The sequence below is a fragment of the Cupriavidus sp. CP313 genome, from assembly GCF_054072015.1.
This window is the reverse complement of the sequence record NZ_JBSVZB010000008.1, coordinates 56,748-112,669: the sequence shown is the minus strand read 5'-3', so window position 1 is coordinate 112,669 and position 55,922 is coordinate 56,748. Positions and strand designations below refer to the sequence as shown.

The 55,922-nt window shown below is 65.7% G+C and carries 55 protein-coding genes and 1 tRNA gene (2 of these 56 cut by a window edge); 34 read left to right on the top strand and 22 right to left on the bottom strand.

Translation table 11 applies throughout. The annotated features are described in order from the left end of the window. The 3 genes from ccoG to ACW4E8_RS13960 form a co-directional block, all read left to right on the top strand. Positions 1-499 carry the 3' end of a cytochrome c oxidase accessory protein CcoG gene (gene ccoG, locus ACW4E8_RS13970; protein ID WP_456805121.1) on the top strand. The gene continues 950 nt to the left of window position 1, outside the view, so 499 of the gene's 1,449 nt are visible here — the last part of the coding sequence; its start codon lies beyond the left edge, outside the window; it ends in the stop codon at positions 497-499. Between the two features lie 206 nt (positions 500-705). Further along, positions 706-915 carry a membrane protein gene (locus tag ACW4E8_RS13965; protein WP_013957177.1) on the top strand — a complete coding sequence of 70 codons (210 nt, stop codon included), beginning with the start codon at positions 706-708 and terminating at the stop codon, positions 913-915. Next, entirely contained in the window at positions 912-1,157 is a 246-nt protein-coding gene (locus ACW4E8_RS13960; protein WP_013957176.1) for a hypothetical protein, read from the top strand. Before ACW4E8_RS13965 ends, ACW4E8_RS13960 begins: the two co-directional genes overlap by 4 nt. A 61-nt stretch (positions 1,158-1,218) precedes the next feature. Here ACW4E8_RS13960 and fnr read toward each other — a convergent pair whose 3' ends face one another. After that, entirely contained in the window at positions 1,219-1,944 is a 726-nt protein-coding gene (gene fnr, locus ACW4E8_RS13955; RefSeq protein WP_456805050.1) for a fumarate/nitrate reduction transcriptional regulator Fnr, read from the bottom strand. A gap of 78 nt (positions 1,945-2,022) precedes the next feature. On the opposite strand from fnr, the gene ACW4E8_RS13950 reads away from it, so the two are divergent. From ACW4E8_RS13950 to truB, 8 genes are all read left to right on the top strand, one after another. Next, positions 2,023-2,781, top strand: a complete 759-nt coding sequence (locus tag ACW4E8_RS13950) for a sulfite exporter TauE/SafE family protein (protein ID WP_456805049.1) — start codon at positions 2,023-2,025, stop codon at positions 2,779-2,781. 570 nt (positions 2,782-3,351) lie between these two features. Next, a complete protein-coding gene (scpB, locus tag ACW4E8_RS13945) occupies positions 3,352-4,206 on the top strand; it encodes an SMC-Scp complex subunit ScpB (protein WP_456805048.1) in 855 nt (284 codons plus the stop codon). Between the two features lie 5 nt (positions 4,207-4,211). After that, positions 4,212-6,134, top strand: coding sequence for a 23S rRNA pseudouridine(2605) synthase RluB (gene rluB / locus ACW4E8_RS13940; RefSeq protein ID WP_456805047.1), 1,923 nt, complete (start codon positions 4,212-4,214; stop codon positions 6,132-6,134). Positions 6,135-6,437: 303 nt separating this feature from the next. After that, positions 6,438-6,926 (top strand): ribosome maturation factor RimP, encoded by a 489-nt coding sequence (gene rimP / locus ACW4E8_RS13935; RefSeq protein ID WP_013957170.1) that lies wholly within the window; start codon positions 6,438-6,440, stop codon positions 6,924-6,926. Continuing rightward, positions 6,923-8,398: a transcription termination factor NusA gene (nusA, locus tag ACW4E8_RS13930; protein WP_456805046.1), complete on the top strand. Its 1,476-nt coding sequence runs from the start codon at positions 6,923-6,925 to the stop codon at positions 8,396-8,398. Before rimP ends, nusA begins: the two co-directional genes overlap by 4 nt. A gap of 91 nt (positions 8,399-8,489) precedes the next feature. Continuing rightward, on the top strand, positions 8,490-11,378 hold the full coding sequence (infB, locus tag ACW4E8_RS13925) for a translation initiation factor IF-2 (protein ID WP_456805045.1): 2,889 nt from the start codon (positions 8,490-8,492) through the stop codon (positions 11,376-11,378). Between the two features lie 60 nt (positions 11,379-11,438). Next, positions 11,439-11,807 carry a 30S ribosome-binding factor RbfA gene (gene rbfA, locus ACW4E8_RS13920; RefSeq protein WP_456805044.1) on the top strand — a complete coding sequence of 123 codons (369 nt, stop codon included), beginning with the start codon at positions 11,439-11,441 and terminating at the stop codon, positions 11,805-11,807. 99 nt (positions 11,808-11,906) lie between these two features. Next, a complete protein-coding gene (gene truB, locus ACW4E8_RS13915; protein WP_456805043.1) occupies positions 11,907-12,854 on the top strand; it encodes a tRNA pseudouridine(55) synthase TruB in 948 nt (315 codons plus the stop codon). Between the two features lie 37 nt (positions 12,855-12,891). On the opposite strand, the gene ACW4E8_RS13910 is transcribed toward truB, so the two are convergent. From ACW4E8_RS13910 to ACW4E8_RS13870, 9 genes are all read right to left on the bottom strand, one after another. After that, positions 12,892-13,884: a Bug family tripartite tricarboxylate transporter substrate binding protein gene (locus ACW4E8_RS13910; protein WP_456805042.1), complete on the bottom strand. Its 993-nt coding sequence runs from the start codon at positions 13,882-13,884 to the stop codon at positions 12,892-12,894. Positions 13,885-13,968: 84 nt separating this feature from the next. Then, entirely contained in the window at positions 13,969-14,667 is a 699-nt protein-coding gene (locus ACW4E8_RS13905; protein ID WP_456805041.1) for an AroM family protein, read from the bottom strand. Further along, entirely contained in the window at positions 14,664-15,587 is a 924-nt protein-coding gene (locus ACW4E8_RS13900) for a DUF1177 domain-containing protein (RefSeq protein WP_456805040.1), read from the bottom strand. The genes ACW4E8_RS13905 and ACW4E8_RS13900 overlap by 4 nt, the downstream gene beginning before the upstream one ends. A 60-nt stretch (positions 15,588-15,647) precedes the next feature. Further along, on the bottom strand, positions 15,648-16,352 hold the full coding sequence (gene pepE / locus ACW4E8_RS13895) for a dipeptidase PepE (RefSeq protein WP_456805039.1): 705 nt from the start codon (positions 16,350-16,352) through the stop codon (positions 15,648-15,650). A gap of 18 nt (positions 16,353-16,370) precedes the next feature. Beyond that, a complete protein-coding gene (locus tag ACW4E8_RS13890) occupies positions 16,371-17,153 on the bottom strand; it encodes an IclR family transcriptional regulator (protein ID WP_456805038.1) in 783 nt (260 codons plus the stop codon). Positions 17,154-17,352: 199 nt separating this feature from the next. Next, positions 17,353-18,966: a DHA2 family efflux MFS transporter permease subunit gene (locus ACW4E8_RS13885; protein WP_456805037.1), complete on the bottom strand. Its 1,614-nt coding sequence runs from the start codon at positions 18,964-18,966 to the stop codon at positions 17,353-17,355. Between the two features lie 2 nt (positions 18,967-18,968). Continuing rightward, positions 18,969-20,225, bottom strand: a complete 1,257-nt coding sequence (locus ACW4E8_RS13880) for an HlyD family secretion protein (RefSeq protein WP_456805036.1) — start codon at positions 20,223-20,225, stop codon at positions 18,969-18,971. Positions 20,226-20,269: 44 nt separating this feature from the next. Further along, the gene (locus ACW4E8_RS13875) at positions 20,270-21,814 is read right to left on the bottom strand and encodes an efflux transporter outer membrane subunit (protein WP_456805035.1); all 1,545 of its coding nucleotides are present in this window, start codon (positions 21,812-21,814) and stop codon (positions 20,270-20,272) included. Between the two features lie 107 nt (positions 21,815-21,921). Then, a complete protein-coding gene (locus ACW4E8_RS13870; RefSeq protein ID WP_456805034.1) occupies positions 21,922-22,410 on the bottom strand; it encodes a MarR family winged helix-turn-helix transcriptional regulator in 489 nt (162 codons plus the stop codon). Between the two features lie 188 nt (positions 22,411-22,598). On the opposite strand from ACW4E8_RS13870, the gene typA reads away from it, so the two are divergent. Beyond that, positions 22,599-24,419 (top strand): translational GTPase TypA, encoded by a 1,821-nt coding sequence (gene typA, locus ACW4E8_RS13865; protein WP_456805033.1) that lies wholly within the window; start codon positions 22,599-22,601, stop codon positions 24,417-24,419. Between the two features lie 75 nt (positions 24,420-24,494). Here the strand turns inward: typA and ACW4E8_RS13860 are convergent, their stop codons facing one another. Together ACW4E8_RS13860 and ACW4E8_RS13855 are read right to left on the bottom strand one after the other, a co-directional pair. Next, on the bottom strand, positions 24,495-27,365 hold the full coding sequence (locus ACW4E8_RS13860; RefSeq protein WP_456805032.1) for an autotransporter family protein: 2,871 nt from the start codon (positions 27,363-27,365) through the stop codon (positions 24,495-24,497). Positions 27,366-27,550: 185 nt separating this feature from the next. Next, complete coding sequence (locus tag ACW4E8_RS13855) at positions 27,551-28,414, bottom strand: sterol desaturase family protein (RefSeq protein ID WP_456805031.1); 864 nt, start codon at positions 28,412-28,414, stop codon at positions 27,551-27,553. Between the two features lie 237 nt (positions 28,415-28,651). On the opposite strand from ACW4E8_RS13855, the gene ACW4E8_RS13850 reads away from it, so the two are divergent. The 3 genes from ACW4E8_RS13850 (at position 28,652) to ACW4E8_RS13840 (ending at position 32,106) form a co-directional block, all read left to right on the top strand. Then, on the top strand, positions 28,652-30,217 hold the full coding sequence (locus ACW4E8_RS13850; RefSeq protein ID WP_456805030.1) for a methyl-accepting chemotaxis protein: 1,566 nt from the start codon (positions 28,652-28,654) through the stop codon (positions 30,215-30,217). A gap of 110 nt (positions 30,218-30,327) precedes the next feature. Next, the gene (locus ACW4E8_RS13845) at positions 30,328-31,416 is read left to right on the top strand and encodes an enoyl-CoA hydratase/isomerase family protein (RefSeq protein WP_456805029.1); all 1,089 of its coding nucleotides are present in this window, start codon (positions 30,328-30,330) and stop codon (positions 31,414-31,416) included. A 129-nt stretch (positions 31,417-31,545) separates the two neighbouring features. Beyond that, positions 31,546-32,106 carry an NADPH-dependent FMN reductase gene (locus ACW4E8_RS13840; protein ID WP_456805028.1) on the top strand — a complete coding sequence of 187 codons (561 nt, stop codon included), beginning with the start codon at positions 31,546-31,548 and terminating at the stop codon, positions 32,104-32,106. A gap of 115 nt (positions 32,107-32,221) precedes the next feature. Here ACW4E8_RS13840 and ACW4E8_RS13835 read toward each other — a convergent pair whose 3' ends face one another. Then, entirely contained in the window at positions 32,222-32,557 is a 336-nt protein-coding gene (locus tag ACW4E8_RS13835) for a hypothetical protein (protein ID WP_456805027.1), read from the bottom strand. Continuing rightward, positions 32,523-33,146 carry a hypothetical protein gene (locus ACW4E8_RS13830; RefSeq protein ID WP_456805026.1) on the bottom strand — a complete coding sequence of 208 codons (624 nt, stop codon included), beginning with the start codon at positions 33,144-33,146 and terminating at the stop codon, positions 32,523-32,525. The genes ACW4E8_RS13835 and ACW4E8_RS13830 overlap by 35 nt, the downstream gene beginning before the upstream one ends. Positions 33,147-33,436: 290 nt before the next feature. Here ACW4E8_RS13830 and dusA point away from each other — a divergent pair, with 290 nt between their 5' ends. The 4 genes from dusA to ACW4E8_RS13810 all read left to right on the top strand — a co-directional run bounded on the left by dusA (position 33,437) and on the right by ACW4E8_RS13810 (position 36,383). Then, positions 33,437-34,474 carry a tRNA dihydrouridine(20/20a) synthase DusA gene (gene dusA / locus ACW4E8_RS13825; protein ID WP_456805025.1) on the top strand — a complete coding sequence of 346 codons (1,038 nt, stop codon included), beginning with the start codon at positions 33,437-33,439 and terminating at the stop codon, positions 34,472-34,474. A gap of 981 nt (positions 34,475-35,455) precedes the next feature. Beyond that, the gene (locus ACW4E8_RS13820; protein WP_410054184.1) at positions 35,456-35,764 is read left to right on the top strand and encodes a hypothetical protein; all 309 of its coding nucleotides are present in this window, start codon (positions 35,456-35,458) and stop codon (positions 35,762-35,764) included. 107 nt (positions 35,765-35,871) lie between these two features. Beyond that, positions 35,872-35,947: transfer RNA gene (locus ACW4E8_RS13815), tRNA-His, on the top strand. 91 nt (positions 35,948-36,038) lie between these two features. After that, entirely contained in the window at positions 36,039-36,383 is a 345-nt protein-coding gene (locus ACW4E8_RS13810) for a hypothetical protein (protein ID WP_456805024.1), read from the top strand. 39 nt (positions 36,384-36,422) lie between these two features. On the opposite strand, the gene ACW4E8_RS13805 is transcribed toward ACW4E8_RS13810, so the two are convergent. Together ACW4E8_RS13805 and lexA are read right to left on the bottom strand one after the other, a co-directional pair. Further along, complete coding sequence (locus tag ACW4E8_RS13805) at positions 36,423-36,593, bottom strand: hypothetical protein (protein ID WP_010809510.1); 171 nt, start codon at positions 36,591-36,593, stop codon at positions 36,423-36,425. Between the two features lie 110 nt (positions 36,594-36,703). Next, positions 36,704-37,357 carry a transcriptional repressor LexA gene (gene lexA / locus ACW4E8_RS13800; RefSeq protein ID WP_456805023.1) on the bottom strand — a complete coding sequence of 218 codons (654 nt, stop codon included), beginning with the start codon at positions 37,355-37,357 and terminating at the stop codon, positions 36,704-36,706. Positions 37,358-37,614: 257 nt separating this feature from the next. On the opposite strand from lexA, the gene ACW4E8_RS13795 reads away from it, so the two are divergent. The 8 genes from ACW4E8_RS13795 to ACW4E8_RS13760 all read left to right on the top strand — a co-directional run bounded on the left by ACW4E8_RS13795 (position 37,615) and on the right by ACW4E8_RS13760 (position 43,642). Then, positions 37,615-38,607 carry an asparaginase gene (locus tag ACW4E8_RS13795; protein ID WP_456805022.1) on the top strand — a complete coding sequence of 331 codons (993 nt, stop codon included), beginning with the start codon at positions 37,615-37,617 and terminating at the stop codon, positions 38,605-38,607. A gap of 118 nt (positions 38,608-38,725) precedes the next feature. Next, a complete protein-coding gene (rpsF, locus tag ACW4E8_RS13790) occupies positions 38,726-39,100 on the top strand; it encodes a 30S ribosomal protein S6 (protein ID WP_010809513.1) in 375 nt (124 codons plus the stop codon). A gap of 77 nt (positions 39,101-39,177) precedes the next feature. Next, complete coding sequence (gene priB, locus ACW4E8_RS13785) at positions 39,178-39,477, top strand: primosomal replication protein N (protein WP_456805021.1); 300 nt, start codon at positions 39,178-39,180, stop codon at positions 39,475-39,477. A gap of 3 nt (positions 39,478-39,480) precedes the next feature. Then, positions 39,481-39,759: a 30S ribosomal protein S18 gene (gene rpsR / locus ACW4E8_RS13780; protein ID WP_006163606.1), complete on the top strand. Its 279-nt coding sequence runs from the start codon at positions 39,481-39,483 to the stop codon at positions 39,757-39,759. A gap of 32 nt (positions 39,760-39,791) precedes the next feature. Further along, positions 39,792-40,244, top strand: a complete 453-nt coding sequence (rplI, locus tag ACW4E8_RS13775; RefSeq protein ID WP_456805020.1) for a 50S ribosomal protein L9 — start codon at positions 39,792-39,794, stop codon at positions 40,242-40,244. A 168-nt stretch (positions 40,245-40,412) separates the two neighbouring features. Further along, entirely contained in the window at positions 40,413-41,804 is a 1,392-nt protein-coding gene (locus tag ACW4E8_RS13770; protein ID WP_456805019.1) for a replicative DNA helicase, read from the top strand. Between the two features lie 190 nt (positions 41,805-41,994). Next, positions 41,995-42,621: a DUF47 domain-containing protein gene (locus ACW4E8_RS13765; protein WP_010809517.1), complete on the top strand. Its 627-nt coding sequence runs from the start codon at positions 41,995-41,997 to the stop codon at positions 42,619-42,621. Between the two features lie 13 nt (positions 42,622-42,634). Then, entirely contained in the window at positions 42,635-43,642 is a 1,008-nt protein-coding gene (locus ACW4E8_RS13760; RefSeq protein ID WP_456805018.1) for an anion permease, read from the top strand. Between the two features lie 60 nt (positions 43,643-43,702). On the opposite strand, the gene ACW4E8_RS13755 is transcribed toward ACW4E8_RS13760, so the two are convergent. The 5 genes from ACW4E8_RS13755 to ACW4E8_RS13735 all read right to left on the bottom strand — a co-directional run bounded on the left by ACW4E8_RS13755 (position 43,703) and on the right by ACW4E8_RS13735 (position 48,113). Continuing rightward, positions 43,703-44,380, bottom strand: a complete 678-nt coding sequence (locus tag ACW4E8_RS13755; RefSeq protein ID WP_456805017.1) for a C40 family peptidase — start codon at positions 44,378-44,380, stop codon at positions 43,703-43,705. Positions 44,381-44,427: 47 nt separating this feature from the next. Continuing rightward, positions 44,428-44,889 (bottom strand): hypothetical protein, encoded by a 462-nt coding sequence (locus ACW4E8_RS13750; protein WP_456805016.1) that lies wholly within the window; start codon positions 44,887-44,889, stop codon positions 44,428-44,430. 117 nt (positions 44,890-45,006) lie between these two features. After that, positions 45,007-46,710: a PhoH family protein gene (locus ACW4E8_RS13745; RefSeq protein ID WP_456805015.1), complete on the bottom strand. Its 1,704-nt coding sequence runs from the start codon at positions 46,708-46,710 to the stop codon at positions 45,007-45,009. A gap of 428 nt (positions 46,711-47,138) precedes the next feature. Next, the gene (locus ACW4E8_RS13740; RefSeq protein ID WP_456805014.1) at positions 47,139-47,603 is read right to left on the bottom strand and encodes a peroxiredoxin; all 465 of its coding nucleotides are present in this window, start codon (positions 47,601-47,603) and stop codon (positions 47,139-47,141) included. 126 nt (positions 47,604-47,729) lie between these two features. Beyond that, positions 47,730-48,113 carry an Mth938-like domain-containing protein gene (locus ACW4E8_RS13735; protein WP_456805013.1) on the bottom strand — a complete coding sequence of 128 codons (384 nt, stop codon included), beginning with the start codon at positions 48,111-48,113 and terminating at the stop codon, positions 47,730-47,732. A gap of 344 nt (positions 48,114-48,457) precedes the next feature. Here ACW4E8_RS13735 and ACW4E8_RS13730 point away from each other — a divergent pair, with 344 nt between their 5' ends. The 7 genes from ACW4E8_RS13730 (at position 48,458) to crcB (ending at position 55,132) form a co-directional block, all read left to right on the top strand. After that, the gene (locus tag ACW4E8_RS13730) at positions 48,458-49,693 is read left to right on the top strand and encodes a pyridoxal phosphate-dependent aminotransferase (protein ID WP_456805012.1); all 1,236 of its coding nucleotides are present in this window, start codon (positions 48,458-48,460) and stop codon (positions 49,691-49,693) included. Between the two features lie 49 nt (positions 49,694-49,742). Then, on the top strand, positions 49,743-51,053 hold the full coding sequence (locus ACW4E8_RS13725) for a homoserine dehydrogenase (RefSeq protein ID WP_456805011.1): 1,311 nt from the start codon (positions 49,743-49,745) through the stop codon (positions 51,051-51,053). A 21-nt stretch (positions 51,054-51,074) separates the two neighbouring features. Then, the gene (thrC, locus tag ACW4E8_RS13720; protein ID WP_456805010.1) at positions 51,075-52,520 is read left to right on the top strand and encodes a threonine synthase; all 1,446 of its coding nucleotides are present in this window, start codon (positions 51,075-51,077) and stop codon (positions 52,518-52,520) included. 185 nt (positions 52,521-52,705) lie between these two features. Beyond that, entirely contained in the window at positions 52,706-53,944 is a 1,239-nt protein-coding gene (locus ACW4E8_RS13715; protein WP_456805009.1) for a molybdopterin molybdotransferase MoeA, read from the top strand. A gap of 30 nt (positions 53,945-53,974) precedes the next feature. Further along, positions 53,975-54,232, top strand: coding sequence for a molybdopterin converting factor subunit 1 (gene moaD, locus ACW4E8_RS13710; RefSeq protein ID WP_456805120.1), 258 nt, complete (start codon positions 53,975-53,977; stop codon positions 54,230-54,232). 1 nt (position 54,233) lies between these two features. Beyond that, positions 54,234-54,752, top strand: coding sequence for a molybdenum cofactor biosynthesis protein MoaE (locus tag ACW4E8_RS13705; protein ID WP_456805008.1), 519 nt, complete (start codon positions 54,234-54,236; stop codon positions 54,750-54,752). After that, positions 54,752-55,132, top strand: a complete 381-nt coding sequence (gene crcB, locus ACW4E8_RS13700; RefSeq protein WP_456805007.1) for a fluoride efflux transporter CrcB — start codon at positions 54,752-54,754, stop codon at positions 55,130-55,132. Before ACW4E8_RS13705 ends, crcB begins: the two co-directional genes overlap by 1 nt. Here the strand turns inward: crcB and ACW4E8_RS13695 are convergent. Continuing rightward, positions 55,082-55,922, bottom strand: partial view of an alpha/beta fold hydrolase gene (locus tag ACW4E8_RS13695; RefSeq protein ID WP_456805006.1) — the 3' portion only. The gene runs 68 nt beyond the window's last position; 841 of the gene's 909 nt are visible here — the last part of the coding sequence; its start codon lies off the right edge, out of view; its stop codon occupies positions 55,082-55,084. The two genes, crcB and ACW4E8_RS13695, sit on opposite strands and share 51 nt — an antisense overlap.

The window sequence follows — 55,922 nt, the reverse complement described above, 5'->3', positions numbered from 1 at the left end:
CCGGTACACCTCGGAAAACGCGATGCGCAAGGCCTTGTCCGCGGCGGCATCGCGCAAGCGCCTGCTGCGTCCGCGCGTCATCATCTATTCCGTGATCTGGGTGGTGCTGCTGGCCGGCTTCATGGCGTCGATCGCGCTGCGCACGCCGCTGAAGGTCGACATCATCCGCGACCGTGGTGCGCTCGGCCGTGAAGTGGAAGGCCGCTGGATCGAGAACGTCTATCGCCTGCAGCTGATCAACACCACCGAAGCGCCGATGAAGATCAGCGTGCAGGCCGACAGCGACGAGCTGAAGAACCTGAAGGTGGAGTACGACAAGCAGGCCGAATCGCTGGCGCCGACGTCCAACCGGTTGCTGCCGATCCGGATCCGCGTGCCGATCGAGGCCGCGGCGCAGGGCACGCACAAGATCAACGTGACAGTGACGAGCGAAGGCACGGAGGGGGGGCATGCCGAAATCCGGCAATCCACCAGTTTCATCGTGCCGCGCGATTTGTGAGGCTAGTGTCCTGTTCCGTAAATGGCTTGCCAAAATGAAATCGTCCAGTTGGTCGTCAGGCTAGGCGCGAGGAGGCGCCATAGCCGTAGCTATGGCAACGACGAGCAACGACGCATGGCGGCCAACTGGGCGATTTCATGGCAAGGTATTTGCGGAACAGGACACTGGGCAGACGCGGACGTAGTCGTCAAGATGAAGGGGGCAAGATGAGTCAGCAAGGCAATCCGTGGTGGAAGGAGCCGTGGCCGTGGCTGTTGATGAGCGGTCCGCTGGTGGCGATGGTGGCGTGCGGCGTGACGATCTGGCTGGCATCCACGCATCCGGACATGCCGGTGCAGGGTGCAACGCGCCATGGCCTGGTGGTGGAGAAGGCCGATGCCGCGCCGCCCAAGGCTGCTGCAGCGAGGCAGCCATGAGGTTGCGCTGGCTGATGTGGGTACTCTGGCCGGCGTTCCTGATGGCTGGGTTTGCGACCGCGACGGTGTTTTCGGTGGTGGATCCCGGTGACCTGAACTTCTTCGGCCAGCCGATCGAAGCGTCCCGCGAATCGGTCTACACCATCGGCTTCCTGATGGCCTGGGTGTTCTGCGCGTTGTCCAGCGGACTGACGCTCTACACCATGCCGACGCGGCTCAGCGATACCGACGAACTGGAATGAGCGCGCTGGCGTGAGGTCTGCGCTGCCATGGCCGGATGCGGCACTGGCAGCGCTTGGCCGCCTAGCAGGAGCGGCTGTAGAGTTGCTTGATGCCGTCGATGTCCACCAGCTTGACGTGGCGCTGGCGAATCTGGATCAGGCCGGCTTCGGCAAAGCGAGAGAACAGGCGGCTGACGGTTTCGAGCTTCAGGCCCAGGTAGCTGCCGATCTCTTCGCGGCTCATGCGCATCACGAACTCGGACGCCGAATAGCCGCGCGCCGACAGGCGCTCAGAGAGGTTGATCAGGAAGGCGGCAAGGCGTTCCTCGGCGCGCATCGAGCCCAGCGTGACCAGCATCAGCTGGTCGTGCGTGATTTCCTTGCCCATCAGGCGCAGGAACTGCTGCTGCAGCGACGGCAGGTCTGCCGACAGGGTCTGCAGTTCGCCCATGCGGACCACGCAGACTTCGGTATCTTCCAGCGCGGCCGCATCGGAGGCGTGCTGCATCTCGCCCAGCCCGTCGAGACCTACAATTTCGCCAGGCAGGTGGAAGCCGGTAATCTGCGAGCGGCCGTCTTCGGTGGTGACGTGGGTCTTGAGCGTGCCAAAGCGCACGGCATAGACCGCGGTGAGCGGATCGCCCATGCGATACAGGGTTTCACCCTTGTGCACACGGATGCGTTCCTGCACCAGCGTGTCCATCTTGGCGAGGTCTTGCTGCGACATGCCGACCGGAAGGCACAGCTGCCCCATCGCACAGGTGGAGCAGCGGGGCGACATCTCGGTAATGGGAATGGAGGTGAGCAATTGGAACCTGCTAGAAATGGCAGCGTGGGCGCGATTAGGACATTTTACCGTGCGATGTGATGTGGTAGGGAGTGAGAATTGACATTTGGCGTGCTGATCAGCGTTTTTCTGCTGGCTTTGCTGGGCGGGGTCCACTGCGCCGCCATGTGCGGCGGCGTGGCGCTGGCCGTGGAGCAACGCCGCGGCGCGGCGGCGACGATCAGTTTGGTGCCCAGCCGCGCCGCCTGGCTGGGCGAGTTGCTGACTATGCACGTGGGCCGGATTTCGACCTATATGCTGCTTGGCGCCGCGCTCGGCGCGGTCGGTGCCTCGGCGTGGAAGCAGGACTACATGCCGCTGCAGCGCTGGCTGTTCGGCGCGGGCAGCGTCATGCTGCTGTGGTCGGGCTGGCGGTTGCTGCGCGGCAACATTTTTACCGTCAACTGGCTGGAGCGGCTGGCGGCGCGCGCCAGCGCAGCCGTGGCGCGGCGGCTGAATGGCCTGGCAGGTGGCTTGCCGGCCTTCATGCGGGTGCGCGGCGGCCTGGCGCGGCGCTATGGCGTGGGCCTGGCATGGGGCCTGGTGCCGTGCGGCATGGTCTATGGGGCGCTTACGCTGGCGCTGCTGGCGGGCAACGCGGCGTCCGGCGCACTCGTGATGGGCGTGTTCGGGCTCGGCACACTGCCTAACCTGCTGGTGCTTTCCGGCCTGTCGGGCTACTTGCGTACGCTGTCGCGACGTCCCGGCGTGCGCCTGGGGGCCGGCCTGGCGGTGATGGCGTTCGGCGGCCTTGGCATTGCGCGAGCGGTGCTGCTGCCACATTCGCTGGCCGAGCATGGATTCTGCCTGGTGTTCTGAGGCGCCGGCGCCGCCCGGGCAACGGATGATGGTTGCAGGCGGGGGCGGGAATGCCATACAATCGCCAACATTGCGGTATCGCGCGGTGTAATATGAGCCGCGGTAAGCAGCGGGCGAGCAGCGCCAGGCGGCCTTCATACCAGAAGGCGCGTTCAGGGCAGGGGAAGCGGAAGGTTTTCGATGCCCGTCCCGTCCCCACAGTCCATCCGGTTCAAAAGATCTGGTTCAAAAGTCCGGCTGGCACTGCGGTGTTGGCGATGCCGGCCTTGCTCCCGATACCCGTTTTTCTTGCGTCCGAGGCCTTCAGTTCGCTGACAGCGACGTCCGATATGTGCGGACGCGCTACGCAAGAGGTTCGCTGGCCGGCCCATAACGGCATGCGAACGATCTCCTGCCGGAACGACCCGGCAACTCGATGCAAAGATAGGGAAGTGCACGGCCTTGGATGCAGCAGGTATCCGGCTAGCTGCGCAATGAGATGGCGGTGGCTTTCGCACCGCTGTATCCAAAATCTCCGGTGCCCCGGATCCGTCCGGGAGCAGGTGCAAAGACAGGCTGCACACCATCAACATGAATACCCAAGAGGCGAAGATCGTCCTCGAGACGGCGCTGATCTGCGCGCAGGAACCGTTGCGCGTCAATGATCTGCGGCGGCTGTTTGACGACGACGTCGGCGCAGACACCATCCGCGTGCTGCTTGAGGAACTGCGCCAGGACTGGCGGCCGCGCGGCGTGGAACTGGTGGCCCTGGCCAGCGGCTGGCGCTTCCAGAGCCGGCCGGAAATGCGTGAATACCTCGATCGGCTGAATCCCGAAAAGCCGCCAAAATATTCGCGCGCCGTGATGGAAACACTGGCAATCATTGCCTACCGGCAGCCGGTGACCCGCGGCGATATCGAAGAAATCCGCGGCGTGACGGTCAGCACGGAAGTCGTCAAGAAGCTTGAGGACCGCAGCTGGATCGAGGTGATCGGACACCGCGACGTGCCGGGCAGGCCGGCGCTGTATGCGACCACCAAGGCATTCCTGGACGATCTTGGCCTGCGTACGTTGGATGAGCTGCCGCCGCTGGAAGATGCCCAGGCGCAGGCGCAGGCAACCCTGCTGGAACAGCAGGCCATCAATTTTGAAGACCTGGCTGCAAACAAGGCGGCCAGCGCCGACGAAGAGGCATTTGCCGACCCCGCCGCGCAGGCAGCGGATGTGGCCGAAGCATCCGTCGCAAACGAAGCCGAGACGACCGACCCGGTCGACGAAGGCGCCAATGGCTTTGACGTGCAACCGCTGCAAGCTGCAGCCGACGATGCCGCCGAGGCCGCTTCCACCGAACCAGCCGCACCCAATCCGGACGGGGCGCGGGGCGATTTGCCGGACAACGGCACCCCGCCGCACCCGAGCGAGCACGACGAGCGCGTGCCGAACTGAACAACATGCAACATCCGATAGTGAATATCTTGTCTGATTCCGTTGAGCAAGACACCCGCAATGCGGGTGCACCCGCCGACACCGGCGCCGCAGAACCCGGATCGGGCAGCGAAGCCGCGCCCCGCCGCAAGGGGCTGCGCCGCGGGCTGAGGAACCTGGTCGCATCGCGCCGCCAGGCGGCGCAGGACCGCGGCGAGGGCGCCGAAGGCGCCAGCGCCGGCGGCCAGGGCGATGCCGGTGAACCGGGCGCCGCACAGGCGGCGGGCGGCGCGCGCGGTGGCCAGCGTGGCCGCGGCAAGCGCAAGACGGGGCAGGGCGAGGGCGGCCAGAGTAGCCAGGGCGGCCAGGGCGGCCAGGGCACCAGCAAGGCAGACAAGGTGGACCGCGCTGCCAGGGCCGAAGGCACCGACAAGCCCGAGCAGCCCGGCCGCAAGCGCAAGCCGGTCCAGCGTTCAGGCAAGGCGGCAGCGCCGGGCGAGGCGCAGGGCGCCGGCGCGCGGCAGCAGGGCCGCCGCAGCAAGGATGGCGGCAAGCCGCAGACGCCCCGCAAGGGCCCGGGTGGCGGGGACAAGACCGCGGCGAGCAGCGAAGACCTGTTCCGCTTCGTGATCTCCGAGCAGTACGACACCGAAGACACCGTCATCCCGCGCACCAAGGCCAAGCCGGTGCGCGAGCTGTCGGCCGACGACGACGCGCCCAAGCTGCACAAGGTGCTGGCCGAGGGCGGGCTGGGCTCGCGCCGCGAGATGGAAGAGCTGATCCTGCAGGGCCGCGTTTCAGTCAACGGCCTGCCGGCCCATATCGGCCAGCGCATCCTGCCGGCGGACCAGGTCCGCGTGAACGGCAAGCTGATCCACCGCAAGGTGTCGAGCAAGCCGCCGCGCGTGCTGCTGTACCACAAGCCCGCCGGCGAGATCGTCAGCCAGTCCGATCCGGAAGGCCGTCCGACCGTGTTCGACAGCCTGCCGCGCATCAAGAGCGGCAAGTGGGTCGCGGTGGGCCGCCTGGACTTCAATACCGAAGGCCTGCTGATCTTCACCACCTCGGGTGACATTGCCAACCGCTTCATGCACCCGCGCTACGGCGTGGAGCGCGAGTACGCGGTGCGTACGCTGGGCGAACTGGCCGAAGCCGATCGCCAGCGCCTGCTGCACGGCATCAAGCTCGATGACGGCGAAGCCAACTTCCTGCGCATTGCCGACGGCGGTGGCGAAGGCGTCAACCAGTGGTACCACGTGGCCCTGACCGAAGGCCGCAACCGTGAAGTGCGCCGCATGTTCGAGGCGGTCGGGCTGACCGTGTCGCGCCTGATCCGCACCCGCTACGGCCAGTTCCTGCTGCCGCGTGGCCTCAAGCGCGGCCGCTGGCAGGAAGTCGAGCCGAATGACGTCAAGGCGCTGATGGCCGGTGTTGGCCTGAAGGTGCCCGGCAAGGGCGAGCAGGCCCCCAAGGGTGCCACCAAGGTGGGCGGCCGCAAGCAGCGCACCGAAGCCGCGATTGCCGGCATGCCGATGCCCACGGGCATGGACGGCCTGCCGCGCTTCGACCAGGGCGGTGCCCGGGGCGCTGGCGGCGGCCGCAGCAGCCAGCCGGATCCGATGAAGACCTCGATGGGCTATATCAGCCACGGGCCCACGCTGCTGACCTCGCACGCGGCCAACCTGGGCGGCGGGCGCGGCACTGGCGCACGCCAGGGGCGCGGTGGTGCCGGCATGGGCGGCATGGGTGGCATGCGCGGTCAGGGTGGCCAGGGCCAGGGCGCTCTGGGCGGCCAGGGTCAGGGCAAGCCGCGTCGCGGCGGCGGCGGCGAAGCCAACGGCAATGTGATGCCGAAGGCGTCGAAACCGGGCGGTAACCGTTCCCCGCGCGGCGGTAGTGGTGGCGGTGGCGGCGGCAACCGTGGTGGCAACCGCGGCGGCAACCGATAAGCGCTGATTGCGGCGCATGGCGGGCTGAATGCTTGCCGGCGCCGCATGCAGTGCGCGGTAAATGTCTGGCTTTTGCCTTTTCGACATAATCCGCGTATAATTCAACTCTATTCAAAAAGCCATCCTCGTCGAGGATGGGCGAATGATGGGCATTGCGCCCATTTTTTTTTTGGTTCGCCCGTTTTTCGGTTCTCTCCGCTGGAGCGGGGGGATGGCGGACAGGCAGGGCTGCAGCAGGGTCGTCCCGGACGGCACCGGCGGGTTTGCCTGCCACGGTGTTGATGGCCATTACTCGGGATAACAGTGCATCTGGCAGATTTGATCGAAACCACCCTAAGCGGCATGGGATATGAGCTGGTCGAGCTCGAGCGTGCCCCGGCCGGATTGCTGCGTGTCTATATCGATCAGCCTGAAACCGGCATTGCCATCGAGGATTGTGAAAAGGTGAGCCGCCAGCTCACCCACGTGTTCACGGTCGAGAACGTCGACTATGAACGCCTCGAGGTCTCGTCGCCCGGACTGGACCGGCCGCTGAAGAAGCTGGCCGACTACGTTCGCTTTGCCGGCGAGGAGGTGCGCGTGACGCTGCGCCTGCCCGTCAACGGACAGAAGAACTTCACAGGCATCCTGCGCGAGCCCACCGGCGCGGCGGGCGAGGAGAAGATTGGCCTGGAGTTCGAGGGCAAAGATGGCCCGGCGCTGCTGGAATTTGCCGTATCCGATGTCGACAAGGCACGCCTGGTGCCGGTGATCGACTTCAAAGGAAATCAAAGAAAAGGGAACAAGCAATGAGCCGCGAAGTTCTGTTGCTCGTCGATGCGCTTGCGCGTGAGAAGAACGTCGACAAGGATGTGGTATTCGGTGCCCTGGAGGCGGCGCTCGCCTCGGCCACCAAGAAGCGTTTCGAGGAAGACGTGGATATCCGTGTCGCGATCGATCGCGAGTCGGGCGAGCATGAAACCTTCCGCCGCTGGCTGGTCGTTCCCGACGAGCTGGGCCTGCAAGAGCCGGACAAGCAGATCCTGCTGTTCGAGGCCCGCGATGAAACCCCCGGCATCGAGCTGGGTGATTTTATCGAGCAGCAGATCGAGTCGGTCGAGTTCGGCCGCATCGGTGCGCAGGCTGCCAAGCAGGTGATCCTGCAGCGCATCCGCGACGCCGAGCGCGAGCAGATCCTGAACGACTACCTGGATCGCGGCGAGAAGATCATGACCGGCACGGTCAAGCGCGCCGACAAGAAGGGCCTGATCGTCGAGTCCGGCCGCGTGGAAGCGCTGCTGGCCCGCGACCAGATCATCCCCAAGGAAAACTTGCGCACCGGTGACCGCGTGCGTGCGTATATCCTGAATGTGGACCGCGCCGCGCGCGGCCCGCAGATTGAACTGTCGCGCACCGCGCCCGAGTTCCTGATCAAGCTCTTCGAGAACGAAGTGCCGGAAATGGAAGAGGGCCTGCTGGAGATCAAGGCGGCTGCCCGTGATCCGGGCGTGCGCGCCAAGATTGCCGTGGTCGCGCATGACAAGCGCATCGACCCGATCGGCACCTGCGTGGGCGTGCGTGGTACGCGCGTCACCGCGGTGCGTAACGAGATCGGCGGCGAGGCCGTGGACATCGTGCTGTGGTCGGAAGACCCGGCGCAATTTGTGATCGGCGCGCTGGCGCCGGCGCAGGTGCAGTCGATCGTGGTGGATGAAGAGAAGCACAGCATGGACGTGGTGGTCGACGAGGAAAACCTCGCCGTCTCGATCGGCCGCAGCGGTCAGAACGTACGCCTGGCGTCCGAACTGACCGGCTGGCAGATCAACATCATGACCCAGGAAGAATCGGCGCAGAAGCAGGCCGAAGAGAGCGATGTCGTACGCAAGCTGTTCATGGCCAAGCTGGACGTGGACGAGGAAGTTGCCGACATCCTGATCGAGGAAGGCTTCTCCACGCTGGAAGAAGTGGCTTATGTCCCCATCAGTGAAATGATGGAGATCGAGGCCTTTGACGAAGACACCGTCAACGAGCTGCGCAATCGCGCGCGTGATGCGCTCCTGACGATGGAACTGGCCCGGGAAGAAAAGGTGGAAGAGGTGTCGCAGGACCTGCGCTCGCTCGACGGCCTCAACCCGGAATTGATCGGCAAGCTGGCCGAAGGCGATATCCATACGCGTGACGACCTGGCCGAACTGGCCGTGGACGAGCTGGTCGAGATGACCGGTGTCAGCGAGGAAGAAGCCAAGTCGCTGATCATGAAAGCACGGGAACATTGGTTCAACTGAGGGACACGGCCGGGCCGGCCTACACCTGGCCCGGGCGCGCTTTCCGCAACGATTTGTCCCGACGTAGAAACCAAGCATTGAAAGGGTTTGAATGGCAAGCACAACAGTTGCCCAACTGGCCGCAGAACTGAGTCGCAGCGCAGCTGCCCTGCTGGAACAATTGCAGGCGGCTGGGGTGGGCAAAGCGACGCCAGAAGACATCATCACGGAATCGGATAAGACCAGCCTGCTGGACTATCTGAAGCGTTCGCACGGCCAGGCCGACGACAGCTCCCGCAAGAAGATCACACTGACCAAGCGCGAAACCTCCGAGATCCGCCAGTCGGATGGCACCGGCAAGACCCGCACGGTCCAGGTGGAAGTGCGCAAGAAGCGCGTGCTGATCAAGCGCGACGAAGCTGCGCCTGACACCCAGGCCGACGCGGCCGAAGCCCAGGCGCCTGTCGTCGATGCTGCCGACGAGGCACGCCGCGACGAGGAAGAACGCCAACAGGCCGAACTGCTGGCGCGCCAGGAAGCTGAAGCCAAGGCCGCCCGCGAGGCCGCCGAGCGTGAGGAAGCCGAGCGCCGCGCCCGCCAGGAATCCCTGGAGGCTGAACAGCGCCGCCAGGCCGAACTCGCCGCCCGCAAGGCGGAAGAAGAGGCTGCCGCATCGCGCGCCGTGACCGAAGCCAACGAAGACTCCTCGCGCAAGAAGGCTGAGGACGAGAAGGCCCGTGTCACCGCCGAACGCGCCGAGGCGCAGAAGGCTGCCGACGAGGCCAAGGCTGCTGCCGACAAGGCCCGCGCCGAACAGGAAGTTGCTGCGCGCAAGCGCCGCGAGGCTGCCGAAGCCGAGGCCCGTGCGATCCAGCAGATGCTGAACGCCCCGCCCCGCGTGCTGAAGGCGCCGTCCGAGCGCAAGGCTGAAGAGAAGAAGGCCGAGCAGACCGGTACGCTGCACAAGCCGGTCAAGCCGGCCGGTGCGACCACGGAAGCGAAGAAAGACGAAAAGAAGCCGGCCACCACGACCACGACCACGGCGACCGCCGACAAGAAGGGCAAGGTCGTGAAGGCGGGCTGGCAGGACGACAGCAGCCGCAAGAAGGGCAGCGGCCTGAAGACGCGCGGCGATTCGTCGGGCGGCGTAGGCGGCTGGCGCGGTGGCCCGCGTGGCCGCGGCGGCAGGCAGCAGCAGCATGACGACAGCCGCAGCAGCTTCCAGGCGCCGACCGAGCCGGTGGTGCGTGAAGTGCACGTGCCGGAAACCGTCTCCGTGGCCGACCTGGCACACAAGATGGCCGTCAAGGCGTCCGAGGTCATCAAGCAGATGATGAAGCTCGGCCAGATGGTGACGATCAACCAGGTGCTGGACCAGGAAACCGCCATGATCGTGGTGGAAGAAATGGGCCACAAGGCGTATGCCGCCAAGCTGGACGATCCGGAAGCGCTGCTGGTGGTGGGCGGTGAGGAACACACCGACGCCGAGTCGCTGCCGCGTCCGCCGGTGGTGACCGTGATGGGTCACGTCGACCACGGCAAGACCTCGCTGCTGGACTACATCCGCCGCACCAAGGTGGCCGCGGGCGAAGCCGGCGGGATTACGCAGCACATCGGTGCCTACCATGTGGAAACCGATCGCGGCGTGATTACGTTCCTGGATACCCCGGGTCACGAGGCCTTTACGGCCATGCGTGCCCGCGGTGCCAAGGCGACCGATATCGTGATCCTGGTGGTGGCCGCCGACGACGGCGTGATGCCGCAGACCAAGGAAGCTATTGCGCATGCCAAGGCTGCCGGTGTGCCGATCGTCGTGGCGATCAACAAGATCGACAAGCCCGATGCCAACCTGGACCGCGTCAAGCAGGAACTGGTGGCGGAGCAGGTGGTGCCGGAAGAATATGGCGGCGATTCGCCGTTCGTGCCGGTTTCCGCCAAGATGGGTACCGGTGTGGAAGACCTGCTCGAGCAAGTGCTCCTGCAAGCCGAAGTGCTGGAACTGAAGGCGCCGGTGGATGCCCCGGCCAAGGGCCTGGTGGTGGAAGCCCAGCTGGACAAGGGCAAGGGTCCGATCGCAACCATCCTGGTCAGCAGCGGCACGCTCAAGCGTGGCGATGTGGTCCTGGCTGGCAGCGCCTACGGCCGCGTGCGTGCCATGCTGGACGAGAACGGCAAGCCGACCAAGGAAGCCGGCCCGTCGATCCCGGTGGAAATCCAGGGTCTGTCGGAAGTGCCTGCCGCGGGTGAAGAAGTGCTGGTGCTGCCGGACGAGCGCAAGGCACGTGAAATCGCGCTGTTCCGCCAGGGCAAGTTCCGCGACGTGAAGCTGGCCAAGCAACAGGCCGCCAAGCTGGAGAACATGCTTGAGCAGATGGCCGAAGGCGAAGTGCAGACGCTGCCGTTGATCGTCAAGGCCGACGTGCAGGGTTCGCAGGAAGCGCTGGTGCAGTCGCTGCAGAAGCTGTCGACCGCGGAAGTGCGCGTGCAGATCGTGCACGGCGGCGTGGGTGGCATCTCCGAATCCGACGTCAACCTGGCGACGGCTTCGAAGGCGGTCATCATCGGCTTCAACGTGCGTGCCGACGCTGGTGCGCGCAAGCTGGCCGAGCACAACGGCATCGATATCCGCTACTACAACATCATTTACGATGCGGTAGACGAGATCAAGGCGGCGATGTCGGGCATGCTGGCGCCGGAGAAGCGCGAGACCACCATCGGCCAGGTCGAGGTGCGCCAGGTGTTCCGCGTGCCGAAGATCGGTGCGGTGGCCGGCTGTATGGTTACCGACGGCCTGGTCAAGCGCAACTCGCTGGTGCGCGTGCTGCGCAACAACGTGGTCATCCACGACGGCGAGCTGGATTCGCTCAAGCGCTTCAAGGACGACGTCAAGGAAGTCAAGCAAGGCTTTGAGTGCGGTCTGTCGATCAAGAACTTCAATGATGTTCAGGAAGGCGACCAGCTCGAGGTGTACGAAATCACAGAGGTGGCGCGTACGCTGTAAGGCGTCGCAAGCAACGGCAGGCTTCGGCCTGCCGTTGTCATCTCGACTAGACAGTATTGAATGGCCAAGAAAGGCAACATCTCCTCCCGCAATCTCCGCATCTCCGACCAGATCCAGAAGGACCTGGCCGAGATGATCCAGCGCGAACTGCGCGACCCGCGCCTCGGCCTGGTCACGCTGCAGTCGGTCGCGCTGACGCCTGACTATGCGCACGCCAAGGTGTACTTCACCGTGCTGGGCGCTGAAGCCGCCGAGGCGGAAGCCATCCTGAACGAAAAGGCCGGCTACCTGCACTCGCTGCTGTACAAGCGCCTGCACATCCATACCGTGCCGACGCTGCGCTTCTTCCACGATACCTCGGTCGAACATGCGATCGAGATGTCCAAGCTGATCAACGAAGCGAACGCCACGCGTTCGAAAGACGACTGAAGCCGGCGCCCATGCCGCCCTGGCATGGGTTTCGCGGCCACTACGTTTACGTTGCCGCCATCCGCGCCGCATCGCCGTCCCGCCTCCCGCTTTCTCCCGATGACCGATTCCAACGCCAACCGTCCGCCGCGCCTGCCGCGCCGCGAGGTCCATGGTGTGCTGCTGCTCGACAAGCCGCTGGGCCTGTCGTCCAACGACGCGCTGGTGCGCGCCAAGCGCCTCTTGCGCGCGGCCAAGGCCGGCCATACCGGCACGCTGGATCCGCTTGCCACGGGGCTGCTGCCGCTGTGCTTCGGCGAAGCCACCAAGTTTTCGCAAGACCTGCTGGAAGCGGACAAGACCTATGACGCCGAGGTGCGCCTAGGGGCGCGCTCGAGCACGGGCGACGCCGAAGGCGAGTTGCTCGACGTGCGCGAGGTCACCTGCGACCGCGCCGCGGTGGAGCAGGCGCTGGCACGCTTCCTCGGCGAGATCGAACAGGTGCCGCCGATGCATTCGGCGCTGAAGAAGGACGGCCGCCCGCTGTATGAATACGCGCGCGCCGGCCAGACGGTGGAGCGCGCGGCGCGCCGCGTCACCATCCGTTCGATTGCGCTGCTGGACTGCGCCTTGCCCGATGCCCCGTTGTTCACGATGCGGGTGACGTGCAGCAAGGGCACCTATATCCGCACGCTGGCCGAGGACATCGGCGAAGCCCTGGGCTGCGGCGCGCACCTGACCGGATTGCGCCGGATCGCCGTGGGCGACCTGACGCTGGACGGCGCGGTGACGCTGGCGCAGATCGAACAGCAGGACGACGCGCAGCGCCCGGCCATGCTGGCACCTGTGGACGCCTTGCTGCAGAAGTGTGCGCCGGTGCATCTGGATGAGGCCGCAGCGGGGCGCTTCCTGCAGGGCCAGCGCATCGCCCAGCGCGACCTGCCGGCCGGCACCGGGCTGGCGGAAGATGCGCTGGCGCGCGTCTATGCCGGCGAGCCGGCCCGGCTGCTGGGCGTGGCGCGCATGCGCGAAGGCGCGTTGCGGCCGGAGCGGCTGGTCAAGCTGTAATTTGCGTGAGGGGCGTAAGCGGCCGCCCCGTCAGCGATTACTCTAGCGTGATCCTGGCGGTCTTGATGACATCGGCCCACATCTTGCGGTCCTGGGCGAGGAACCCGGCGAAATGCTCCGGTGTATCGCCCACGGGCTCGGAGCCGAATTCAGCCATTTTCTTCCTGACTTCCGGGTTCGCCAAGGCCTTGACCAGCGCCTGGTTGTAGCGGACCACGATCGCCTTCGGCAGGTCCTTCGGCCCGAAGATGCCTTGCCAGGTCGGCATGTTGAAGTCCTTCAGGCCGCTCTCGGCAAGCGTCGGCACCTCCGGCAACAAGGGCGAGCGCTTGCTGCTGGTGACCGCCAGCGCCTTGACCTTGCCGGTCTTGGCCAGCGTCGCCGCGGTGGTGATGTTGTCGACCGTCATGGCGATATGGCCGCCCATCAGGTCGGTGATCACCGGGGTGGCACCCTTGTACGGCGCATGAACCATGTCGATGCCAAGGCCGTGCAGCATGGTTTCGGCAATCAGGTGATTCGACGTGCCGACGCCGGCGGTGCCGTAGGTGACCTGCGGCGTCTTTTTGACGTAGGCGACGAAGTCGGCCATGGTCTTGACCGGCAGGGCCGGATTGATGATCACGACATTCGGCTGCGTGGCCAGCATGGCGATGGGCGTGAAATCATCCGCCTTGTATGGCGTGCCCTTGGGGTTGAGCAGGTGGGTCACCGCCATCGCGCCGGCGGCGCCCATGCCGATGGTGTAGCCGTCGGCCGGGGCCTTGGCCAGCTTGTCGGCGGCGATATTGCCACCCGCACCCGGCACGTTCTCCACCACCACCGGCACCCCCAGGCTTTCCGACAGCGGTGCCTGCACCAGGCGCGCCAGCAGGTCGGCCGAACCGCCAGGCGCAAAGCCCACCAGCAGGCGCACTGGCTTGGCCGGCTTCCACTCCTGCGCCTGCGCGCCCGGGATCACCGCCGCGCCCACGCTCATCCACATCATGCCGCGTGCCAGCGGCCCCATCCACTTCGCCACCTTTTCCATTGTTACTTCCACTCCAGCAGTGTCATGGGCAATCTGTCAGCGGGCTTGCCCTTACCCGAAAATGCATTCGCTTCGTGCCTTGATTCAGGCCGCTGCACCCGCCAGCACCTGTCCCAGCAGCCTTGCCACCATGCGGTTGGAGAGCAGCACCGGCGCGCCGGCATGGCGCGCCACCTCGGCCCGCATGGCTTCCATGTAGCCCATGCAGTGCATCACCACCAGGTCGCAGCCGCGCAGCGTCTCGCCCGCCTGCGCGAAGCGATCGGTGCTCAAGTCGGTATAAGGCGAGGCATGCGTGACGCGCAGTTCGCAGGGCACCGGCTGGATCAGATGGAAGCCGCTCACCTGGGCTTCCAGCGGCAACACGATGCCGAGCCGCTTGCAGCCCTGCGCCAGCGCCACGGTCAGGTGGTCCACCACCTGCTGCGGTTCGATGACCAGGGTCTGCATCGGCGGCAGGGCGGTGCCGGTGCACAGTGGCACCAGGGCGTCGAAGCGGCCGTCGTCCAGCGAGGTCATCAGCCGGGCCAGCATCGCCTCGGCCACCGGCTTGCCCATCACCGCCTGCGTGCCGTCACGCAGCCGGCTGGCAAAGCGGTACTCGCCGGGCGCGGGGGCCAGCGCGGCAATGTCTTGCGGGCCCAGCGCGTCCAGGATGCCGAACTCTTCCACAGTGGCCGGCAGGCCCAGGTCGGCAATCATCTGCGGGACCACATCTGTCCTGGGCGCCTGCCCGATGGTGACGAAAGCCACGCGTGGCTGGCGTGCGGCAGCCGTGTTCATGCCGCGGTTCCCGCGGTCTGCAGATGGGCCAGCGAGCCATAGCGGCGCTGCAGCTCGGCCCACTCGGCCGCATCGTAGAAGTCGCACTGGCCCTGGCCGAACTGCTTCGCCACCTCGATGCAGAAGCGCGTCGCCACGTCGATGTCGAAGGCGTTGGTGACGCCGGTTGCGCAGCCTGGCACAGTGGTCTGCGCGGTCAGCGCCACGCCCACCACCGGGGCAGGGGTCACGATGGCCGGCTGCATGATCGAGTTGACATGCCACAGGCCGTTCTCATACGGCGTGATGTCCTGGGTGGTCAACGGCAACACCATCGGCAGTTCGCCGCTGACCCATCCCATCAGGTCCAGCAGCCGCTCCGGCAGGCGCAGCAGCCAGCCTTCCTTGGCCACCGGCGTCAGCGCCACGCCGCGGCGGTTGACGAAGCGGTTGCCGCGCGTGGTGTCGACCGACAGGATCGCCGCCATCCGCGGGTGCACCTCATGCGACATCATCTTGCGCATCGCAAAGGGCGATTTCATCATCGGCACCGGCTGGTGCGGCCGGGTGGCGGCATGCGGGCAGATATGGGTGTGGATGCGCACCGGCCCGGCCAGCACGTCGCCGGTGGCGGCCATGTCGGCCAGCTTCAGGGCGCTGGCGACGGCCACGATGGCGCCGTCGGCATCGGACACCAGGCCCGTCACGGCCGGGCGCGCGCCGACGCCGCCCAGCCGGCCCACCACGCCAAGTGCGGGCGCATCCGGGTTCTGTCCGGGTACCGTGCAGGCGAGGAAATCGGTGTAGAGGCCGTTCTCTTCCACGCGCGTCACGGCGACATCGTCCAGGCCGCGCGAGCGCAGCAGTGAGGCGACAGCTTCGCCGTCGACATTCGCTGCCGACAGCAGCTCGATCGATTCAATAACCTGCTTGATAGACATCTTGCTTGACTTCCTGGGGCTGGGGTGGGGTTCCGTACGCTGGGGCTCAGGCCAGCAAATTCAGCGCGGCAGCGACAGCGCGCCGGGCTGCACGTCGGCAATGTCCGCGCCCCTGAACCATCGTGCGGCATGGGCGCCGCCCATTTCGAGGCGATCGTCCGAGACCCGCACCCAGTTGCCTTCGGGCAGGCCCAGCACCGGCATGTCGGGCTGCAGCACGGTGAATTCGGCCAGGCGCTGGTCGCGCGTTTCGCCGCGGAAGCCGGGCACGACCAGGTTGAAGTAGTGCGGGTTGATCTGGAAGGGGACTAGCGCCAGTGCGTCGAGGCCGCCTGGATCAGCCACCGGCATGTCATTGGTGGTGCGGATGGTCGGGCAGGCCAGGTTGGCGCCGGCGCTCCAGCCGATATAGCGCGCCGCACCGGATCGCACCCGCGCTGAGATCGCCGCCAGCAAGCCGCGCTCGCGCAGGCATTGCAACAGCCGGAACGTGTTGCCGCCGCCAACGACGATCAGTTCGGCCGCCTCGATCGCGCGCGCGGCTGCAGCCGGCTCGGCCACCCGGTGCAGCGATTGCACCGCGATGCCGACCGGCGCAAAAGCGTCGCGCACCAGCATTTCGTAGGTGTCCCAGTCGCGCGTGACGCCGGCGAACGGGATAAAGCAGGCAGTCTTGCGGCCGGCGGCCAGGTCGCGAATTGCTGCCTGGGCGTGGACCAGGTAGCCGGCGTCGCTGCTGGAGTTGCTGAGTAACAGGAGTTCCATGGGTCGTTGCGGCGAAGTCTAGATAAGGGGGGCGGCGTCGAGCCACAGTGGGTCGCCGATGCGCTGTCCCAAGGGTGCCACGGCCTGCACCAGCGTCGCGCGCAGCGCCTGGGCCTGGGCCTGGCTGACCTGCATCGCGGTGAATGACAGGCACAGCCCGCGCACGTCGCCTGAGAGCGGGTCTGCCAGCGTGGTGGCCACGGCGCCGATGCCGGGCATGCCTTCATTGACGGCGATGGCGCTGCGCTCGGCGCGGGCCGTCGTCACGCGCTCGCGCAACTCGGCAATCGTGGCAGGACAGCCAGCGGGTGCATTCGGCAGCTTGCGGGCGCCGGCGGCGCCGTAGCGCACGCTGAATTCAGGCTCGGGCAGGCGCGACAGCAGCACCCGGCCCATCGCCGTCGTGAATGCAGGCCGGCGTGCGCCGGGCGGCGACAGCACCTGCACCGGGTTGCTGCCGTTCAGGCGTTGCAGCACGACAGTGTCGGTGTGGTCGAGCATGGACAGATAGGCGGTGAAGCCGGTGGCATCGGACAGCGTGGCCAGGATCTCGCGGCATTGCTCGTCGAAGGGATGGGCCTGCGTAGCCGCCTGCGCTGCGCGGATCAGCAGCGCGCCGGGGCGGTAGCGCCGCGTGGTCGGCTGCAGTTCCAGCAGGCGATAGCGCACCATCTGGGCGAGCAGGCGCGAGGCCGAACTCTTGGCAAGGCCCAGCTCGTCCAGGACATCGTTAAAAGTGATCTCGTGCCGGTGATGCCCGAACAGGTCCAGCACGCTTTCCACGCCTTCAAGAATGCTCACTCCGCCACTCCACGCTCCGCATCTCTCTTACTTGTCTGGTTCCGTTTTTCGGAACCAAGGTTCCGTAATTCGGTTTAGAAATAATAGAGGCACGAAGACAGGAACACAAGGGGGGCATTCCCGGCGCAGCAACCCGGCGCGAAGCAAAAAAAAAATGGCCCCGATCAGGGGCCAAGTCTTGAAAACCGGAGAGGTTGGGTCAGTGCGCCGCCATCGCATCCGCCGACCCGCCGCCGCCCTTGACCGGCCGCGTCAGCCAGACAAAGCCGATCAGCACGAAGAACAGCATCCCCGAGATCCAGAAGATATCGTTGGCGCCGAGCATGGCCGCCTGCTGCGAGATATTGCGCTCGATCACGCCTACCGCCTGGGCCTGGCTCATGCCCATCTGCATCAGGTGGTTGAGCTGGTCGTGGTAGGCCGGGTTGTACGGGTTGACCTGTTCCACCAGCTGCGCGTGGTGCAGCGCCGTCCGGTTTTCCCAGAGCGTGGTCGAGATCGACGCCCCGATGGCGCCGAACGTGATCCGGACGAAGTTAGACAGCCCTGACGCCGCCGGAATTCTTTCCGGTGGCTGGCCCGACAGGATGATCGAGGTCAACGGGATGAAGAACATCGCCATGGCCGCGCCCTGAATCAGGGTCGGGATCATCAGCGTGCGGGTGTCCACCTGCGTCGTGAAGCCGGCGCGCATCAGGCTGACGATGCCGAAGGTGATGAACGCGACCGTGGCCACCCACCGGGCATCCATTTTCGGCAGGTTCTTGCCAATCAGCGGCGACAGCAGGATCGCAAAGATCCCCACCGGCGCCATGACGATGCCCGCGTCCGTGGCCGTATAGCCGACAATCGTCTGAAGCCACAGCGGCAGGATCACCAGGTTGCCGAAGAACAGCCCGTATGCCACGGAGATGGCCACCACGCCGGCGCTGAAGTTGCGGCCCTTGAACAGGCTGATATCGACGACCGGGTGCTTCTCATGGCTTTCCCAAATCAGGAAGAACAGGAAGCCGACAATCGCCACCAGGGTCAGCACCACGATCTCGGTCGAGTGGAACCAGTCCAGCTCCTTGCCCTTGTCGAGCATCAGCTGCATCGAGCCCACCCAGATCACCAGCAGCGCCAGGCCGATGCGGTCGATCGGCAGCACCTTGGTCGGGGTTTCGCGGTCCTTGTAGATGGCCCAGGTGACATAGGCAGTGATGATGCCCACCGGCACGTTGATGTAGAAGATCCACGGCCAGGTCATGTTGTCGGAGATCCAGCCGCCCAGCAGCGGGCCCATGATCGGCGCCACCAGCGTGGTCATGCCCCACAGTGCCAGCGCCATGGTGCTCTTCTGCCGCGGATAGCTCGACAGCAGCAGCGACTGCGACAGCGGGATCATCGGCCCGGCCACCGCGCCCTGCAGGACCCGCGCGGCCAGCAGCGTCTCGAGGTTGGGCGCGACGCCGCACAGCCACGATGCCAGCACGAACAGCAGGATCGAGGTGATGAACAGCCGCACCGCGCCGAAGCGCGTGGTCAGCCAGCCGGTCAGCGGCACCGAGATCGCATTGGCCACCGCAAACGAGGTGATGACCCAAGTGCCCTGGTTGGGCGCCACGCCCAGGTCGCCTGAAATCGCCGGGATCGACACGTTGGCGATCGACGAGTCCAGCACGTTCATGAACGTGGCCAGTGACAGCGCGATGGTGCCGACCACCAGCTTGCCGCCGGTCAGCGGCTGCGGCTGCGGCGGCGCCAGCGGCGGGACGGGCCGCGCCGGCGCCTGGCTGCCGCCGGACTGCGCTGCGGTGAGGGAGTTGGCCATGATCAGGTGTTGGCGGGCTTGGCGTTGGCTGCGCTGGCCGAGGGCAGGCCGGTGCTGCGGCCGCCGTTGTTGGCGGCGATGATGCGCGCGATCAGCTGGTCGGCGTCCTGCGCAACCTTGTCATAGACATCGGTCTGCATCGGCTTGGCCGGCGCGGCGGCGGCCATGGCGGCGCCTTCCTCGCGGCGCACGTCGACCTTGACGGTCATCGACAGGCCCACGCGCAGCGGGTGGTCCTTGAGCTGCTGCGGGTCAAGCGCGATGCGCACCGGCAGGCGCTGCACCACCTTGATCCAGTTGCCGGTGGCGTTCTGCGCCGGCAGCAGCGAGAAGGCCGAGCCGGTGCCGGCCGAGAAGCCGGCGATCTTGCCCTGGTATTCCACCTTGGAGCCGTACACGTCGGCTTCCAGCGTCACGGGCTGGCCGATGCGCATATGCGTGATCTGCACTTCCTTGAAGTTGGCGTCGACCCAGACCTGGTCCAGCGGCACCACGGCCATCAGCGGGGCGCCGGCGGCCACGCGCTGGCCGACCTGCACCGAGCGCTTGGCAACGTAGCCGGTCACCGGCGCAGGCATGGACGAGCGAGCGAACGACAGGTAGGCCGAGCGCAGGCTGGCGGCGGCGCGCTGCACGTTGGGGTGCTTCTCCACCGTGGTCTGGTCGGTCAGCACCTTGTTCGACGCCAACTGCTCGCGCGCGGCCAGCAGCGCCGACTCCGTACCCTTGAGTGCGGACTGCGCGTGCGAGATCTCTTCATTGGAGACCGCGCCCGAGCCGGCGATGGCCTGGCGGCGGCGCAGGTCGTCGCGGGCCTTGGCCACGTCGGCTTCGCGCAGCGCCACGTTGGCGGCTAGCGAGCCATTGTTGACGTACAGCGTGCGCACTTCGCGCACGGCCTGTGCCAGCTGGGCTTCGGCCTGTTCCAGCGCCACTTGCGAATCGGCGCGGTCAAGCTGGATCAGCGGCTGGCCGGCGGTGACCAGTTGCGTGTCGTCGGCGGAGATCGACACCACGGTGCCGCCCACCAGCGGCGTGACCTGGACCACGTTGCCGGCGACATAGGCGTCGTCGGTATTTTCAAAGTGGCGGGCGTACATGCCCCAGTAAACGCCATAGCCGATGCCGGCGACCACGATTGCCGCGGTCAGCGACAGCAGCATGCGCTTGCGCTTGCCGTTGTTGTTGTTGGTGGCTGGCGCTTGCTGGGCAGGGTGCTGGGGGGGGGTGGTGCCGGCCGCTTGCTGGTTGTTGCTCATGATGTCTTCTGAATAATCTTGTCTTCGATCACTGGGTGCGCGGATCAGCCGCGGGCGCCCGCCTGGGTGTTGTGCTGTTGCTGCGCCTGGTCGTGGCCGGCGCTCTCGTGGCCTTCCGCAGGCTCCTCGTAGCCGCCGCCGAGCGCCTTCATCAGGCCCATCTGCAGGTCCAGCCGGCGCGCCTGCAGGTCGGTCGCCAAGCGGCGCTGCTGCAGCACATTGCTTTCGGCGTTCAGCACGGTCAGCTGCGTGCCCAGGCCGGCCTTGTAGCGGGTGGTGGCCAGGGCATAGGCGTGCTCGGCCAGGTCCAGGGCTTCGCGCTGGGTCTGGATCTGCTTGTCGACACTGCGGATGCTGGTCATGGTGTCGGCGGTCTCGCGCAGCGCATCGACCAGGGCCTGGTTGTAGTTGGCCACGGCGATGTCATAGCCGGCGTACTTGCCCTTCAGGTTGGCGCGCAGCTTGCCGCCTTCGAAGATCGGCAGGCGGATGGTCGGGCCGATGCCGAAGGTGCGGCTGACGCCCATCAGCAGGTTGGACGGATCCAGCGCGGCCAGGCCGGCAAAGGCGGTCAGGCTGACGTCAGGCAGGAACTCCTTCTTGGCGACATTGATGTCCTTGGACGCCGCCTCCACGCGCCAGCGTGCCGCCACCAGGTCCGGCCGGCGGCCCAGCAGGCCGATGGTCAGGTTGTCGGGCAGCGTCGGCGTGGACTGCGCCAGCAGCACCGGGCGCTGGATCTGCAGCCCGCGGTCCGGGCCCTTGCCCAGCAGCGCTGCAAGCTGGTTGCGCGCCAGGGCGACTTCCTCGTCCACGCGCTGCAGGTCGGTGCGCGAAGCAGCCACCGTGCCGCGCGCCTGCGTGGTCTCGACCTGGGTGTCCAGGCCGGCAGCCAGGCGCTGGCGCGACAGCTCGGTCAGGTCGCTGCGCTGGGCGATGGCGCGCTCGGCCACGTCGCGCTGGGCGTACAGCGCCGCCAGGCGGGCGTAGTTGCGGGCGATCGAGGTGGCTAGGATCAGGCGCGAGGCCTGGCTTTCAGCCTCGGCGGCGCGGTCGTCGGAGAGCGCGGCTTCAAGCGCATCGCGGTTCTTGCCCCAGAAATCGAAGTCATAGGACAGGCCCACCTGCAGGCGCGACTGGTTCTGCCACGATCCCGCCAGCGGGGTGCCTTCAAACAGGTCTTTCTCGGAAAAGCGCTGGCGGATCAGGCTGCCTTCGAACTCCAGGTGCGGATAGAGCGCGCTGCGGGTGGCATCGGCCATGGCGCGCGAAGCTTCCACGCGGGCGAACGCGGCCTGCAGGCTCGGGTTGTCCTTGACCGCCTCATCGACCAGGGCGCTCAGCTGGGGGTCCTTGAACTGCGCGACCCAGTTCTGCGAGGGCCACTGGCCGTGCTCGTCGGGCAAGGTCTGCGAGGTGGCCATCGCGGCCGGGTCGGCCACGGTCTGCGTGCTGTGCGAATTGCCAAGGGCCGCGCAACCGGCCAGCACCGCCGCGGCCATGGCAGTCAGCGCAAGCGAGCTGGCACGGCGCGCCAGTTCGCGTGGGGTGGCGCGCTGGGGGGATTGGGAGGAGAGAGCTGGTTTCATGGTGTTGCTCCGTTACCGGAGCCATACGGTTTCTACGGGCTGATATGGTGTCCGGTTGACCCGACTGACCGGACGATCTGGCGTGCCGGAGGCCGGCGCACAGCCCGCTACCCGCTGTTGTTATCGATGATCCGACGCAGCATGCTGCGCAGCAGTTGGATTTCGTCTTCGGAAAAACCGCGGAAGTGGTGTGCAAGTACCTTGCAGAAGATGGCGGGCAGCCGTTCCACCAGTTCCTGGCCCTGTGGCGTGACCGACAGGTCGACCACGCGGCGGTCGGTGTCGCGGCGCCGGCGTTCGATCAGCCCGCGCTTTTCCATGCGGCTGAGCAGGCGCGTGACCGAGCCCATGTCGGTATTCAGTTCACGGCCCAGGTCGGTGACGGTCGAGGCGCGTCCGGTGGCCAGCATCATCAGGCAACTGGCTTGCGCCTGCGTGATGTCCAGGCCGCTGACTTCCTGCTCGACCCCGTGCGCCAGCATGTTCTTGGCGCGCTGCATCAGGTAGCCGACGCTGTCGGACATCTGGTACTGGGCGGGATCGAACTGGCCGGCCGTGGATTCGGCTGGCTGATCGGAGGAAGGGAGCCGTGACATCTTTGCCTTTGCAATCTTTGCTGAGGCAAATATATGTTCACGTTTAACGATGCGCAAGAACGGAAATTGGTTATTCCACTTTTCGCAATGATATTCCCTAGGTAAGTGGCGGTTCCGATCAACGCGTCTTGCGCTGCAACATGCTAGAATATTGGGTTACCTCAGATTCTCCAAAGCGAGACGCAGCAATGACCCGCGCCATCCGAAATATCGCCATCATCGCCCACGTCGATCATGGCAAGACCACCCTGGTCGACCAGCTCCTGCGCCAGGCAGGCACCTTCCGCGACAACCAGCAGATCGCCGAACGTGTGATGGACTCGAACGACCTGGAAAAGGAACGCGGGATCACGATTCTCGCGAAGAACTGTGCCGTCGAATACAACGGCACCCATATCAATATCGTCGACACCCCGGGCCACGCCGACTTCGGCGGTGAAGTGGAGCGCGTGCTGTCGATGGTCGACGGCGTGCTGCTGCTGGTCGACGCGGTCGAAGGCCCGATGCCCCAGACCCGCTTCGTCACGCGCAAGGCGCTGGCGCTGGGTCTGAAGCCGATCGTGGTGGTCAACAAGATCGACCGCCCGGGCGCGCGTCCGGAGTGGGTGATCAACCAGACCTTCGACCTGTTCGACAAGCTGGGTGCCACCGACGAGCAGCTCGATTTCCCGGTGATCTACGCCTCGGGCCTGAACGGCTTTGCCGGCCTGACCGAAGACGTGCGCGACGGCGACATGAAGCCGCTGTTCGAAACCGTGCTGGACAAGGTGCCGGTGCGTGACGACGACCGGGACGGCCCCCTGCAGCTGCAGATCATCTCGCTGGACTACTCCAGCTACGTCGGCAAGATCGGCGTGGGCCGCATCTCGCGTGGCCGCGCCCGTCCGCTGCAGGACGTGGTGGTCAAGTTCGGCCCGGAAGGCAACCCGATCAAGGGCCGCATCAACCAGGTGCTGAAGTTCCAGGGCCTGGAGCGCGAGATCGTGTCCGAGGCCGAAGCCGGCGACATCGTGCTGATCAACGGCATCGAAGAACTGGGTATCGGCTGCACCGTGTGCGCGCCGGACGCCCAGGACGCGCTGCCGATGCTGAAGGTGGATGAGCCGACGCTGACCATGAACTTCTGCGTCAACACCTCGCCGCTGGCCGGCCGTGAAGGCAAGTTCGTGACCAGCCGCCAGCTGCGCGAGCGCCTGGACCGCGAACTGAAGTCGAACGTGGCGCTGCGCGTGGCCGATACCGGCGACGACACCATCTTCGAAGTGTCGGGCCGAGGCGAACTGCACCTGACCATCCTGCTGGAAAACATGCGCCGCGAAGGCTACGAGCTGGCCGTGTCGCGTCCGCGCGTGGTGTTCAAGGAAATTGACGGCGTCAAGCACGAGCCGTACGAACTGCTGACCGTGGACGTCGAAGACGGCCACCAGGGCGGCGTGATGGAAGAGCTGGGCCGCCGCAAGGGCGAACTGCTCGACATGGCCTCGGACGGCAAGGGCCGTACCCGACTGGAATACCGCATCCCGGCCCGCGGCCTGATCGGCTTCCAGGGCGAGTTCCTGACGCTGACGCGCGGCACCGGCCTGATCAGCCATATCTTCGACGACTACGCACCGGTGCGCGAAGGCGGCCTGGGCGAGCGCCACAACGGCGTGCTGATCTCGCAGGACGACGGCGACGCTGTAGCCTACGCGCTGTGGAAGCTGCAGGACCGCGGCCGCATGTTCGTCAAGCCGGGCGATGCGCTGTATGAAGGCATGATCATTGGCATCCACAGCCGCGACAACGACCTCGTGGTCAACCCGATCAAGGGCAAGCAGCTGACCAACGTGCGTGCTTCGGGTACCGATGAAGCCGTGCGCCTGGTGCCGCCGATCCAGATGTCGCTCGAATATGCGGTGGAATTCATCGCCGACGACGAGCTGGTCGAACTCACGCCCAAGAGCATTCGCCTGCGCAAGCGTCACCTGAAGGAGCACGAGCGCAAGCGTGCTTCCCGCGAAGGCGCATAAGCGCTGACGCCGCCAACAAAAAACCGCGCCCGTGAGCGCGGTTTTTTGTTGGCGGCGGGGCAATGAGGCACCTGCTTACCATGCGTACTTCACCCCGGCACGCAGCGCGTACTGATAGAAACTTTGTGCCCCCCACGCGCCGGCCACATTGGCCCAGCCGCTCCAGTGCTTGCCGATGTCGGCGTTGACGCCGAGCTTGAGCTCATAGCGGTTGGACGGGTACAGGCTGCCGAGCGGCAACCGGTTGAACGAGATATTGCTGTCGATGCCGGCGTGCCACCAGTTCAACGTCGCGTATGGCTGTATCTTGCGGCCGTCGACACGCAGGAAAGTGCGGTGCAGGCGCGCACCCACGCGCGTGACCACGCCGCTGGAGTCGGCGCCGGTGATGCGCGTGCCGTTGGGCTCGGTGACGTCATCGGCGCCGTACTTCACGTAGACGAGCTGGGCCTGCGGCTCGGCCACCCATCCGCCGCGCAACGGGAACGCATAGCCGGTCTCGCCGGAGATGGCCCAGCCGTTGGCGCCATAGCCGACCGTCGGCAGGCGGTCGCCTTCCACCTTGTTGTCGAACCAACCGTACTGCAGCCACGTGTCGACATAAGCGCCGAGCTTGTGCTCGTCGTTCTGGTACCAGGTGCCGTAGGCGCCGATGCTCCAACCCTGCACGCTGCCCTTGGCGCGCGCCGGATTGCCGTCGGCGCGGGCATCACTGCCGGCGTTGCCGTAGCTGCCCATTGCGCCCACGTGCAAGCGATCGGAGCCGGTGGCCACGCGCCAGCGCGCCAGCTCGACGCCGCCCTGCAGCAGGAATGCTTCAGTGCCGAGCTTGAAATTGCCATCGCGGCTGCGGCTGCCTTCCCAATTGCCGAGCGCGCGCAGCCAGCCCGAACGGATGCTGCCGGGGGCGCTGTCAGGGCCGCTGCGGGCATCCATGCCTTCGGCGTATTGCGGCTCGCCGAGGCGGTCATGCAGGCTATGCACGAACATCTGCCCGACCAACCGCTGGTTGGCGAGGTAGGCGGCAACTTCAGGGCGGTATTGGGGCCGCGGTGGCGCAGGCGGTTCGGGCGGTGAGGGAGTGGGGCCGGGACCCGGTGGCGCCGGCTGCGGCGGCTTTGCCGAACGCAGGTACCAGGCCTGCGGATTGCTGCCGTCCGTGCCGCCGCGGAACAGGCGGTACTCGTAAGCGCCGGCCACGGCGCGGCCGTCCAGCGCGAACGCGGCGGGCGTGGTGGTGCCGGCGTTGACAGTATCGACAACCAGTATGCCGTTGGCCGTGGTCAGCGCGCCCGCGCCGCCGGCATTGATGATGCGCAGGCCGGTGGTGCCGGTCGCCGTGCCGCCATCGATGACGAGCCGGTCCGATGCGGCGCCGTCGCCGGCAAGGACGGTCTTCAGGCGCAGCGTGCCGCCGCTGCCGGCGTAATTGCTGGCGAACAGTAGCTGGCCGGCGCCGCCCGACGCCGAGGCCAGGTCGACCAGCCCGCCATTTGCCAGCGTGCCCGTCACCCGATAGACACCGGCGCCGGAGCCATTGGCAAAGCTGAGCGTGCCCTGGGTGCTTGCATCCCCGATCAGCGTTCCGCCATCGCCGCTGAAGCGCAGCGTGGCGCCGCTGTCGATCCGGAACAGGCCGGCCTCATACAGCGTGCCGCTGGTGAACGTGACATCCGCGCCGCCGGTGACAGCGACCACGGTCCAGGGATCGATGCTGCCCGGCACGCTGCCGCGATAGCCGTCGAAGGCCAGCGTGCTGCCGCCGGTGCCGCCTTCATACAACGGCACCCGGCTGATATCCGCATCGGCGAACACGGTCACGCGGTCGGCGCCGGAACCCATGCGCAGCGCGCCGACGGTGACGGAGCCGGCGTGCAATGCCAGCGTGTTGTTGCCCGCCATAAACTGCACCGCATTGGGCGCGCCCTCGATCGTGGCGTGGCTGTTGATGATGGCGCCACCGGTGGCCTGCACGCCACTGCCGGCCTGCGCCACGATCTGGCCGCCCAGGTGTTCCACCGTGCCGCCGTTGGCCAGCGCTATGCCGGCCGTGGTGCCGCCACGCACGATGCCGCGGTTGATGACCGTGCCGCCGCTTTCCAGCCGGATGCCGTTTTCCAGGCCGTCGATGGTGCCATGGTTGTCGACCGTGCCGGACGCGCCGGCCATCAGGACGCCTGCATTGCCGTTACCCCTTATCGTGCTGCCGGCAAAGTTGACCACGTTGCCGCCGCTGCCGCCGATCCACAGCCCGTATGTGCCGCCGGTGATCTCCGCGCCGGTGGCGATGGTCGTGCCGCCGTCCGTCGAGCCATTGGCCACGTTGCCGCCGCTGTCCAACAGAACGCCGATCAGTCTTCCAGAGATCGCACCTGCATTGGCGACGCTGCCGCCATCGTTCACGACGCTGATGCCGTGTCCGCTGCTGGCGCCAATCACCGAGCCGGCCAGGTTCGTCACCGTGCCGCCGCGCTCCAGCAGCACGCCGGTGGTGCCGCCGTGGATGGCGCCGCCCTGGTTTCGCACCACGCCGGCCATGCCGCGGATACGGATGCCATCGCCAGTGCTGTCGCTTTCGACCAGGCCGGTATTGACCACCGTGCTGCCCGCGTCGGCGGAGCCGAGCAAGACCCCCGCCGACTTGGTGCCACTGGTGCGGATCGTGCCGCGATTACGGAACACATAGGACCTGGCGGAACCGCCGTCGGTGACCGCATCGGTATCCGCAACGAAGGCGCTGCCGATAAATGTCACGTCCGTGGAGGCCGGGTCTCCGGTGACGGTATAGGTGCTGAACGACGCAGGCTGCCGCAGGTCGATCTGTGCGATGCCATCGCCCGAGATGGCCTTCTGCGCGTAGGCAGGGCAGGGCAGCAACTGGGCGGCGGCGGCCACCGCGAGCGGGCCCATCGTTACGGCGGTGAATCTCGACCATGCGCACGCCATTGCCGCGATCTCCACATCGGGTGCTTTGCCTGCCCCTGTCGAGGATCGCTACGATGCGCAGCAACGCGCTGCATCGGCACGGGCACCGGATGGAAGTAAATGCCGGTGCCAGCGGCCGGTCAATTTCGTATTTTCTGCGCAGAAATTAATAGTCTGGTTCCTGCGGAAACTTGTGAAGGCGATGGCTATTGCGCGCCAGGCACGACTTCGAGCGCCGGTGCGCGCGGGCTGCGCCACTCGGGCGGCTTCCACAGGTAGCGCAGGTCGCGGTCGCGCCAGGCATCGGCGAACATGTCGCGCCATTCGTGGAAGGTCAGCGTCAGCGGGTTGTGCGTGCGCACCTGCCGCGTGATGCCATAGACCGGTGCTTCCTGCTCCGGCACGAAGGTGCCGAACAGGCGGTCCCAGATCGTCAGCACACCGGCGTAGTTGCGGTCGATGTACTGCGGGTTCTTCGCATGGTGGACGCGATGAACCGATGGCGTATTCAGTAGCGACTCGATCAGCGGCCAGCGTTGCCCCAGCCGCGTATGCACGAAGAACTGGAAGGCCAGGTTCACGCCTACCGCCAGGATCACCCAGTCCGGCGTGAAGCCGATCCACGCCAGCGGAATCCAGAACAGCCACATGCCTGAGAGCGGATACGTCAGGCTCTGCCGGAACGCTGTCGAGAAATTCATGCCTTCCGACGAATGGTGCGTCACGTGCGAAGCCCACAGCCAGCGCACGCGATGGCTGGCGCGGTGGAACCAGTAATAGAGAAAGTCCTGCAGCAGCAATAGCAGCGCGAATGACCACAGGGCCTCCGGCATGGCGCGCAGGCCGTGCTGGTAGCACCACGTGTAGACCGTGCGGATCATCAGCCAGAGGAAGAACGCATCCGACGCCTGGTGCATCAGCGCCAGTGCCGCGTTGGATACGGTGTCCCGCGGGCTGTAGACGGTCGGGTCGCGGCGGGCCCAGTACCAAGCCTCGGCGCCGATGGTCAGCAGGAACACTGGCGCAAAGGCCAGCAGCACCAGTCCGGGATCGAGCGATTCAGTATTCATCTCGCCAGTTTGCATATTCCGCATGGAATTGCCACGAGGGGTTCCTCCAAACGGCGCGGCGCGGGGTTTCGCGGCGCATCCGCCACATGGTGGATTGCTGTACTGCCACGCAATTCTGTCACGCGTGTGAAGGTGGTCAATACCGGTAAAGGACGCAGCCAGCGCGCCGTAGTTGAACAGGGCGGCGGCGCGGCGCGCGCTCCCGATTTCCCTGATTCCTCTTCCCCCGGAGCCTTCATGTTCAAGAACACAACCATCGGAGCCAGATTGTGGTTCCTCACCATCGTCGCGAACTTGTTGTTGTTGATTGTCGGCGCAGTGGGCTGGCTCGGCATGTCGCGCAGCAACGAGGCGACGCACCAGATCTATGAGCAGCAGCTGTCGGCCGCGGTCAACCTGGCCGAAGCGCGTTCGAACCAGTTGCTGGTGCGCGTGCTGCTGGACCAGGCGACCTTCGCCACGGACCCCGTCGATGCCAAGGCGCGCGCCGCGACCGCGGAAGGCTTTGCGCGCGATTCCGAGAAAGCCTGGCAGGCCTATCTCGCCTTGCCGCGCCCGGCTGACGAAGACAGGGCGGTGGAGGATGTCACCGCCAAGCGCGATGCGCTCTTCAAGCAGGGCGTCGCGCCAATGATCGCCGCGCTGCATGCCGGCGACCGCGATGGCGTGATGAAGGCCGTGCTCGAGACCATCCCGCAGCTCGACATCGCCTTCACCGCCGTCAATACCGAACTGAACAAGCTGCAGATCGCCAGCGCGAAGCAGGTCTACGAGGCGTCGCAGCAACGCTACCGCAACCTGTTCACGCTGTCGGCATGCGTGCTGGCAGTGGGCCTGACCTTCAGCACCGTGGTGGCATGGCGCCTGCGCCGTTCGATCGTCCAGCTGCTGGATACGGCGATCGGGCGTTTCGAGAGGATCGCGGGTGGCGACCTGAGCGTCGCGGCTTCGGGCGGCGAGGTGCTGGCCGACGAGTCAGCGCGCAACGAGACCGCGCGCATGCTCGGCATGCTGGGCCGGATGCAGGCCAGCCTGGTGGCCATGGTGGGCGACGTGCGCGGCGGCGCGGACTCGATCGCCGCGGCCAGCAAGCAGATCGCCAGCGGCAATGCCGACCTGTCGCAGCGTACCGAGCAGCAGGCGGCCTCGCTGGAAGAGACTGCCTCCAGCATGGAGGAACTGACCAGTACCGTGCGCCAGAATGCCGACAGCGCGCGCGAGGCCCGCGGGCTGGCAACGGATGCCGCGACCCTGGCCGAGCGCGGCAGCGAGGCCGTGCTGCGCGTGGTCAACACCATGCAATCGATCGATGCCAGCTCGGGCAAGATCGTCGACATCATCGACGTGATCGAGAAGGTTGCGTTCCAGACCAATATCCTGGCGCTGAACGCGGCCGTGGAAGCCGCGCGTGCCGGCGAGCACGGCCGGGGGTTTGCCGTGGTGGCCGGCGATGTGCGCGACCTGGCCCAGCGCTGCGCCGGTGCATCGAAGGAGATCCGCGCGCTGATCGGCGCCTCGGTGGCCAATGTGCGTGAAGGCTCGGGGCTGGTCGATAACGCGGGCCGGGCGATGCAGGACATCGTCGATGCGGTGCAGCGCGTCAGCGCCATCATCGGCGATATCAGCGCGGCCTCGGACGAGCAGTCCAACGGCATCGAGCAGGTCAACGTGGCGGTGTCGCAGATGGACAGCATGACGCAGCAGAATGCGGCGCTGGTGGAGCAGGCGGCAGCCGCGGCGGCATCGCTCGAAGACCAGGCGCAGCGCCTGACCTCGCTGGTGGCGACGTTCCGGCTGGCCTGACGGTGCAGGGCGCATGCGCAGTGTCTGTGCATGCGCCGCAAGCTGCCCACAGGGGTGCGCTTGCCGATGCGACTGGCGTAAAATCGCGAGTTGCATTGGAGGAGTACGACATGACTGAATTCGTCACGACAGAGGTCCGCGGTGGCATCGGATACCTGACGCTGAACCGCCCGCAGGCGCTCAACGCCCTGTCGCTCGACATGATCCGCGCCATCACCCAGGCGCTGCAGACCTGGGCCGCCGCGCCCGAGGTGGTGGCAGTGGTGGTCGCCGGTGCCGGCGGCAAAGCCTTCTGCGCTGGTGGCGATATCCGCTATTTCCACAAGGCTGCGCACGAAGGCGATCCGCTGCTCGACCAGTTCTTTGTCGAGGAATACGCGCTGAACTTCCTGATCCACCGCTATGCCAAGCCCTATATCGCGCTGATGGACGGCGTGGTGATGGGCGGCGGCATGGGTATCTCGCAAGGGGCGCGGCTGCGCCTGGTCACCGATCGCACCAAGATGGCGATGCCGGAAACCAATATCGGCCTGTTCCCGGATGTGGGCGGCGGCTGGTTCCTGGCGCGCACACCGGGCCGCATCGGCGAGTACCTGGGGCTGACCGGCACCTTGATCCATGCCGCCGACGCGCTCTACGCCGGGCTGGCCGACGCCTATCTGCCGGGCAACCGGCTGGCCGAGCTGGTCGATTCGCTGCGTGCGCAGCAGTTTGCCAGCGGCGACGCCGTGCTGGCCCACATCGAAGGCTTTGCCGCTGCGCACCGCAATGACTGCGTGCCGGCGCAAAGCACGCTGGCCGGGCTGTCGGCACAGATCGACAGCCTGTTCGCGGGCAACACCATGCCGGATATCCTTGCCGCCGTCAGCGACGCCCCGGGCGACTGGGCCGCGCAGACCGCCGCCATGCTGCGCAGCCGCTCGCCGCTGATGCTGTGCGTCACGCTGGAGCAGATCCGCCGTGCGCGCAGCATGTCGCTGGACGACGAACTGCGCATGGAACTGGACATGATGTACTACGTGTTCCGCAAGGGCGACGGTGTCGAGGGCATCCGCGCACTGGCTGTCGACAAGGACCACAAGCCGCGCTGGCAGCATGCGCGGCTTGATGATGTCAGCCGCGAGAAGGTGCTGTCGTTCTTCGATAGCCCGTGGCGCGCCGAGGAGCATCCGCTGGCGGCGCTGGGCAAGACTGCCTGACATCCGCTGCGCAGGACGTGGCGGCGCCGACTCGGGTAGAGTGACGGCTGGATCCGCGCCCGTGGCCATGGCAAGCCTGGCCGCGGGCGCCGTCCGCGTCATTCCGTCCACACAGTCAAAGGAGCCGCAATGAGCAATCCTCGTGATGTCGTTGTACTGGTGGGAAGCCTGCGCAAGGAGTCGTACAACCGCAAACTGGCCAAGGCGCTGATCGAACTGGCGCCGCCGCAGCTGAGGCTGGAGATTGTCGAGATCGGCGAGCTGCAGTTGTACAACCAGGACCTGGACGACAAACCTACCCAGGCCTGGACCACCTTCCGCGACCGCGTCCGCCGCGCCGACGCCGTGTTGTTCGTGACCCCGGAATACAACCGCTCCGTGCCCGCGCCGCTGAAGAACGCCATCGACGTGGGCTCGCGGCCCTACGGCAGCAGCGTCTGGGACGGCAAGCCTGGCGCCATCATCAGCGCATCGCCCGGCGCTGTCGGTGGCTTCGGTGCCAATCAGCACCTGCGCCAGTCGATGGTGTTCCTCAATGTCCCGATGCTGCAGCAGCCTGAGGCGTATATCAGCGGCGTCGACAAGGTGTTTGATGAGCAGGGCGGGATTGCCAATGAGTCGACCAAGGGCTTTCTCGGCAAATTCCTGACGACGTTTGCAAGCTGGATCGAGCGGACTGCGCCGCGCTGAAACTGCAGCGGCGGGGCGCTGCGAACCTCGACGCGGTAGCCTGTAACTCCGGTGGGGGTGGACGTGCCAGGTTACGAAGGCGTGCGCATCCGCCCCGGTTCCTGTCAGCGAACGGTCAGAGGTCGAGTCGAGAACCGTCGAGTGCCATCCATACCCAGAGGAGAAGCACCGGCATTCCGGCCAGCCAGCGCAGCCAAATGCTGCGGTTCATCGCCAGCAATGCCCAAATTGCAAGGGAGCAACCGAGCAGGAATCCGAAGCACGACAGCAGGTAGTTCGCCTGTGATTGATATGCCCACATCGCCGCAGATGGTCCTTGGCCGCCGAACGGATATTCCTCGGGGGCTGTCCAGGCTCCCCATATCTCTACCAGCATCAGCATGGCGACGAGACCGAGGATGCCGGATCCGACAGCCTTAATAGCGAACTTCCAGTTCCATGTCTTTGGCATAGTACAAAAACTCTTTGGCAAGGGAATTCATTGAGCTGGTGAGGTCGATGCAACCTGCTGAGCCAGGGTAGCTTCCGCCTTGGATCGTGAAATTGCTTCGGCCAAACACGTTTGTTCCCTGGCGTGGCTGCAACCCAATGCGCCGGGTTCCCCAGGCTGTCGTACAGCCTAGCCATCGCCCGGCCTTGATGTTGATGAGCCTGAGAATGCAGGCAGCTCTGTTGAAGATGCTCGTATCTTCCCAGCGCTGAAAATCATCCTGCCGCGCGGTATACAGGCCTTCCGGTATGGGGCCTGCGTCCTTGGTGCTCTGATGCTCCTTGGTCTGGTAGCCCGTCCGCCCTGAGACGGCCGGCCAACGCATCCGCGTTGCGCCGCTCTCTATCCACTGCAGCGACTTGCCGTCGAAAAGGAGCTTGGCCTTGCGCCAATGAATTTCGCGCTCCAGTTCATCAAGCCTCAAGAGCTTGACAATCTCGTGCGGCGAATCCGGACGGTTGAGCGTGTAACCAAAGCGTTCTCTTACTAGCTCTTCAAGATCTTTGCGCAGGATGCTGTTATCCCGGATTTCGGATTCAAGGAAGTTCATCTGATTAAGCGACTCATAGCATATTGTGGGCGGGGTGCTGGGCCCCTGTTGGGGGCGGGCACGCACCTTCTTCCCATTTGCGCGCAGAAGCCTTCGGGAATCAATCAGCGGAGTCCGAATATGTATGTTATCTGTGCTGCACGCGTTGCCTCTATCGGTCTCGATCAGCCCCTCGATGGTAAACTCAAGCGCTTCCGCTCATCAGCGAACTCGCCGTTTCGCAGCTGACCGACGAGGCAATTTTTGAGTTTTTCTAGGTAGGAATATCGGTCCAGGTGGATCGCTGTGAAATGACTGATTATCAAGGGAAAATCGCTGCTACAAGCCCGCGCCGGGTATCCGTAGCACCGATGATGGACTGGACCGACCGCCATTGCCGCATGTTCCACCGCCAGCTCAGCCGCCACACCTGGCTCTACACCGAGATGGTGACCACCGGCGCGCTGCTGCATGGCGACGTCCCGCGCCACCTGGATTTCGATGCGGCCGAACACCCGGTCGCGCTGCAGCTGGGCGGCAGCGAGCCGGCCGACCTTGCCATGGCGGCCAAGCTGGGCCAGCAGTGGGGCTATGCGGAAGTCAACCTGAACTGCGGCTGCCCGTCCGAGCGCGTGCAGCGCGGGGCCTTCGGCGCCTGCCTGATGGCCGAGCCGCAACTGGTGGCCGACTGCGTCAAGGCGATGCGCGATGCGGTGGACATCCCGGTCACCGTCAAGCATCGGATCGGCATCGACAAGATCGAGCACTACGATTTCGTTCGTGATTTCGTCGGCCGGGTGGCCGAGGCGGGTTGCGGCACGTTTATTGTCCACGCGCGCAATGCGATCCTGAAGGGCCTGAGCCCGAAAGAAAACCGCGAGATTCCGCCGCTGCGCTATGAGGTGGCGTACCAGCTGAAGCAGGAGTTTCCTGACCTGGAGATCCTGATAAACGGCGGCATCGTCAGCTATGACGAGATGGCGGCCCACCTCGAGCACGTCGATGGCGTGATGATCGGTCGCGAGGCATACCATCAGCCCTATGTATTGGCCGAAATGGATGCGCGCTTCTATGGCGATGCGAGCGCGCCGGTGCCGTCGCGGCTCGATGTCGAGCTGGCGATGCAACGCTATGTCGGCGACCTGGTGGAGCGCGGTGGTTATATGGGCGCGGTCACGCGCCACATGCTTGGCCTGCATCGTGGCATTGCAGGCGGGCGCGGCTGGCGCCGCGTGCTGTCGGATGCCAAGCGCATGAATGCGGCACGCACGCGTGCCGATGTGGATGCGCTGTTCGAAGAGGCGCGCGCGCACTTGCGGCCGCAGGCACAAGAGCCACTGGCCGCGTAAGCGAGCGTGGGCCGCGCGCGCACTGCCGAGGCCGCGCTCTAACTCCGAATCGTGAAAATGTGCATGGCTGCGCGGGGGGTACCGCGCGCCGCACTTGCAATGCCTGATCGCCCGGAAACCGGCGCCAGGAAAGGGATTCCCCTAATTCGCTGAGGCAGGGCACTTCCATACACTGTGCCTGCCCTCGAATACAGGGCTTTCTTCAACTGATTATTAGCCCGCTTCGGCGGGCTTTTTTTTGTCGGCGCTTTTTTGCTGCTACGCCAGGCTTGTTGCTCTTCGTTTACCCGAATGGTGCATTCCCGGCATGACAGTTACAGTGCAACCGCCTTCAGGGCATTTGAGATCGCTAAATTTAAGAGTCCGCGCTGCGGACTCTTTTTTTGCGCGCTCGCTTTGCATGCGCAAGACGAGGGGATTAGACGGTCGCCCTCGTAAAGAGTTCCATCGGTCACGCTAGCAGGCTAGCGCGTATGGCTGATGCCTACGTCCAGCGTGCCGTATGTCGTGATGCTGGATTCCCTGCCGTCGACCCCGCCGCCAGCGCATCCGCCGAGCAAGGCCGCCAATGCCGTCAGCGCAAGAATCCGCGCAGGCCATCTACACTTGATTTGCATTCCCGTTCCCTGCGTTCGTTGACGTGCCGATTTTGTCGATGACGTCGATTGGGCTCGCATACGCTCGTGAGGTTCCATCGCCAGGTGCTGGCGCCACGGCAATGAGAGGGCAGGGTGGCCAAAAAGAGGCAGGCGGCCCGATGGGGCAGGCCGCCTGACGGGAAGGTCGAGGGGGGGCAATGTCCCTCAGGCACAAGTATCGCTTCGCGCATTTGCGGCATGAACCCTGCAGAGGTAGGGGCTGTGCACAGCATATTTGCACGAGCGATCAACGGCGTGCGCGAAGGTGCCAGCCGGGCTGGGCTCCCTGATCGACGGCCGTGATACGATCCCTCGAATTGCCCCAGGCGAGACAAGGCATGGTATGCGGACCGATGCCGGCAGGGGGAGCAGCGTGGAAAAAGCAAACGTGGAAAACGAAGCGCCGTTCGGCGTTGTCTATGAAGACTTCAGAGTGGTCTGGGTTGCCGAGCAACTGCAGGACGGCAAATGGACGGCACGCTACTGCTGGCACCCCGGCACTTCAGAAGCCGCTGGCAAGGCGTTGCAGGAAGCTGTGCTGAATGGCAAGTCGCGCCGCCTGTTGGGGCAGTTCGATACCGAAGCCGAGACCGTCGAAGCCATCAAGCAGGCAGTGCTGCTTGAGGCAAAGTGGAGCCCGTCCCGAACCTGAGCTTTCCTCTCAAAAAAAATTGTGCGGGATACTAGCCATCCCGGGAAACTGTTTGTATAATCTTGTTTTTCGTCGATCAGCAACGTAACGCGCTGATGACCTCTACGGTGGCTGTAGCTCAGTTGGTAGAGTCCAGGATTGTGATTCCTGTCGTCGTGGGTTCGAGTCCCATCAGCCACCCCAAAGCATTTTCCAAAACGGCGCCTCGCGAGGGCGCCGTTTTGCATTCCCCGGGGGTGGTATGTCTGTTCGAGCGGCAGTGATTGGCGTAGCGATGGCAGCCATGGTGGCAGGGTGTGCCACCGGTACTTCTGAAAAGGACATTCGCGCGCGTGCGCCTATGCGCTTGTTCACGCCTGCCAAGATGGGCGATGTTGCGAAATGCCTTCGCAACAATCTGGGCGATGACGCCGCGGTCGTCAACTATCCGGCGAAGAGCCAGACTGAGATTCGCATCGGCCAGACCACGTCTGGCGGTGAATACCAATACGCCTATCTGATTTCGCTGACGGCGAAGCCGGATGGTACGGCGCTGGAGCTGCGCAAGAGCGATACGTGGTTCCCGCAGCTGACACCGCAAGAGCTGGAAGCAGAAGCCAAGGCGTGCGCGCGTAGCTGAGGGCAGGGCCCACGGCTACGCGGGCTGCACCCGTAGGGTTCAGGCAGCCAGCTTTTCGGCGGTTTCGAGTTCAAGCATGCGGCAGATCGCCGCCATGCTGCCGACCATGGTGCGTCGCTGCGTACCCTGGTAGACGCGTACGCCCTTGCTCTGGCGGAACGGCACGGGCTTGACCGGGCGACGGGCGGCGACTTGGTGGATTTGCGGCATGGTGGCACCTCTTTTAGGCAAAGCGGGGTCAACACCCGGCAAGCCGGGCGGCGTCTGCAAAGCAATGGAAGCGGGTGGGCCCGCGCAGGCGGTTGGCCTGCGGTGCCCGGCTAGAAGCCGGAGGATCGGATCAGCCCGACGGCGATGCCTTCCAGCGAGAACTCCTCGCCAGGCTCCACGATGATGTTGCTGAAGTCCGGGTTTTCTGCGATCAGTTCGATATGGCCACCGCGCCGCTGCAGGCGCTTGACGGTCACGTCATCACCCAGGCGCGCCACCACGATCTTGCCGTTGGCGGCTTCGCTGGCGCGGCGCACGGCCAGCAGGTCGCCATCGAGGATGCCGGCGTCGCGCATGCTCAGGCCGCGCACGCGCAGCAGGTAATCAGGGCGTTCGTCGAAGACCGAGGCGTCGACCTGGTACTGGCGGTCGATATGCTCGGCGGCGAGAATCGGGCTGCCGGCAGCAACACGGCCCACCAGCGGCAGCGTCAGCTGCATCACGCCGGCCATCGGCAACGAAAACTGGTCGGGCATTTCCGAATCGCTGCGTGCCACCTTCAGGCGGATGCCACGTGAGGCGCCCGGGGTCAGTTCGATCACGCCCTTGCGTGCCAGGGCCCTCAGGTGCTCTTCTGCGGCATTGGGCGAGGAGAAGCCGAATTCTGCGGCGATCTCGGCGCGCGTGGGCGGAAAGCCGGTATGGCGGATCGTGTTGCGGATCAGATCGAAAATCTGCTGCTGCCGGGGTGTCAGGGTCGCCATGGGATCGCCGTTCCGTGCAGGGCCACGGGGATTCCGGGTAAGGGATCGGTCGATCCTTTATCCTGCATCCGGCTGGCCAGGCACTGTATGTTTAAACAGTATGCTGTGATTTTATACAGTATCGGCCTGAGCGCAAGCAGAATTTTTGGGGCGAGTCGCATGGACGGAATGTGGATCGCCAGCGCGGGCCGGCGGCGAGGCGGGGCGCGCCCGTTACAATCGGCATTCCTGTTTTCCCACTTTCTTTGCACGCCCCCATGACCCAATTGCCTCGCATCGTCGTACTGGCCACCGGCGGCACCATCGCTGGCGCGGCCGGCAACTCCGCCAGCAGCGCACGCTACCAGGCGGCGACCGTGCCGGTGTCGTCGTTGCTGGCAGCGGTGCCCGCGCTGCAGTCGGCGGCCCGCATCGAAGCCGAGCAGGTGGCCCAGGTCGACAGCAAGGACATGACCTTCACGCTCTGGCAAACGCTGGCGGCGCGGGTTGAGCACTGGTCCGCGCAGCCCGACGTGGCCGGCATCGTGATCACGCACGGCACCGATACGCTGGAAGAAACCGCGATGGCGCTGCACCTGACGCAATCGTGTCCGGTGCCCGTGGTGATGACGGCGGCAATGCGTCCGTCGACGTCGCTGTCGGCCGATGGTCCGCTGAATCTGCTGGATGCGGTGCGCGTGGCCGCTCATCCCGATGCGCGCGGCAAGGGGGTGCTGGTGGCGCTGAACCAGCAGATCCACGCTGCGCGGGATGTGGCCAAGGCCCACACGTCGGCAGTTGACGCCTTTGTCTCGGCCTGCGGGCCGCTGGGTTTCGTGCAGGATGACTACGTGCGCTTCGCCCGCGCGCCGCGCGCGGCCTGGGTGATCGGGCCGATGCCGGCGGCGTGGCCGATGGTGGAGATCGTGGCGAGCTACGCCCAGCCGGGCAGGGTGGCTGTGGATGCGCTGGTCCGCGCGGGCGTTGCCGGGCTGGTGGTGGCTGCCGCCGGCAATGGCTCGGTGCATGAGGTACTGGCCGAGGCGCTGGCCGATGCCGCTGCCGCGGGCGTGGCCGTGGTGCGCAGTTCCCGCACCGGGGCCGGCCATGTGGCGATTCCGCCCCAGCTCAGCCCGGCGGATGGGGCTTTTGTTTCCGCAACGGACCTCAATCCCTATAAGGCGCGCGTGCTGCTGGCCCTGGCGCTGGCAGCCGATGCAGGGCTGGCGCGAGATCCGGCAAGGCTGCAGGCCATGTTTGCCAACGCCTGATTTGCCTGTGTAAACAGCGGCTTGCGCACTTGCTGCTATGCGCGCTATAATTTAAGGCTATTCAACCTTGCCACACCGGACTCGTGACGCCCGGGTGGCTAATCCAGAAGGAGCGTCAATGCGTCATTACGAAATCGTCTTCATCGTCCACCCGGACCAGAGCGAACAAGTGCCGGCCATGATCGAGCGCTACAAGCAGCTCGTGACCTCGCAGAACGGCAACGTTCACCGCGTGGAAGACTGGGGCCGTCGCCAGATGGCTTACATGATCCAGAAGCTGGCCAAGGCTCACTACGTTTGCCTGAACATCGAATGCGGCAAGGAAACGCTGGCTGAACTGGAACACGCGTTCAAGTTCAACGACGCCGTCCTGCGCCACCTGATCGTGCAGACCAAGAAGGCCGAGACCGCACCTTCGCCGATGATGAAGGAAGTGCAGCGCGAAGAAGCCCGCAAGGCCGCGCAAACGACCACCGAAGGCCAGGCCGCCTGAGTGCGGACTGCGGTGCGCGCCATGGCTGACAGCGTCGGCCACGGCAGCATGGATTGCAACCAGCAAGAGGTCCCGCGTTGAACCAGCTTCGGCTTGCCGCCACCCTGGCGGAACGCGATGCCCTGCGCTATACCCCGGCCGGGGTCCCCGTCGTGAACTGCATCCTGCAGTACAGCGGCGAGGCCGTCGAGGCGCAAACGCCGCGGCAGGTCGAGTTTGCAATCGCAGCGATGGGGATCGGACAGCTTGGCCAGCGTCTGGAGCGGTTACCGCTCGGCACGCTGCTCGACTGCGAAGGATTCCTGGCCCGCAAGCACCGCAACAGCAAGGCTCTCGTCTTTCACATCACTGGATGTAAAGCATTCGAAAAGGATTGAATCATGGCATTCGTCAAACGTGACAACAAGAACAAGAAGCGCTTCCAGCAACAGAACCCGCTGTTCAAGCGCAAGCGCTTCTGCCGCTTCACCGTGGCTGGCGTGGAACAGATCGACTACAAGGATCTGGACACCCTGAAGGACTTCATCGGCGACAACGGCAAGATCACGCCGGCCCGTCTGACCGGTACCAAGGCTCACTATCAGCGTCAGCTGGATACGGCCATCAAGCGTGCGCGTTTCCTCGCGCTGATGCCGTACACCGACCTGCACAAGAACTGATCAGGCCCTAGGTCCGTTAAGGAGAGAATACGATGCAAATTATTCTGCTGGAAAAAGTCATCAACCTGGGCAACCTGGGTGACATCGTCAAGGTGAAGGACGGTTACGCCCGTAACTTCCTGATCCCGGGCAAGAAGGCCCGCCGCGCTACGCAAACCGCGATCGCCGAATTCGAAGTCAAGCGCGCCGAGCTGGAAAAGGTCGCTGCCGAGAAGCTGGCCGCCGCGCAAGCCGAAGGCGAGAAGCTGAACGGCCTGACCGTCCAGATCAGCCAGAAGTCGGGTGTGGACGGCCGCCTGTTCGGTTCCGTGACCAACGCCGACATCGCTGAAGCCCTGGCTGGCCAAGGCTTCAAGCTGGAAAAGGCCCAGGTTCGCATGCCCAATGGCCCGCTGAAGATGGTGGGCGACCACCCGGTCAGCGTTGCGCTGCACACGGACGTCGTGGTCGACGTGACCGTGTCGGTCGTGGGCGAGAGCGTCTAAGGACGTGCCGCCTCGCCGGCGCGCTGCGCCGGCTGAAGCACCGCAAGCACTGCAAGCAAGAAAGGCAGGAGCCCTGGCTCCTGCCTTTTTTGTTGCCCGCTTGTCTTTGCGGGCCCCGTCGCCAAATGTCCGGCGAAGTGCGTCCGCCCGCCGTTATAATCCCTCCCCATGAACGCGCCCGTCGCCGACCCCCAACTCGAGAACCTCAAGGTCCCGCCGCACTCCATCGAAGCCGAGCAATCGGTGCTGGGTGGCCTGCTGCTGGACAACGCCGCCTGGGACCGCATTGCGGACTTCATTTCCGAGGCGGATTTCTACCGTTTTGACCACCGGATGATCTTCCAGAGCATCGCCCGGCTGATCTCGGCCACCAAGCCGGCCGACGTGATCACGGTCTATGAAGCGCTGCAGGTGGCCGGCAAGGCCGAGGAGGTGGGCGGGCTGGCCTACCTGAATTCGCTGGCGCAGAACACGCCCAGCGCGGCCAATATCCGCCGCTACGCGGAGATCGTGCGTGAGCGCTCGGTGCTGCGCAAGCTGGTGACGGCGGCCGACGATATCGCCTCGGCCGCGTTTGCGCCCAAGGGCCGCGAGGTGCGCGAGCTGCTGGATGAGGCCGAGTCCAAGGTCTTTGCGATTGCCGAAGAAGGCTCACGCGGCCAGAAGGGTTTCCAGGAAATCCAGCCGTTGCTGACCCAGGTGGTCGAGCGCATCGACGAGCTGTACCACCGCGATTCCACCACCGACGTCACCGGCGTGCCGACCGGCTTCATCGATCTGGACAAGATGACCAGCGGCATGCAGCCGGGCGACCTGGTCATCGTGGCCGGCCGCCCGTCGATGGGCAAGACGGCGTTCTCGCTGAACATCGGCGAGCACGTGGCGGTGGAGCAGGGCTTGCCGGTGGCAGTGTTCTCGATGGAAATGGCGGGCACCCAGCTGGCCATGCGTATGCTCGGCTCGGTAGGCCGCCTTGACCAGCACCGACTGCGTACCGGCCGCCTGCTGGATGAAGACTGGCCGCGGCTGACGCATGCGATCCAGCGCATGAACGACACCCAGCTGTTCATCGACGAAACCCCGGCGCTGAACACGATGGAGTTGCGTGCCCGGTCGCGGCGCCTGGCGCGCCAGTGCGGGCAGCTTGGCCTGATCATCATCGATTACCTCCAGCTGATGTCAGGTTCCGGCGGCGGCGAGAACCGCGCCACGGAAATTTCCGAGATCTCCCGTTCGCTCAAGGGCCTGGCCAAGGAACTGAACTGCCCGGTCATCGCACTGTCGCAGCTCAACCGAAGCCTGGAACAGCGTCCCAACAAGCGTCCGGTGATGTCCGACCTGCGCGAATCCGGCGCTATCGAACAGGATGCCGACGTGATCCTGTTCATCTACCGCGACGAAGTCTATAACCCGGACTCCCAGGACAAGGGCACGGCCGAGATCATTATCGGCAAGCAACGTAACGGCCCGATCGGCACGGTGCGCCTGACCTTCCTCGGCCAGTTCACGAAGTTCGACAACTTCAGCGGCGGCCCGGCTTTCTTCGACAACGACACCTGACGAAGTCAAGCGGGCCTGCAATAGGCTGTGCGGCGCCGTCTCGTTTGTGCCAAATTCGCGGGCAATATCCCCGTAACCCTGTAAAATATTGCGCTTTGATGACAGTCGCCCTCGCGACTGTCATGCAACGCGTCCGCTCAATCCTGCAACACAATCAGCAGCGCCACCACGCTGCCACAAGGAACATTCCATGTTCGGCCGATTCATGCCCACGGAGGGCAAGTTCTTCGAATATTTCAACCAGCATGCCGACTGCGCGGTGACCGCCGCCCATGAGCTCCAGGCACTGGTCAACGACTTGCCCAACGCCGAGGCCCATGCCCGCCGCGTCCAGGCCACCGAAAAGAAGGCCGACCGGATCACGCACGACACCATCGACCTGCTGCACAAGACCTTCATCACGCCGCTGGACCGCGACGAGATCCACAAACTCATCACGACCATGGACGATATCCTGGACCTGATGGAAGACGTGGCCGAGACCATCTCGCTGTACGACGTGACCAACCTGACCGACGAGGCGCTGCGCCTGGCGGCCATCTGCGTGCAGTGCTGCGACCAGGTCAAGATCGCGGTGGGCCTGCTCGAGGACATGGGCAACGCCAGCACCATACTGAAGACCGCGCAGCAGATCGACCAGCTTGAGTCTGAAGCCGACCGCGTGATGCGCTCGGCAATGTCCAAGCTGTTCCGCGACGAGACCGACGTCAAGCGCCTGATCAAGCTGAAGGCCATCTACGAACAGCTCGAGACGATCACCGACAAGTGCGAGGACGTCGCCAACATCATCGAAGGCATCGTCCTGGAAAACGCCTGAGGCGGCAATCGGCATGCAGACCATACAAATGAGCCTGTGGGTGATCGCCTTGCTGGTGGCGCTCGCGCTGCTGTTCGACTTCATGAACGGCTTCCACGACGCGGCCAACTCGATCGCCACGGTGGTGTCCACCGGCGTGCTCAAGCCGCACCATGCGGTGGCAATGGCGGCGATGTGCAACGTCGTCGCAATCTTTGTCTTTCACCTGAAGGTGGCGGCCACGGTGGGGACCGGCACCATCGACGTCAATATCGTCGACCACTACGTGATATTCGGGGCCCTGGTCGGGGCGATCGCCTGGAACGTCATCACCTGGTACTACGGCATCCCGTCGTCGTCGTCGCACGCGCTGATCGGCGGGCTGGTGGGCGCGGCGGTGGCCAAGGCCGGCACGGGCGCGCTGGTGGGCAGCGGCCTGCTGAAGACCGTGGCGTTCATCCTGATCTCGCCGTTGCTGGGCTTCCTGCTCGGTTCGCTGATGATGGTGATGGTGGGCTGGACCTTCTTCCGCACGCCGCCGTCGCGCGTGGACCGCTGGTTCCGCCGGCTGCAGCTGGTCTCGGCCTCGTTGTACAGCCTGGGCCACGGCGGCAATGACGCGCAGAAGACCATCGGCATCATCTGGATGCTGCTGATCGCCAGCGGCCATGTGGTGGCCGGCGGCCAGCCGCCGACCTGGGTGATCGTCAGCTGCTACGTGGCCATCGGCATGGGCACGCTGTTCGGCGGCTGGCGGATCGTGCGCACCATGGGGCAGAAGATCACCAAGCTCAAGCCGGTCGGCGGCTTCTGCGCCGAGACGGGCGGGGCGATTACGTTGTTCTTTGCCTCGGCGCTGGGCGTGCCGGTATCGACCACGCATACCATCACCGGAGCCATCGTCGGCGTCGGCTCGGCACAGAAGATGTCGGCGGTGCGCTGGGGCGTGGCCGGCAATATCGTCTGGGCCTGGGTGCTGACGATCCCGGCGTCGGCCTTCATGGCGGCGATTGCATGGTGGATCGGGCGGCATATCCTGTAAGGCAGGGGCCGCCGCACCAACAAAAAGCCAGGCTGATGCCTGGCTTTTTGTTTGGGCGCTTCACTGGTTGGCGAAGGCCGCGATGGGATCGTCGTCGACCGGAAGCGGTGCAGGGGCCGGCGCGGGCTCAGGCAGCGGTGGCGCGGCCGGGGGTGCCACCGACGCTGGCGGCGCGGGCGGCTGGTTGACCGCCGCGACCACGCGGCGCGCGCCATTGTAGCGCGAGGCCCAGTAAGGCTTGCCCATGTCTTCGAGCCGGACCGTGCCGCCGGACGACGGTGCATGGACAAAACGGTTCTGCCCGACGTAGATGCCCACGTGCGAATTGGCGCGGCCGGTGGTGTTGAAGAACACCAGGTCGCCGGACGCCACCTCGCTGCGGTCCAGCGAGCTGCCGCGGGCGCCCATCGCCTCGGTAGTGCGCGGCAGGTTCACATTGGCCGCGCGCGACACCACGTAGCGCACCAGCCCGCTGCAGTCGAAGCCGGAGTCCGGTGTATTGCCGCCGTAGCGATAGGGTGTGCCGACCAGGGACATCGCCTGGATCGAAATCTCTTCCAGTCCGGCGCTGGGATCGACCATGGGCGTGCGCGGCAGGCCGGCGTGGCGGGAAGGCGGGGAACTGGCGCAGGCCGCCAGCAGCAGGGCGGTGGCGCAGAGCAGCGGCAGCCGCGCCTGGGCAAGCAGGCGCTGCAGGCGCAGCGGATTGGGAGAAAGACGGGTACGGCGCAATGGCATCCTGGGTTTCCGGTCGCCGGCCTGCCGGCGCACCGGAAGCCTTGCCGCTACCAGCGTAGCTGGGCGTTGCGCGTACCGGTGCTGACCTTGATGGACTTGGCCTGGCCCTTGTAACTGGCCTCGATATTGTAGCTGCCTTCGGGCGCACGTATCAGGCAGCGCGGGCCGGCGGCGCGGAAGCTGGCGACTTCCTGCTCGTCGCGCACCAGCCTGACTGCCACGTCCGACAGGAATTCACCGTTCGCGCCCTGTGTGAACAGGATGCCCATGTTGAAGTCCTTTTCCTTCGCGGCCAGCGCCTGGCGTTCGTCCTCGGCGACACCGCCGCAGACGTAGCTGACCGGGCCCATGGTGCGGATCACCATTTCTTCGGCGGCGGCATGGGCCGGGCGCCAGCTGGCGGCCAGCGCGATGCCGGCGGCTGCCAGCATGGCCAGCGCAAGGCGCTGCCTGTGCTGGCTGCGGGCGACGGCAGGCGCATGCCTGCCGGGCAGATGCTGGATATTCATCGACGCCTCCAGTGGGGATGCGGGGCAACGGCAAACATGGGGTCATCATAGCCCCAAAGTGCTTGTCGTTGACGACAGCGCCCCGCCACCGGCAGGGCGCGCCGCAGGCTGCCAGTGTCAGAGCACGTCGCCGGCGTGATCGGCCAGGCGCGAGCGTTCGCCGCGCGCCAGCGTGATATGGCCGCTGTGGCTCCAGCCCTTGAAGCGGTCGACCACGTAGGTCAGGCCCGATGAACCCTCGGTCAGGTACGGCGTGTCGATCTGCGCGATATTGCCCAGGCAGATGATCTTGGTGCCGGGGCCGGCGCGGGTCACCAGCGTCTTCATCTGCTTGGGCGTCAGGTTCTGCGCCTCGTCGATGATGACGAACTTGTTGACGAAGGTGCGCCCGCGCATGAAGTTCATGCTCTTGACCTTGATGCGCGATCGGATCAGCTCCTGCGTGGCGGCGCGGCCCCAGTCGCCGGCGCTGTCATCGCTCTTCTGCAGCACCTCGAGGTTGTCGTCGAACGCGCCCATCCAGGGCTGCATCTTCTCTTCCTCGGTGCCGGGCAGGAAGCCGATGTCTTCGCCCACCGGCACCGTGGCGCGTGTGACGATGATCTCGTTGTACTGCTTCTGGTCCAGCACCTGTTCCAGGCCGGCCGCCAGCGCCAGCAGGGTCTTGCCGGTGCCGGCCTGCCCAAGCAGCGTGACGAAGTCGATGTCCGGGTTCATCAGCAGGTTGAGCGCGAAGTTCTGCTCGCGGTTGCGGGCGGTCACGCTCCACACATTGTTCTTGTGGTGCGTATAGTCCTTGAGCGTCTGCAGCAGCGCGGTCTTGCCGTTGATCTCCTTGACCTGCGCGTACAGCGGCAGGCTGCCGTCGACCGGTTCCAGGTAGACGAACTGGTTGACCAGGAACGACGGCACCAGCGGACCGGTGAGCCGGTAGAACATGGCGCCGGACTTCGGGTCCTGCCAGCTTTCCACGCCCTTGCCGTGCCTGGTCCAGAATTCGCCGGGCAGCTGCATCACGCCGGCGTAGAGCAGGTCCTTGTCTTCCAGAACCTGGTCGTTGAAGTAGTCTTCGGCCGGCAGGCCCAGTGCGCGCGCCTTGATGCGCATGTTGATGTCTTTCGACACCAGCACGACCTGGCGCTCGGGGTACTGCTGCTGCAGCGCGCTGACCACGCCCAGGATCTGGTTGTCGGCCTTGCCCTGCGGCAGGCCTTCAGGCAGCTTGATGTCGTTCAGGCGCGTCTGGAAGAACAGCTTGCCCTGTGCGTCGCGGTTGCCCAGCTTGGCCAGCGGCAGGCCTTCGTCGAGCACGCCGTCGGTGCCGCCCACCAGCGAATCGAGCGTGCGGCTGACCATGCGCGCGTTGCGCGCGACTTCGCTCATGCCCTTCTTGTGGTTGTCCAGTTCTTCGAGCGTCATCATCGGCAGATAGATGTCGTGTTCCTCGAAGCGGAAGAGCGAGGCCGGGTCGTGCATCAGCACGTTGGTGTCGAGCACGAACAGCTTGCTCGGGCCTTCGGACTTGCGGGCGCGGCGCGTGGGGCCGGTGGACGGCTTGACCAGGCTGACCGGTGCGGCAGTGACGGCCGGCGTCGATACGGCCGGGGTCTCGGTGCTGCGGGCGCGGTTGCCACCGGCGGCGCGGGCCTGGACCTCAGGCACCTCGGTGTCGCCGGTTTCCAGCAATGCCACGCGCTCGAGCGCCGGCACAGGTTTCTTGCCCTGTGTGGCGGCTTTGGCCTTGGGCACCGCGGAGACCGGAGCAAACTCGCTCGGATCCAGCAATTGGGCAGGCTTGGCGGGCATGGTAGGCAGCGGCATGCTTGGCTTTCCTTTCAGGGGGACAAGAAGGGGGCGAGGGTGTCCGTGCCACGACGCCGCGATACGTCGGATACGGCGTGGCGGCCGATGGCCGGGGCATGCATGCGCGAGGCTCCCGGCGCGGACAGGCATGAGGACAGACGCGGCTGCAAACAAAAAAGCCGCCATGCCTGCTGAACAGGGTTGGCGGCTAGGATCCGGCGGCTTCTTTGGCGGACTGCCGACACGGCAGGTCCGCTACCGGCCTGTGGCGCGAACCGCCTGGGCCGGGGAGTCGAAACAGCGTGGCATCCGGAATCTGAACTCATTACGGGCCAATGTATCCGAAGGTTTTGGGTTTGGCAATTGGGTTTGCCAACGGCTTGTTGCGACACAGCACGTCCGGGTTGGCGTGGGTGTCGAGGCAAGGCCAGTACCGACGCGATACCTCAGATCGCGCGCACAATTTCCAGGACTTCGTCAACATGGTTCGGCACCTTGATGCTGCGCAGCTCGTGGCGCAGGATGCCCTTGCCGTCGATGATGAAGGTGCTGCGCTCGATGCCCCGGTGCTCCTTGCCATAGAGTTTTTTCATCTTGATGACATCGAACAACGTGCACACGGCTTCGTCGGCGTCGGAGATCAGCTCGAAGGGCAGTTCAAGCTTGGCCTTGAAGTTCTCGTGCGAGCGGATGCTGTCGCGCGAGATGCCGAACACCTGCACGCCGGCCTTCTGGAAATCCTCGTACTGGTCGCGGAAGTTCATGGCCTCCGTGGTGCAACCCGGTGTGTTGTCCTTCGGGTAGAAGTACAGCACCACCGTCTTGCCGCGGTAATCGGCAAGGCGGAAGGTGGCGTCGCCGGTCATCGGCGCGCTGAAGTCGGGTACGGCCTTGTTCAGACTGACGGTCATGCTTGTGGCTCCTGGGGGAGGGGCAGGGGATCGGGAGAATCGGGTGAGGGGGCTGCCACCTTGGCGGGGCAGATTGGGGCGCCCTGCCGGACTTCAAGCGTGGCGCCGGCTCAACTTTTGCAAAGGTCAGGCGGCTTCGGGTTCGAGCAGCAGCACCGCCGCCACCTTGCGGCCTTCTGCCATCAGGATGTTGTAGGTGCGGCAGGCGGCTTGCAGGTCCATGGCGTCCACCCCGACATGGCGGCGCGACAGCGACGCGGTCAGGCGCGGGTGCGGGAAGCGCAGCCGCGAGCCGGTGCCGAGCAGCACCACTTCGGGGCCGAGTTCCACCAGCTGCTCGAAATGCGCGGGCTCCAGGTCTTCGAAGCGGCTGACCGGCCAGGGCCGGACTTCGCCCTCGGGCATGACCAGGACCGAGTTGGTGTGACGGACGAGGTTGATCTCGATGTATCCCGGCCCATAGGCCGTGACGGTATTGAGCGACTGGGACTGGTCGGCGTGGAGTTTCACTTGGAGGCCTCTGCGGCGGCCGCCGCGGGCTGGCGGGCCGGCCCGTGGGACGGATGGCCGGCACCCCGGGCGGGTACGGTGTGGACGACAGGATGGGCGACAGCGCGCAGGCGCCTGGCGTGCGCGCGGCAAGCGCACGCTGCAATGCAAGAATCCCTGCCGAAGTCTGTCATAATCCGATAAATTATAGCTTTTGCCTCCCTGTCTGCCACGTTCGCGTTGCATTGCAGCGGACGGCGCCTCGGCGCGGGGCTTCCGCACGGGGCCTCGGCATTAATTCAGATTCGCCCAGATTCCCTGTCCGGTGCCGCCGACGCGGCACGCTACGCTTGCCCGACATCGCCGTGAAACCCATCCAGAAATCCAACAAACTCAATAACGTTTGCTACGACATCCGCGGACCGGTGCTGGAAAAGGCCAAGCAGATGGAGGAAGAAGGGCACAAGATCATCAAGCTGAATATCGGCAACCTGGCCGTGTTCGGGTTTGATGCGCCGGAAGAGATTCAGCAGGACATGATGCGAAACCTGCCGAATTCGGCAGGTTATTCTGATTCCAAGGGTATTTTCGCCGCACGCAAGGCGATCATGCACTATACCCAGCAAAAAAATATCGAAGGCGTTGGCCTGGACGATATTTATGTGGGCAACGGTGCCTCCGAACTGATCGTGATGGCCGTCAACGCGCTGCTCAATGCCGGCGACGAAGTGCTGGTGCCGGCGCCGGACTACCCGCTGTGGACCGCCGCGGTGAGCCTCTCGGGCGGCACGCCGGTGCACTATATCTGCGACGAGTCCAACGACTGGATGCCCGACCCGGCCGATATCCGCGCCCGCATCACGCCGCATACCAAGGCCATCGTCATCATCAACCCGAACAACCCCACCGGGGCGCTGTATTCGGACGAACTGCTGCTCGAGATCGTTGCCATCGCGCGCGAGCACGGCCTGATCATCTATGCCGACGAGATCTACGACAAGGTCCTGTACGACGGCCATACTCACACCTCGATCGCCTCGCTGTCGACCGACGTGCTGACCGTGACCTTCAACGGCCTGTCGAAGAACTACCGCTCGTGCGGCTACCGCGCCGGCTGGATGGTGGTGTCCGGCGACAAGCGCCCGGCCATCGACTATATCGAAGGCCTGAACATGCTGTCGTCGATGCGCCTGTGCGCCAACGTGCCAGGCCAGTGGGCGATCCAGACCGCGCTGGGCGGCTACCAGAGCATCAACGACCTGGTGGGCGAAGGCGGGCGCCTGCGCCGCCAGCGCGACCTGGCCTACGAGCTGATCACCGCGATCCCGGGCGTCACCTGCGTCAAGCCCAAGGCGGCGCTGTACCTGTTCCCCAAGCTCGACCTGTCGATGTACCCGGTGCAGGACGACCAGGAGTTCATCTATGAACTGCTGCAGGAGTCCAAGGTGCTGCTGGTGCAGGGCTCGGGCTTCAACTGGGCCAGTCCCGACCATTTCCGCATCGTGTTCCTGCCGCATGAGGAAGACCTGCGCGAGGCCATCAGCCGCATCGCGCGCTTCCTCGAGGCGTACCGAAAACGCCACGGCAAGGCAGCGGCCTGATTTCGCGGGCCGCGCCGCAATTCATCCTTAGCAACTCAGAAGATTGTCCATGAACCCCATCAAAGTTGGCCTGCTCGGCATCGGTACCGTCGGTAGCGGCACGTTCAACGTGCTCAAGCGCAATCAGGAAGAAATTCGTCGCCGCGCCGGCCGCGGCATCGAGATTGCCGTGGTGGCCGATCTCAACACCGAACGCGCGCGCGAACTGACCAACGGGGAAGTGGAGATCGTCAGCGACGCCAACGAGGTGGTCAACCGCCCCGACATCGATATCGTCATCGAACTGATCGGCGGCTACGGCATCGCACGCGAGCTGGTGCTCAAGGCGATCGAGAACGGCAAGCACGTGGTCACCGCCAACAAGGCGCTGCTGGCCGTGCACGGCAACGAGATCTTCGAAGCCGCGCGCCGCAAGGGCGTGATCGTCGCTTTCGAGGCCGCGGTGGCCGGCGGCATCCCCATCATCAAGGCGCTGCGCGAAGGCCTGACCGCCAACCGCATCCAGTGGATCGCCGGCATCATCAACGGCACCACCAACTTCATCCTGTCCGAGATGCGCGACAAGGGCCTGGATTTCGACGTGGTGCTGAAGGAAGCGCAGCAGCTGGGCTACGCCGAAGCCGACCCGACCTTCGACATCGAAGGCATCGACGCCGCGCACAAGGTCACGCTGATGAGCGCGATCGCCTTCGGCATGCCGGTGCAGTTCGACAAGGCACACGTGGAAGGCATCACCAAGCTGTCGGCCATCGACATCAAGTACGCCGAGGAACTGGGCTACCGTATCAAGCTGCTGGGCATCACCCGCCGCCGCGACGACGGCGTCGAGCTGCGCGTGCATCCGACGCTGGTGCCGGCCTCGCGCCTGATCGCCAACGTAGAAGGCGCAATGAATGCCGTGCTGGTGCAGGGCGACGCCGTGGGCGCGACGCTCTACTACGGCAAGGGCGCCGGCGCCGAGCCGACCGCCTCGGCCGTGATCGCCGACCTGGTCGACGTGACCCGCCTGCACACCGCCGATCCGAACCACCGCGTGCCGCACCTGGCGTTCCAGCCGGATGAGCTGTCGAGCGTGCCGGTGCTGCCGATCGAAGAGATCAACAGCTCGTACTACCTGCGCATGCGCGTGTCGGACGAGACCGGCGTGCTGGCCGAGATCACCCGCATCCTGGCCGAAGGCGGCATCTCGATCGACGCCATGCTGCAGAAGGAATCGCGCGAAGGCGAGCCGCAGACCGACATCATCATCCTGACCCACATCACGCGCGAGAAGCACGTCAACGCGGCGATCGCCAAGATCGAGGCGCTGCCGACCGTGCTGTCCGCCGTGACGCGCCTGCGCATGGAAGAACTGAACTAAGGGCCGGACCTGCTGATTCACATGAAATACAAGTCGACCCGCGGCCACGAACTGCCGCAAACCTTCTCCGAGATCCTGCTGGGCGGCCTGGCGCCGGACGGCGGCCTGTACCTGCCCGTCGAGTACCCGCAAGTCAGCGCCGACGAGCTCGAAGCCTGGCGCAAGCTGTCGTACGCCGACCTGGCCTACGAAATCCTGCGCAAGTTCTGCGACGATGTTCCCGCCGAGGACCTGCGCGCGCTGACGCGCAAGACCTATACCCCCGAGGTGTACTGCAACGCGCGTGAGGGCGACAACACCGCCGACATCACGCCGCTGCGCACGCTGGGTGAAGAAGGCGGCACCAAGCTGCAACTGCTGGGCCTGTCCAACGGCCCGACGCTGGCCTTCAAGGACATGGCGATGCAGCTGCTCGGCAACCTGTTCGAGTACGCGCTGGGCCGCGCCGGGCAGGAGCTGAACATCCTGGGCGCGACTTCCGGCGATACCGGCAGTGCCGCCGAGTACGCCATGCGCGGCAAGCGCGGCATCCGCGTGTTCATGCTGAGCCCGCACCGCAAGATGAGCGCGTTCCAGACCGCGCAGATGTTCAGCCTGCAGGACGCCAACATCTTCAACCTCGCCGTCGAAGGCGTGTTCGACGACTGCCAGGACATCGTCAAGGCGGTCTCCAACGACCTGGAGTACAAGGCGCGCCAGAAGATCGGCACGGTCAACTCGATCAACTGGGCGCGCGTGGTGGCCCAGGTGGTCTACTACTTCAAGGGCTGGCTGCTGGCCACCAGCGGTCCGGGCCAGAAGGTCTCGTTCTGCGTGCCGTCCGGTAACTTCGGCAACGTCTGCGCCGGCCATATCGCGCGCATGATGGGCCTGCCGATCGACAAGCTGGTGGTCGCCACCAACGAGAACGACGTGCTCGACGAGTTCTTCCGCACCGGCGCCTACCGCGTGCGCAAGTCGGCCGAGACGTACCATACGTCGAGCCCGAGCATGGATATCTCCAAGGCCTCGAACTTCGAGCGCTTTGTGTTCGACCTGCTGGGCCAGGACGCCGGCAAGCTGGCGGCGCTGTTCCGCGACGTGGAAGAAAAGGACGGCTTCGACCTGTCGGGCACGCCGGAATTCGACCGCATCCGCCAGTTCGGCTTTGTCTCGGGCCGCAGCACGCACCAGGACCGGCTGGCCACCATCCGCGACCTGTCGTCGCGCTACGGCATCACCATCGATACCCACACCGCCGATGGCGTCAAGGTGGCGCGCGAGCATCTCAGCGCCGGCGTGCCCATGGTGGTGCTGGAAACCGCGCTGCCCGCCAAGTTCGCCGACACCATCCGCGAAGCGCTCGGCCACGAGCCGGAACGCCCGGCCAAGTTCGAGGGCATCGAGAGCCTGCCGCAGCGCTTTGAAGTGATGCCGGCCGAGGCCGCGCAGGTCAAGGCCTACATCGCCGGCCACACCGGCCTGTAAGCGCGCCGGTATCGGGGCCTGACTACGGCCCTGGCTGCGGCGCTGCCGCGTGCCGGGCCCGCGCCAACTCGCTACAATCAGGCTGCGGGCCCGATCTTCGGCCCCCGGATTGCCTGCCCCAACCAAGTGGGTGCCGGCAATACGCGGGCCGTTTTTCGTGGGCCAACTCTTTCCGACATCGCACCATGACCCAAGCCGCAGCACCCTCCCGCCCCCCGATGCTGACCATGGCCCAGGCGCTCGATGCGCTGCTCGGCGCCGCCCGTCCGCTGGCGCAGGTTGAATCCATCGACACGCTCGACGCCAACGGCCGCGTGCTGGCCGCGCCTGTGACCAGCACGCTGCGCGTGCCGCCTGCCGACAACACCTCGATGGACGGCTACGCCATGCGCGCGGCCGATGTGCCCGTTGCCGGCACGCGGCTGCGCGTATCGCAACGGATTCCCGCCGGCCATGTCGGCACCGCGCTGGAACCCGGTACCGCCGCGCGCATCTTCACCGGCGGGCTGATCCCGCCGGGCGCCGACGCCGTGGTGATGCAGGAACAATGCGCCGCCGAGGGCGAGGACGTGATCGTCAACCACGTGCCGCAATCCGGCGAATGGGTGCGGCGCGCGGGCGAGGATATCGAAGCGGGCAGCGTGATCCTGCCGGCCGGCACGCGGCTGACGCCGCAGGCGCAGGGGCTGGCCGCATCGGTCGGCCAGGCGAAGCTGGATGTGGTGCGGCGCGTGCGTGTCGCGGTGTTCTTTACCGGTGATGAACTGGCGATGCCTGGCGAGCCGCTCAAGCCGGGCGCCATCTACAACTCCAACCGCTTCACGCTGCGCGGCCTGCTGGAAAACCTGGGCTGCGAGATCAGCGACTTCGGCATCGTGCCCGATACGCTGGCCGCTACCCGCGAGACGCTGCGCCGCGCGGCACAGGGCCATGACCTGATCATTACCTCGGGCGGCGTCTCGGTCGGCGAGGAAGACCATATCAAGCCCGCGGTCGAGGCCGAAGGGCGGCTCGACATGTGGCAGATCGCGATCAAGCCCGGCAAGCCGCTGGCCTTCGGGCAGGTCAACAACGGTGGCGAGCCGGCGTTCTTCCTGGGTTTGCCGGGCAACCCGGTGTCCAGCTTCGTGACCTTCCTGCTGTTCGTGCGGCCCTTTATCCTGCGCCTGCAGGGCGTGGCCGACGTGGCGCCGCGCCGGCTGCCGCTGCGTGCCGATTTCGAACTCAAGAAGGGCGACCGCCGCAACGAGTTCCTGCGCGCGCGTATCAACGCGGAGGGCGGGCTGGACCTGTTCCCGAACCAGGGCTCCGGCGTGCTGACCTCGACCGTCTGGGGCGACGGCCTGATCGACAATCCGCCCAACCAGGCGATCGCGCGCGGCGATACCGTGCAGTTCATTCCGTTTGACGGCCTGCTCGCGTAGCCGGCCAGCATGACCAGGACAGAAGCAGTGATGATCATCGAACTCCGATTCTTTGCCAGCGTGCGCGAGCAGCTGGGCGTGGCCGAAGAGCGCGCCGAGGTGCCGGCCGACGTGCGCACCGTGGGCGAGCTGCGCCAGTGGCTGCGCCAGCGCGGCGGCGCCTGGGCCGAGACCCTGGCTGAAGGCCGCGCGCTGCGCATGGCTGTCGACCATGCCGTGGCGCGCCCCGATACGGCGATTGCCGACGGTTGCGAAGTCGCCTTTTTCCCGCCAGTGACCGGAGGCTGAGATGAGCGTCAGGGTGCAGCGTGAGGATTTCGATCTCGGTGCAGAAGTCGCGGCGCTGCGAGCCGGCAATCCGGCGGTCGGCGCGGTCGCCAGCTTTATCGGCACCGTGCGCGATGTCAGCGACGGCAGCGCGGTCAGCGCGATGGAGCTGGAGCACTATCCGGGCATGACCGAGAAGGCGCTGGCGCAGATCGAGGCGGCTGCGTGCGCGCGCTGGGCGCTGCTGGGCGTGACCATCATCCACCGCGTGGGCCCGATGCAGCCGCTGGACCAGATCGTGATGGTCGCGGTGGCGTCGGCGCATCGCGGCAATGCCTTTGCCGCGTGCGAGTTCATCATGGACTACCTCAAGTCCGAAGCGCCGTTCTGGAAGAAGGAAGACACCCCGGAAGGCGCGCGCTGGGTCGATGCCCGCGTGACCGACGAAGCCGCCCTCCAGCGCTGGGGGATCGCATCGTTCAATGCCAGCGGCGACGATGCTGGCGCATCACCGGAGAAGCAGGGCGGGAGCCAGCCCTGATGGGGCCGCTCGGCTTTGTTGCTGTGGGCGTGGGCGCCGCGGCGGGTGCGTGGCTGCGCTGGGGCTTCGCGGTGCTGTGGAACGCGATCAATCCCGCGCTACCCTATGGCACGCTGGCGGCCAACCTGCTGGGCGGCTACCTGATCGGCCTGGCGGTCGGATTCTTCGATACGCATGCGGGCCTGCCGCCGGAATGGCGCCTGCTGGCCATCACCGGCTTCCTTGGCGGGCTGACCACGTTCTCGACCTTTTCCAGCGAGGTGCTGGCGAACCTGATTGCCGGCGACTACGGCTGGGCGGCGCTGCACCTGCTGCTGCACCTGGGCGGCTCACTGCTGCTGACCGCGTTCGGCCTCTGGACTTACCGCATGCTGGCCTGACGCGGCCCGGGCGATCAGGTCCAGCAGCGCGGCATTGAACGCCTGCGGCTGCTCCATGTGCGGGCTGTGGCCGGCGCCGGCCACCACGCTGAATCCCGCCTCGGGCCGCAGTGCGAGCGTGGCGGCGCCCACGGCGGGTGCATAGAGCCGGCTGGCTTCCCCGTACAAATGGAACAGCGGCCGCCCGGTGCCGCGCAGTGTCTCCCGGAAATCCTGGCGCGCCATGTCTTCCCATAGGGCGGCAAGCGCCAACGCATCGCACTGGCCCGCCATGTGCGCGATGCGCTGCATTGCGGCGCCTTCCGGGCGCTGTCCCGCCGACCACATTCCCAGCGCAACTGACGGCGCTAGCCGGGGCCAGTCGGCCCGGATGCGGGCCGCCATCTGCGCGGCGTGCGCTATCTCATAGTGGCCGTGCAGGCCATGCGGCCAGGCCGGATCGGTCACCAGCCTGGGCGTCATGTCGATGCTGCCGACCGCTGCCAGCGGAAGACCCGGATGGTCGCGCAGCAGCGCCCATGCCACCATCGCCCCCATCGACCAGCCCGCCACCACCACGTCTGTCAGCCCGAGGTGCGCAACCAGTCCGGCGACGTCGCGCGCCAGCGCCGTTATCGTGGTGCCGTCGCGCTCGCGCGACAGGCCGTGGCCGGCATGGTCGGGCGCGATCACGCGGAATCCCGCCAGTGCGAGCGCCCGCTGGCCGTCGAAGGCCTCGCCGGTGACCGACCAGCCGTGCAGCAACAGCAGCGGCCGTCCCTGGCCGGCTTCGCGCCAGCCTGGCAAGGCG

Bases quoted from the DNA above. Each gene is read 5' to 3' on its own strand.
- ACW4E8_RS13965 (WP_013957177.1), top strand. From the start codon at position 706: ATGAGTCAGCAAGGCAATCCGTGGTGGAAGGAGCCGTGGCCGTGGCTG.
- ACW4E8_RS13960 (WP_013957176.1), top strand. From the start codon at position 912: ATGAGGTTGCGCTGGCTGATGTGGGTACTCTGGCCGGCGTTCCTGATG.
- scpB (WP_456805048.1), top strand. From the start codon at position 3,352: ATGAATACCCAAGAGGCGAAGATCGTCCTCGAGACGGCGCTGATCTGC.
- rluB (WP_456805047.1), top strand. From the start codon at position 4,212: ATGCAACATCCGATAGTGAATATCTTGTCTGATTCCGTTGAGCAAGAC.
- nusA (WP_456805046.1), top strand. From the start codon at position 6,923: ATGAGCCGCGAAGTTCTGTTGCTCGTCGATGCGCTTGCGCGTGAGAAG.
- infB (WP_456805045.1), top strand. From the start codon at position 8,490: ATGGCAAGCACAACAGTTGCCCAACTGGCCGCAGAACTGAGTCGCAGC.
- rbfA (WP_456805044.1), top strand. From the start codon at position 11,439: ATGGCCAAGAAAGGCAACATCTCCTCCCGCAATCTCCGCATCTCCGAC.
- truB (WP_456805043.1), top strand. From the start codon at position 11,907: ATGACCGATTCCAACGCCAACCGTCCGCCGCGCCTGCCGCGCCGCGAG.
- ACW4E8_RS13910 (WP_456805042.1), bottom strand. From the start codon at position 13,884: ATGGAAAAGGTGGCGAAGTGGATGGGGCCGCTGGCACGCGGCATGATG.
- ACW4E8_RS13905 (WP_456805041.1), bottom strand. From the start codon at position 14,667: ATGAACACGGCTGCCGCACGCCAGCCACGCGTGGCTTTCGTCACCATC.
- ACW4E8_RS13900 (WP_456805040.1), bottom strand. From the start codon at position 15,587: ATGTCTATCAAGCAGGTTATTGAATCGATCGAGCTGCTGTCGGCAGCG.
- pepE (WP_456805039.1), bottom strand. From the start codon at position 16,352: ATGGAACTCCTGTTACTCAGCAACTCCAGCAGCGACGCCGGCTACCTG.
- ACW4E8_RS13885 (WP_456805037.1), bottom strand. From the start codon at position 18,966: ATGGCCAACTCCCTCACCGCAGCGCAGTCCGGCGGCAGCCAGGCGCCG.
- ACW4E8_RS13880 (WP_456805036.1), bottom strand. From the start codon at position 20,225: ATGAGCAACAACCAGCAAGCGGCCGGCACCACCCCCCCCCAGCACCCT.
- ACW4E8_RS13875 (WP_456805035.1), bottom strand. From the start codon at position 21,814: ATGAAACCAGCTCTCTCCTCCCAATCCCCCCAGCGCGCCACCCCACGC.
- ACW4E8_RS13870 (WP_456805034.1), bottom strand. From the start codon at position 22,410: ATGTCACGGCTCCCTTCCTCCGATCAGCCAGCCGAATCCACGGCCGGC.
- typA (WP_456805033.1), top strand. From the start codon at position 22,599: ATGACCCGCGCCATCCGAAATATCGCCATCATCGCCCACGTCGATCAT.
- ACW4E8_RS13860 (WP_456805032.1), bottom strand. From the start codon at position 27,365: ATGGCGTGCGCATGGTCGAGATTCACCGCCGTAACGATGGGCCCGCTC.
- ACW4E8_RS13855 (WP_456805031.1), bottom strand. From the start codon at position 28,414: ATGAATACTGAATCGCTCGATCCCGGACTGGTGCTGCTGGCCTTTGCG.
- ACW4E8_RS13850 (WP_456805030.1), top strand. From the start codon at position 28,652: ATGTTCAAGAACACAACCATCGGAGCCAGATTGTGGTTCCTCACCATC.
- ACW4E8_RS13845 (WP_456805029.1), top strand. From the start codon at position 30,328: ATGACTGAATTCGTCACGACAGAGGTCCGCGGTGGCATCGGATACCTG.
- ACW4E8_RS13840 (WP_456805028.1), top strand. From the start codon at position 31,546: ATGAGCAATCCTCGTGATGTCGTTGTACTGGTGGGAAGCCTGCGCAAG.
- ACW4E8_RS13835 (WP_456805027.1), bottom strand. From the start codon at position 32,557: ATGCCAAAGACATGGAACTGGAAGTTCGCTATTAAGGCTGTCGGATCC.
- ACW4E8_RS13830 (WP_456805026.1), bottom strand. From the start codon at position 33,146: ATGAACTTCCTTGAATCCGAAATCCGGGATAACAGCATCCTGCGCAAA.
- dusA (WP_456805025.1), top strand. From the start codon at position 33,437: ATGACTGATTATCAAGGGAAAATCGCTGCTACAAGCCCGCGCCGGGTA.
- ACW4E8_RS13820 (WP_410054184.1), top strand. From the start codon at position 35,456: ATGCGGACCGATGCCGGCAGGGGGAGCAGCGTGGAAAAAGCAAACGTG.
- ACW4E8_RS13810 (WP_456805024.1), top strand. From the start codon at position 36,039: ATGGCAGCCATGGTGGCAGGGTGTGCCACCGGTACTTCTGAAAAGGAC.
- ACW4E8_RS13805 (WP_010809510.1), bottom strand. From the start codon at position 36,593: ATGCCGCAAATCCACCAAGTCGCCGCCCGTCGCCCGGTCAAGCCCGTG.
- lexA (WP_456805023.1), bottom strand. From the start codon at position 37,357: ATGGCGACCCTGACACCCCGGCAGCAGCAGATTTTCGATCTGATCCGC.
- ACW4E8_RS13795 (WP_456805022.1), top strand. From the start codon at position 37,615: ATGACCCAATTGCCTCGCATCGTCGTACTGGCCACCGGCGGCACCATC.
- rpsF (WP_010809513.1), top strand. From the start codon at position 38,726: ATGCGTCATTACGAAATCGTCTTCATCGTCCACCCGGACCAGAGCGAA.
- rpsR (WP_006163606.1), top strand. From the start codon at position 39,481: ATGGCATTCGTCAAACGTGACAACAAGAACAAGAAGCGCTTCCAGCAA.
- rplI (WP_456805020.1), top strand. From the start codon at position 39,792: ATGCAAATTATTCTGCTGGAAAAAGTCATCAACCTGGGCAACCTGGGT.
- ACW4E8_RS13770 (WP_456805019.1), top strand. From the start codon at position 40,413: ATGAACGCGCCCGTCGCCGACCCCCAACTCGAGAACCTCAAGGTCCCG.
- ACW4E8_RS13765 (WP_010809517.1), top strand. From the start codon at position 41,995: ATGTTCGGCCGATTCATGCCCACGGAGGGCAAGTTCTTCGAATATTTC.
- ACW4E8_RS13760 (WP_456805018.1), top strand. From the start codon at position 42,635: ATGCAGACCATACAAATGAGCCTGTGGGTGATCGCCTTGCTGGTGGCG.
- ACW4E8_RS13755 (WP_456805017.1), bottom strand. From the start codon at position 44,380: ATGCCATTGCGCCGTACCCGTCTTTCTCCCAATCCGCTGCGCCTGCAG.
- ACW4E8_RS13750 (WP_456805016.1), bottom strand. From the start codon at position 44,889: ATGAATATCCAGCATCTGCCCGGCAGGCATGCGCCTGCCGTCGCCCGC.
- ACW4E8_RS13745 (WP_456805015.1), bottom strand. From the start codon at position 46,710: ATGCCGCTGCCTACCATGCCCGCCAAGCCTGCCCAATTGCTGGATCCG.
- ACW4E8_RS13740 (WP_456805014.1), bottom strand. From the start codon at position 47,603: ATGACCGTCAGTCTGAACAAGGCCGTACCCGACTTCAGCGCGCCGATG.
- ACW4E8_RS13725 (WP_456805011.1), top strand. From the start codon at position 49,743: ATGAACCCCATCAAAGTTGGCCTGCTCGGCATCGGTACCGTCGGTAGC.
- thrC (WP_456805010.1), top strand. From the start codon at position 51,075: ATGAAATACAAGTCGACCCGCGGCCACGAACTGCCGCAAACCTTCTCC.
- ACW4E8_RS13715 (WP_456805009.1), top strand. From the start codon at position 52,706: ATGACCCAAGCCGCAGCACCCTCCCGCCCCCCGATGCTGACCATGGCC.
- moaD (WP_456805120.1), top strand. From the start codon at position 53,975: ATGATCATCGAACTCCGATTCTTTGCCAGCGTGCGCGAGCAGCTGGGC.
- ACW4E8_RS13705 (WP_456805008.1), top strand. From the start codon at position 54,234: ATGAGCGTCAGGGTGCAGCGTGAGGATTTCGATCTCGGTGCAGAAGTC.
- crcB (WP_456805007.1), top strand. From the start codon at position 54,752: ATGGGGCCGCTCGGCTTTGTTGCTGTGGGCGTGGGCGCCGCGGCGGGT.